This window comes from Phaeobacter sp. JH20_02, assembly GCF_048056915.1.
GTDB classification, from domain to species: Bacteria; Pseudomonadota; Alphaproteobacteria; order Rhodobacterales; family Rhodobacteraceae; genus Phaeobacter; species Phaeobacter bryozoorum.
On the sequence record NZ_JAYMVP010000032.1, the window covers coordinates 56533 to 114203 of the forward strand.

A 57671-nucleotide genomic window follows, 5' to 3' on the forward strand; every position below is an offset into this window, starting at 1 on the left:
AACCCACCTTCATGACCGCGATAGAATGTATCTCCGGCGGTCTGCACACGGGCAAGCAGTGGTTGTTCGCGTCCGGCTGCCAGTGCGGCCTCTGCCGCCTCTGCCGCCTTGGCCTGCGAAAACACGGTCCAGTAATCGGGCGTAAGTTGTCGCGCTGCCATCGCGGCTTCTGCGCGCGGTACCTGCACGAGATGGCCGAGGTGCCCGATTTTCAACCCGGCGTTATGGCAAGCGATGGCGCAGGCCATATCGACAGCAACCGCGCGATCAATGCCGCCAGCCATCACGGCGCGGCAAAACCCCGAGTTGCGGCTCACCTGCTTGGTCATCGCGAAGACCTTGAGGTCAAACTTATCGGCTTCCGCACGGATCAGGCGTGCGTTTTCTGCAACCGCGTCCAGATCAAGAACGTAAGAGTTCGCGGGGATTTCGCCCGTCCTGTGCAGCATCTGCGCGGCGAGGACGAAATCGGCATTTCGACGGCGAAGGACATCGAGGAACATGTCTGTTTTCCTTTCAGCGGTTCGGTTCGCGTAGTGAAACGGCGACGGCGGCCAGAACGATCAGGCCCTTGATGATCATCTGCCAAGAAACAGATAGCCCCATCAGGATCAGCCCGTTGGACAGCATGCCCATCATCAGGCTTCCAACGAGCGCGCCAGGAACGCTGCCTCGTCCGCCGTTCAGGGCGGTGCCGCCCACGATGACGGCGGCGATGACAGTCATCAGATCGCTTTCGCCCAAGGTGTAGCGGGCTGACTGGAGACGTCCGGCATAGAGCAGACCAGCCAAGCCGGCGCAGGCCCCGGATACCATAAGCACCGACAACCGCAGGCGAGCGACGCGGATGCCCGAGACCAGGGCCGCGCGTGGATTGTCGCCGGTTGCCAATACATGGGCCCCATAGCGCGTTTCACGAAAAACTAGATGTCCGATCAACAGCGCTAGAATGGTCCAGATCACAAGCGAGGGGATGCCGAACAGTTTTCCGCCGCCAAAAATGCCGATGAAAGCATCGGCGGTGACCGGGATGGATTGCAAATTGGACAATTCACGCGCGATGCCCGCTACGACACCCATCGTGGCCAATGTAACAAGGAAGGAGGGAAGCCGGGCATAGGCGACGATGGCCCCGTTGACAAAGCCCACCGCCATGCCTGTTGCCAGCCCTGCGGCGACGCCAATAGGCCAGGGCGCGACCCGCATGACCATCGCGGCGACGATCGCCGAAAGTGCGACCGCGGCACCGAACGAAAGGTCGATCTCGCCCGCTGCCAAGACAAAGACCAGTCCAATCGCGAGCACCGTTGCCGGAGCTGTCTGTAAGACGATGTTCGTCAGGTTCTGGGGGGAAAGGAAGCCACGGTCCCAAAGCATCGCGGCAAAGAAGAGGAAAATGAGCACGAAACCCGCATAGACGATCAGCCCTTGCAGAACGGCCCGGTTAGGAAATTTTGGCGACATGGTCTCCGTCCAATTGCGGGAATTCATCTGGGCCTGCGCCCGGATCGCTCCGGGCGCAGCGGGGGTAGATTATTGCTGCGCGTCGAGAACCGATTGCGGCGCATCCAGATTCAGCGATTGGTTCCAACCTTCGTTGACATTTTTGGCGGTAACCGAGACGGCCGGTGCAACGACAAAGGGCGGGTTGTCGAGGTCGAGAACCCCGCGCGCCCCGGCAGCGGCCATGGCGCGCCCGAGCTCATAGGCCTCATCGGCAACGATGCCGACGACATTGCCGCCCTTGACCATATCGAGAGCAATCGGCTCAGACAGGTCGAGCGTCACGATACGGGTTGAGCTGTTGCCGTTTGCGCGCAGCGCGGCGAGCACACCTTCGGCCGGACCTGCCCATGTCACGTAGATCCCACCGATGTTGGGGTTCTGCAACAGCATGGCATTCGCGATTTCCTCTGCCCTTGCGGGATCGCTGATACCGGCCTCGGCGACAATCTCCATCCCGGGATAGTGGGTTTCGATCGTCGTCTTGAAGGCATTGTCGCGCTGGTTCGTCACGTAGTAAGCGGCGTCGTGAAAGATCCAGCCCACGTCGCCTGTGCCGCCCATCGCGCCCGCCAGAATGTCGGCTGCCTGCTTGCCCATCTGGAACAAATCGTCGGTCACGATGGCGGCATAGTCGGCAGGATGCTCGTAGCCGGACGGGAGGTTGGAAAGGAAAACCAACTCGACACCGGCGTCGCGTGCTTTCTTGAAGGCCGACGCAGATGCCACGGGGTCGAGCGGCAGGGACAAGATGATATCGGGGTTGAGCGCGAGCGCGGTTTCGATGTCCGCAAGTTGACGCGCACTGTCAAAGCCGGCTGATGTCGTGGCAACCACCTCGATACCAAGCCGGGTGAATTCATCGGTTGCGCCTGCGGTAACCGCGTTCACAAAGTCGGATTGATCGTGCCAGAGCAGCGCCGCCCTAAGGCCCCGGGATTGCAGCTGGCTCGCCTGCGCATCATCAACAATCACAGCCGAGGAGGGGGTTGCCGCCTCGCCCGAGGGTCCGACGGTCTGGGCCGATGCAGGCATTGCCATGAAGGCAAGTACCGACAACGATGCAAGAAGATTTCTGGAAGTGCAATTCATGGTCTCTCTCCCTGTTGTGGCCCCTGTGTTCAGTCGGACCGAATTCCACATGTGAGTGCGATGAAGGCTGCGAAGGCGACAATCCCGTCGTGGTAATCCTGCAGGGGAACGCGTTCGTGGTTCGTATGGCAGATGCTGATATCGCCAGGTGCGCAATAGACAGTCGGCACGCCGAGCTTTGCTGTCAGAAAGGGCATTTCCGACCAGAAGGGCGCACCTTCAACTGCACCGCGATCGGGCCGTACGGCCGCGATGGAAGCAGAGAGCTGCCGGACCATCTCATGATCGGCTTCGATCCCGGCCGGGGAGCCGCCTAGCGGATGGTCGCGACCGGCGGTGAAATCTATTTTGACGCGGATGTCCTCAGCAATTGCGGCGCGGATCACGGCTTCCAGTTCCGAGGTGGCGGCATCAAGGTCGTCACCGGGCAGAAGCTTGCCAATCAGCGAAAAGCGGCATTCTCCGGGAACAGCAATCAGCCCCCCGGCTTCAAGCCCCGTTACAAGGATGTTGCTGCGCCCCAGAAGCGGATGGCTGCCAGCGGCCGAAATTCGATCCGAGTGATCCCAAATTGCCTGAAGGACCTTGTGCGCGGCCTTCAGGGCGTCGCGGCCGAGCTCCGGTCGGCCAAAATAGGCGGATTGGCCCGTCAGCACGATCTCCGCGATATAAAATCCGATCTGCACCGGCAGGATCTGCAGGCGGGTAGGTTCGACATAGACCGCCAGATCCGGACGCGGCAGTCCGCCCGCCAGCACGCTTTCTGTCCAATGGCGAACGCCTGCGCTTTTTCCGCTGCCGGGTTCGCCGCTTTCCTCATCTCCGACAAATGCGAAAGACACCGTTCCCAGAAGGCGGATACCCGCCCGGTCCAGAAGATCGAGAGCGGCGAGCGATGTGCAAATGCCAGCCTTGAGATCGGCAGCGCCGCGCCCCCACAGTTCGCCGTCGATGATTGTCGCGCCAAAGGGGTCCTGTTGTGGTTTGCCAGCCCAATGATCGCTCCAGTTGCTCGGATGAACAACGTCCGTATGTCCGATGAAAAGAAGGTCAGGACCATCGCCACCCTCGCGCCGTCCTGTGATGTTCGGCCTCCCTGGACTGAAGTCTTCGACCGAGGGCGACAGCGATAGACGCTCCATTTCGGGACGCAGCATGTCAACCATCGCAACCTCGTCCCCAGTCACGGAAGCGGCGCGAACAGCCCGGGCCAGCAGATCGTTGACCACCGCCCGGTCAAGATGTTGGCTCAGGAGCGTGATCAGGGGGCCATGCGCCGTCATTCTGCGGAACCCGCAAGTTTGCCCTGTTTCGGGGTCGGCAGGGTAATGACCGCGCCGGGCGCAGATTTGGCGAACAACTCGGTATGCAATTCGGTCAGTCCAACAGCGACGGCTCCGCTCAGCGCGGCGTGATGGCCGAGTTGGGCAGGTTCGATCCTGATCGGGAAGGGAAAGCAGCGCTTCAGCTCATCGCGGGTGGCGGTCAGGATTTCGGGACGGGACCCAATTGCTCCGCCGAGGATGACCACCTCGGGCGCCACCACGGCGCCAATTGCCGCAACTGCCCGCGCCATTTGAGTTGCGACTTTATCGAGGACTTCCCGAGCCGCGACCTCACCAGACGCGGCGGCATCAAATATCGCCGGTACGTCGACATCTTTACCAGTCGTGGCGAGATATGCCGCGCGAATGCCATGCGTGGCCGACACTCGTTCGAACGCCCCGACCCGCAGGGATTCTTCCTCGAAAGGATCAGCGCCGAACGGTAGATAGCCAAGTTCCCCGGCGGCTCCCGATGCGCCTCTTACAAGCGCTCCGTTTACGATCAGCCCTGCGCCAACCCCGGTCCCGAACGCGATCAGGGCAACGTTGTCGATGCCATGGCCTGCGCCAAGCCAGTGTTCGCCGAGTACTGCGAGGTTAACGTCGTTCTCAAGCAGCGTCTTTGTGCCCGTTGCCTCTGATACCGCGGCGCGAAAATCGATCTGATCGATTCCGGCAATATTGGGGGCGAAGTTCACCTTTCCGGATAGGACGTCCGGCACACCGGGGCAGCCGACCACTGTCTGTCTGACAGTGTTGGCGGCCACATTTCCCTCGCCGATGGCGCGGCTGACCAGGTCTCCTATTTGATCGGCCACATGACGCCCGCCATCTGGATGAGTGGGGGCTACGACCTCGGCGACAATAGTACCAGCGAGATCGACGATCGCGACGCGCACCTTGGTGCCGCCAAGATCGACCGCCGCCATAAAGGCGCTTTCCGGTATCAGTTCATAGGTGGTCGCCGTGCGGCCGACATGACCAGAGGTCCGGCCCGTCTCGCGAATCCAGCCTTCGCCTTCAAGGATACGAACTAACTCGGAAACTGTCTGCTTCGACAATCCGGTCTGCTTGGAGATTGAGGCGCGAGAGATCGGACCGCAATGGATGATGTCCTGCATGACCGAGTACAGCGCCACCTGCCTGGAAAATGAGGTTTGCTGGGTCGATTCCATACATCACCTATTAGTTCGTTCTGCATATGAACTAATAGGTGGCTGGTTTGAGTGTCAAGCGACAATTGCCGTTGTGCTGGTGCTCACGAGGTGGTCCGGGCGATGACTCGATTGCCGGTAAGCTGCGTCCCGCGATCGGGGGGTGGATCATCCGGTTGGGGGTCGCGCTGTTATGGTGAGGTTGCTAGGGTGCGGCATCTGAGTTTGGTGGCCGGTGGTGACCTGCGGGAATCGCGAGGGTCTGGCCGGTTCGATTTCCCCCAATCCGAAGGGTCTCTACCATGTCTAAGCCGTTGTTCGATCTGCCGCCGGTGCCTGCCATTCTGCTGGAGGGGCGCGAGGAGGTCTGGCCGGTTGGCCGCATTTTCTGTGTTGGGCGAAATTACGCGGCCCATGCTGCGGAGATGGGGGTGGAGGTCGACCGGGAGCAGCCGTTCTATTTCACCAAGTCGGCCTGCCACGCGGTATTGAGTGGCGCGGAGCTGCCCTATCCGCAGGGGACGGAGAATTTTCACCACGAAATGGAACTGGTCGTCGCGATTGCAGCGCCGCTCAGGGATGCGACGGCCGCAGAGGCGCGGGCGGCGATCTGGGGATATGGCTGCGCGCTGGACATGACGCGCCGGGATCTGCAATTGCGCGAACGCCAGAAGCAGCGCCCCTGGAGCCTGGGCAAGGATCTGGAGGGCGGCAGTGTCTTTGCGCCGCTGCGTGCGGCATCGGAATGGGGGGAGCCTCAGACGCAGCGAATCTGGTTGCGGGTGAACGGAGAGATCCGTCAGGACGCCTCTCTCGCGGAGCTGATCTGGTCGGTCGAGGAGATTCTATGCCATCTTTCTGGGTATTATCATCTGCGGCCGGGGGATCTGGTGATGACGGGCACGCCGGCGGGGGTTGGTCCTGTTGTCGCAGGGGATCATATCGAAGGCGGTATTGATGGGCTGACATCTGTGCGGTTGTCGCTGCGATAGGCGAAAATAGCGCGTCATGTGATCAGCGCGGCGAATTTAGCGATCAGATGCAACCATGCCGTGATTTATGTAACTTGAATACTTCTTGTTTGAAGGTTTCTGTAACGTATTTTTGTTTCATCGACCCAGCAGGCTGAAGCATTTTCGCGAAATCATGCAGTGCAGATACATAATCATCTGTTGATGGTTACAAATGCACCTAATAGCTGAGGGTGTCAGGGGGCGTTTACGGCCGGATGGCTGGATAGGCTGTGCGTTGGGTTTGTTGCATCAGGGGCATCTGATCGCGATAGTTACGAAAAGACATAAGGTCAGAGGGAGGAAACATATGACCACTCGGAGACAACTACTTGGCGCGGCAGGGGCCGTTGCACTCATGGTGATGGGCGCGACCTCGGCGATGGCGCAGGAGGTGACGCTGAAGCTGCACCAGTTCCTGCCGGCGCAGGCAAATGTGCCCAGGCTGATTCTGGATGTCTGGGCCGACAAGGTCGAGGCGTCTTCGCAGGGGCGTATCAAGATCGACCGCTATCCGTCCATGCAGCTGGGTGGCAAGCCACCAGAACTGATGGATCAGGCCATTGATGGCGTGGCAGATATCGTCTGGACCGTTGTGGGCTATACCCCCGGCCGCTACCCTTCGACCGAGGTGTTCGAACTGCCGTTCATGATGACCAATGCGCGTGCGGCATCGCACGCCTATTGGGAAATGTTCGAGGAGCATATGAAGGATGGTGAATTCAAGGATGTGAAGATCCTTGGCACCTGGGTTCACGGCCCCGGCATCATCCATACCACGGATCCGGTGGAGCAACCGGATGATCTGCGTGGGATGAAGATCCGCGGCGGTGGCCGTTCGGTGAACGCGCTGCTGACGGAACTGGGCGCAACCCCGGTGGGTATGCCGGTTCCGGCTATCCCGGAAGCCCTGTCCAAGGGCGTGATCGACGGCACCACCATTCCGTGGGAAGTCACCACCGCTCTGAAGGTGCCGGAGCTGGTCGAGAACCACACGGAATTCACCGGCCGCGCGCTCTATACGCTGACCTTTGTTCTGGCGATGAACAAAGAGAAATATGAGAGCCTGCCCGATGATCTGAAAAAGGCCGTGGATGAGAACTCCGGTCTGGAGTTCTCGGTCTTTGCCGGTGGCACCATGGCTGATGCCGATGATCCGGCGCGGGAGTTCGCACTGGATGAGGGCAATAATGTCATCACGCTGGATGAAGAGCAGACCGCGATCTGGCGCGAAGCCGCGAAGCCGATCTACCAGCAGTGGCTCGACGACATGAAGGCAAAAGGCATTGATGGCGACGCGCTGCTGGAGCAGGCGACCTATCTGATCGACAAATACACCGCTCAGCATAACTAACTGAGCGCAAGACTGGTGGACCTGCGCCTGCATCTGTCGCAGGTCCACCCCACCTGAAAGGGTAGGCTTTCCATGCACAAGCTGATGATGGGACTGGCCAGAACAATGGCCATGGCGGGCGGTATTGTCTTATCGCTTCTGATCCTGCTGACCTGTCTGTCGATTGCTGGGCGGTTGCTGAACGGGGGGCTGCATGGCGCCCTGATGCAGAGCATCGCGCCGGATCTGGCCGAGTGGCTGATCGCCATCGGTGTCGGGCCGATCAATGGTGATTTCGAAATTGTCGAGGCAGGCGTCGCCTTTGCGATCTTTGCCTTTTTGCCACTGTGCCAGATCACGGCGGGCCATGCGTCGGTGGATATTGTCACCAACAGTTTCCCGCGGGGGGCAAAACGGTTCCTGCGGATGGCGACTGAGATCGTCTTTGCGGCTGTGCTGGTGCTGATTGCGGTGCGGCTTGGCGCGGGGATGCTGAGCAAGTTCGAGAACGGCGAGACCTCCTTTCTGCTCGAGTTTCCGGTCTGGTGGGCCTATGCCGCCAGTCTGGTCGCGGCCAGCGTGGCCGCCTTGGTGGGCCTCTATATGGCCGCCGTCCGTACGATTGAATTCATGACTGGCCGCATCCTTGTCTGGGACGGCGTGGAGGGCGAACAGTGACTGCGCTTGAAATCGGGATTGCCTCATTTCCCGTCCTGATGATGCTGATTTTCCTACGGGTTCCGATTGGCCTTTCGATGTTTCTGGTTGGGCTGGTCGGGCTGATCATCGTGACAGATGGCACTCAGGTGGCCTTTGGCCGGATGAAGAGCGAGACCTATTCCACCTTCTCCTCATATTCGCTGACCATCGTGCCGATGTTCCTCTTGATGGGCCATTTTGCGACGCTGGGTGGCATGTCCACGGCTTTGTTCAAGGCGGCTGAAGGCTTCCTGGGGCATAGGAAGGGCGGTGTTGCCATGGCAGCGATCGGGGCCTGTGCGGGCTTTGGCGCGATCTGTGGCTCCTCGCTGGCCACGGCGGCAACCATGGGACGTGTCGCGCTGCCTGAGCTGCGCAACTATGGCTATGCTGGGGGCTTCTCCACAGCGACGCTGGCGGCAGGCGGTACGCTTGGCATTCTGATCCCGCCCTCTGTGGTGCTGGTGATCTATGCCATCCTGACAGAGCAGAACATCGCCAAGCTGTTTCTTGCCGCCTTTATCCCCGGTATTCTGGCCGCCATCGGTTATGTGATTGCGATTTCTGTCTATGTCCGGGTTTTCCCCGGCAGCGCGGGGACGCGCCCCCCGGTTCCCTGGGGCGAGCGGTTTGCGGCGCTGTTCCACGTCTGGCCGGTTCTTCTGGTTTTTGGACTGGTCGTGGGCGGGATTTATCTGGGCTGGTTCACCCCGACCGAAGGCGCTGCAGTTGGTGCCTTGGGGACCGGGCTGATTGCCTGGCTGAACGGTGGGCTCAACCGTGAGACCCTGACCGATAGTTTCATGGTGACGGCGCGCTCGACCGCGATGATCTTTTTCATCGTGCTGGGTGCGGGGTTCTACAACGGGTTTCTGGCCCTGACCAAAGTCCCGCAGGAGCTGGCTGATTTCGTGGTCTCCCAGGGTCTCAGCCCCTGGGTGGTGCTGATGCTGATCCTCGCCTTCTATCTGGTCTTTGGTTGCCTGATGGACAGCCTGTCGATGATCCTTCTGACTATCCCGATCTTTTACCCGGTTATTTCCGCGATGGATTTTGGTCTGGTGAATCTGCCCGCGATGCAGGCCGATGCGGCGATGGAGGTGCTCAAGGCTGGCGTGCCACAGGGGATGGGGGCTGAAATGCTCGCCTCGATCCAGGAGGCGATTGCCACTGGCACCGAACTGACCCGCGACCAGATGAAGGAGCTGGGCATTCGTGTGACCAAGGGCATGGCGAACCGGCTGGAGACAGAATATGTCGCCATCTGGTTTGGCATTCTGGTTCTGATCGTGGTCGAGGTTGGCCTGATCACCCCGCCGGTGGGCATGAACCTGTTCGTCATCAACGCGATGGATCGCACCACCCGGATGGTCGACACCTATAAGGCGGTGATGTTCTTTGTCGCCTCTGACCTGATCCGGGTTGTGATATTGGTGGCCTTTCCAATCATCACGCTGTTGCCGTTGATGTTGATGCGCTGAAAGTTGATGATCCTGCAAGGTGGCCATCCGTCCCGGCGGGTGGCCGTTACCATTGTGAACACCGTGACACCCCAGAGCCGAGGCCCAGAATGACCGACAGCCAGACCCCTGACTTTGTGCATGAAATCCGTGTCGGCTGGGGTGATTGTGACCCGGCGCGCATTGCCTATACCGGTCATCTGCCGGGGTTTGCGTTGCAGGCGATTGATGCCTGGTGGGAGCAGCAGCTGGATGGTGACGGCTGGTATCAGATGGAACTGGATCGCGGTACTGGCACGCCCTTTGTGCATATGAGCATTGATTTCCGCTCTCCCGTCACGCCGCGCCACAGGTTGGCCTGTGCTGTCTGGCCGGTTGCGCTGGGGCAGAAATCCGTGACCTTCCGGGTGGAAGCGCGGCAGGACGGTGTTTTGTGTTTTGAGGGCAAATTCGTCTGCGTCTTTATCGAGCCGAGCGACTTCAGCGCCAGGCCCGCGCCCGCAGATTACCGTGCGGTGATTGAGCCGTTGCTGCGCCCCGACCTCGCCTAGGGCGCGTTTTGCCCGGTGTTAGAGTCGAACTCATAGCGGATCGCGTTGCCAGCCATCCGCAAATGTCACCCGCTCCATCTCTGTGAACCGGCGAATTCGTTCCAGTTCGGCCTCCAACCGGGTCTGCCGTGCCGGAGACCATTTGATGCCCAGTTCGGGCCAGAGCGCGGTGATATGTAGACAGCCCGCCAGATCACCCGCCTGCCGGTGTGCCTTCATGTCGATGCGGCCGACCAGACGGTCCCCCTCCATCAGCGGAAAGACGTAGTAGCCGTAGCGTCGTTTCTCGGCAGGGGTGAACACCTCGATCCGGTAGTGAAACCCAAACAGCCCTTCCGCGCGTTTGCGGTCGCGCAGGGCAGGATCAAACGGGCTGAGGAGGCGCATTCGGCCCGGTGGTGGCGGCAGGGCGGCGGCCTGCCCGACGGCGCCGGGGCGGGCAAAGACACGGCGGCTGCGCCCGTCCGAAAGCGTGATATCCAGCGGTTCGATCTGCCCGTCCGCCAGCGCCTGTTTGCACCATGCGGCGCATTCCGCCGGTGAGGCCGTCGCCCAGAAGGCAGCCAGTTCACCCGAGGTGGCAAAGCCGAGCCGGTCCAGCGCCGCATTGCACAGCCAATCCAGCGTTTTCTCCGGGTCGGGCGACCCTTGGGCGGGGAGGTGACGGGTGTCGATAACCCGTTCGCTCAGGTCGTAGCGTTTCTGAAAGCCACTGCGTCCGACCACGGCCAGCGCGCCGGAGCGCCAGAGGTATTCCAGCGCGGTTTTTGATGGATGCCAGTCCCACCAGCCGCCGGATCCCTTGGCTTCATCCTTGCCCACGTCGGAGGAACTGACTGCGCCGTGGTCGCGAATGTGGTCCAGAACATGCTGGAACTTCGCCTCATAGCCGTCGCGGCGCCAGTTGCGGTATCTCTTGCGCAGAACCTCTGCGTCGCGCCGAAACCGCAAGTGCCAATGCGGGTAGAACTCCATAGGCAGAACGGCAGCGTCATGGGTCCAATGTTCGAACAGGCGGCGTTCCTGTTCATAGAGCCGTTTCAGCGCCGCAGGGCGATAGCTGGGCCTGCGGGAGAACAGGATCATGTCATGGGCGCGGGCCACCGTGTTGATGCTGTCCAGCTGAACAAAGCCAAGCCGGGTGATCAGTTCCAGCAGCGCATCACCCTTGGCAGGCCCGCTGGGTTGCTCCAGCAGGGCGTGCCGATCCATGAACAGGCGCCGCGCGGCCCGATTGTCCAGCCGCGCAACCGCCATCAGCGCCGCTTGAGCGTATCGCCGAAGGTGATGGTAGGGGTCAGGGTCACGTGTTTTTCGATCTCCTGATCCGGGTTATCCAGCTGCGCGGCGATGATCTCTGCCGCCTTGCGTCCGATTTCCAGACGGCAGGCGTCCATCGTGGCCAGCTGCCGTGGCAGCCCCTGCAACAGCTCTACTCCGTTGAACCCGGCAAGACCGATCTGACCGGGGATGTCGATCTTCTGATCCATCAGGTAGAGCATGCCACCCGCGCCAATCATGTCGTTGGAATAATAAAGGAAATCCAACTCAGGCGAGCGTTCCAGCATCTCCTGCGTCATCTCGCGGCCCTTTGCGAGGGCGGAACCGCCGGAGTAGAAGGCGCGGTCTTCGATCTCGACCCCTTCTTTGGCGAGCGCCTCGGTGAAGCCTTCAAACCGTTTGCGGGCGCGATGGTCCAGCGGCATCTTGGTGCCCATGAAACCGATGTGGCGATAGCCGGCTTTCAGTATGGCCTTGGCCATCTCACGTCCAGCGCGTCGATGGGAAATCCCCACCATCGCATCCACCGGCTTGCCATCGGTATCCATGATTTCCACCACCGGAATACCAGAGGCATTGAGCATGGCGCGCGCCGCCTCCGTGTGCTCCAACCCGGCAATGATGACGCCAGAAGGTCGCCAGGACAGCATCTCATAGAGGACTTTCTCCTCTTTCTCCGGCTGGTAATCGGTCACGCCGACCACAGGCTGTAGATCCGTGTTTTCCAGCACTGAGTTGATGCCGGTCAGCACCTCCGGGAAGACCATATTGGACAGCGACGGGATGATCACGGCCACCAGGTTGACCCGGTTCGAGGCAAGCGCACCGGCGATCTTGTTCGGGACGTAGCCAAGTTCCTTTGCGGCGCTCAGAACTTTTTGTCGGGTTTTTTCCGACACATCGCCCCGGTTTCGCAACACGCGACTGACGGTCATTTCTGAAACCCCGGTGGCTTCGGATACGTCACGAAGGGTGAGCGGGCGCTTGTTGTCCGTTGTCACGTCGATGGCCTCACATTGTTGTTGTTGTTACGTTAGCGCAGACAGAGCGCGCTGCACAATGGGGCGCAGCCGTTGCAAAATCCAATTCCACAGGATTGTCTTGCCATGGTGGGTTTGCTATCGCGTAAACAGGCTGGCCCTGATCAGGCCCCGTGGCTCAACTGGATAGAGCAGCCCCCTCCTAAGGGGCAGGTTGCAGGTTCGAATCCTGCCGGGGTCGCCAAATAGCACGGCTGCCTGTCTCAATCATGACATTCGGTACGTGCGGGGGCGCCCTGCCTTATTCTGACGCGATGTCGATCCCGTTGACAGGGCGCTGTCGGATTGACCTCTGCGCGATGCGAATTAGCTCAGGCAGATGAAGCACTGGTTGATAATCGGCCTGGTTTTTCTGGGGGCCTGCGGGCGCGGGGTTCCTGAGAATGCGCGCATTGTTGTGGCGGGCGACTCCGTCATGGCCTGGAACCGAAATGACAGTGGATCCGTTGCGGATCGGCTGGAAAGTCGGCTTGGCGAACCGGTTGGCGATGTCTCGCTGTCGCTTGCGCGGGTGACCGGCGGGCGCGGGGCGTTGCACATACCCACGCAGCTGAAACCAGTGTCAGCGGAGTGGGTCGTGCTGAATGGCGGTGCCAATGACCTTCGCAGCCGCGATTGTGGCTGCAAGGTTTGCGATGTCGAACTTGACCGGCTGATTTCCGCGAGCGGAACGCAGGGTGCCATCCCAGAACTGGTCTCAGATCTGCGCCGTCGCGGATCGCGGATCATCTGGCTCGATTATTACACCTCTCCGCGATACGCGGGTACGGTCTGTGTTGCGCCCTACCAAATTCTGGAGGAACGGCTGGCGCGTATGGCGGCAGCGGATGCGGGCGTGACGCTCCTCGATATGGATGCGGTGTTTCGCCCCGACGACCTGTCGCTTTTTGCGCCTGACCGGATTCACCCGTCGCTGCGGGGGTCGGATCTGATCGCAGGACAGGTTGCGCCGCTGCTGAGGCGGTGACAGGCGAAGATCCTGTGGACCCCAGGTGTTGCCACCCCGACGCCCCGGCCGGGAGCGGCCGGGATTTGATATCGGGGCGGCGGGGGACAGCTATCGACGCGCGATCAATCCTCGGTGCTGAGACCGGAGAGGAAGAAGTCCTGACCGAGCTTGGGATTGCTGGCCAGACCTTCGACCATGTCTTCGTAGTATTTTCGTTTGATGGCGCGGCTTTCCTGCTTTTCCAGGCCATGACCTGTGAAGGAGGCGATGCGTGCGGTTTGATTGTCTTTCTTGACCCGCAGCGCCCGTGCCACTTTGTCCGGGTAGCGCTTCACCAGGGCGCTGCGCAGCGCCCAGGAGTATTTCGGCGAGAACGGAGAAATCCAGTCGATGAACCAGAGCCGGTCACCGCTGTTCCAGCGATCCGGATCGAGGTGGTTTGGATCGAGGATATACGCCGCCTCCGTCTCTTCGTCGAGCAGCGCCCAGCTGCAATACGCAACCGGGAAACCGTCTCTTTCGACTATGTAATACTGCTGGCTGGCGATCGCAGGCAGGATAAACCCTGCCTGCTGGCTGACCCTCCAGTCCCGGTGCAGGACGGAATTGGACCACAGCCAGGCGATCTTGCCATAAGTCTGGAAGTTCTGTTGAGAATCCATGGTCGTTCTTTCCTGCTTCCGGTCAGCTGTGGTCACGGCGTTAGACAAAGACAAAGGAGTTTGCCCCCAGCTCGTCGATTTCCACGCCATGAAGGTCGATCAGGTCGCCATCCGAGGTCTGGATACGGGTGTGGGTCTCCTGACCATTTGCACTTGCGACGACCGAGATGTCAAAATCAGCCACGGAGCCGCCAAAGTCAAACATCAGCTTGTCCTCACCAACGGTGAAATCGGTGATCCGGTCAGTGCCGTGACCTGCGCGGAACACAAAGGTATCGAAGCCTTCGCCCCCAGCAAGCCGATCATTGCCAGCCCCCCCCTCCAGCAGGTTTCGCCCTGCGGTGCCGATCAGATCATCATCGAAGTCGGAACCGATGACGCCTTCGAACCCGGAAATCTGATCGCCGGCGATATAGTTGGTTGGCGACGGAATTAGCTCGGAGGTTTGTTGGGCCAGGTTGATACGAACGGCAGTCGAATGGCCCTCATGGCTCAGAACATCGAAGCCTTCGCCACCATTCATCGTATCGGTGCCTTCGCCGCCGATAATGGTGTCGTCGCCTTCCCTGCCGTCGATCAGGTCGGCCCCGGCGCCGCCATCAAAATAGTTGCCACCGGCATTACCTCTCAGAATATCCGACTGGCTGGTTCCGACAACACCTTCAAAATTGCTGACCGTGTCGCCTGCAAGCCATTGGCTGCCATTCCAGTATTGCGCAAACTGTTGATGCCCAGGTTGGGTCGAGGCGAGGTCGAACTGGATAGCAGATGCTTCCCCTTTGTAGCTCGCGACATCAAAGCCGGCGCCGCCGTCCAATACATCCAATCCGGCGCCGCCGACGATGACGTCATTGCCCGCCTTGCCGGAAATCGTGTCCGCCCCGGCGCCGCCTTCCAGGTAATTGGCATCGTTGTTGCCGATTAGCTTGTCATCCAGAGAGGTTGCAATCACACCTTCGAAATTGCTGTAGACGCCGGCAGTCGTCAGAAGCACCTCTTCTCCGGTGTGGGCGTCATTGTAACGTACGTGCTCTGCGTGCTGGCCGATACCCAGCTCAAATTTGATACCGATTCCATAGCCTTCGCGGCTGTAGAGATCAAAGCCGGCGCCGCCGTCGATTGTGTCATCCGACAAGCCGCCATCAATGATGTCATCGCCGCCCTTGCCGTCGATATTGTCCTTACCTGACGAGCCAATGATGATATCATCGCCCTCAGTCCCGTTGATGCCGGTCAGAGAGTTTCGATCGACATCGCGAATATTCAGGAGTTTGTTCAGGTCGAACAGGCCGTCGTAGCTGAGCAGTGCACCGCCGCTCTCTGCGTCCGTTAGTTTACCCAGCTCATCGCCGAAACTGCTGGTTTCATCTCCGTTTTGAGGCGTCTTCCAGACGTCGTCCGAGTTGCGGAAGGCGTGGTAATTGGCCCGCAGCGTGGTGAAATAGCTGCTCGGTGACGCAGCTGACGTGCTGTCAAAGCTCCCCAGCGCACCATGGCGGAACTCGACGTTTGCGCCGTTCGAGTAGACGACGTTGACCCCGAACGAGTCTGCACCGCCCGCTTGTTGAAGGATTGCGTTCAGATCAGCTTTTGCCAATCCATCCAGAGTGGTCCAGCTATCTGTGTTGGTGCTCAATGCCTGGCTGCTGGTCCTCAATCCCTGCGGTGCGAGGAAGTAGTCCTCGACCGTAAAGGAGAAGTCTTCACTAAGCGAGATGACCAAATCGTCGCCATAGGAATTGAACCAGATCTCACGGTCGTCGCGAACGTGGATGTTGAGGAGGTCGCCGGCGATATCTTCGGCCTCTGGCCCGGTGATCAGATGATGGCCCCGGCTGCCGCCCCCGAAGTTGGCCGGGAAATAATTGACGTTGTAGATGTCCCGCCCTTCTCCGCCGACGATAATATCGTTGCCGGTAATGAAGTCGTCATAGGTGAAGTGATCATCGCCCGCGTCACCATACAGGTAGTCGTCCTTCGATGATCCCTCAATCGTATCGTTGTGTTCCGTCCCGAGGAGCGCAACCGACCCGGAATCCCAGGCGACATCGACGCTGATATCCAGCTCGGATGTGGTGCCATCTGCGTTGACATTGGTGATGCCGTTATTGATCGCAGCCCGGTATTCGGACAGGGAATGGACGATGGTATCGCCCTCAGCGCCCTCGGTGTCCAAAACGATATGCGCGGCTTCTGTATTCCAGACATTGAGCCTTTTCAGTGCAGTATCATCCGTGCTTCTCAGGATATTCGTGAGCGACGCCGCGGTTTTTGTAACCTCCTCATCCCGGTTTTCGGTCACCAGAGGAATCAGGGCTTCTGCCATTTCGGTCGCGGTCTGTTCGCGGATCTGGTCGACCTCAAGCTCATCGACAAAGCGCTGCAATGTCTGGCTGCTGAGCCCGATGGTATCTCCATCGTCTTCGCCGCCATCAATATAGAGCTCGTCTTTCTGGCCGTTCCAGTAGCTTTCCAGAAGTGCGTGTTTGAGGTTGATCAGATCGTCGCCCTCGCCGCCACCAACAACCTGAATTGAGGCGCCGACATCAATGCGGTCATCGCCGCCGAAGCCAAAGACCTGTTCAAGCTGTGTGGAGGTGTCGAGAAACATGAAGTCGCCCAGCGAGGAGCCATGCAGGATTTCGATATTGCTGAGGGTGTCAGAGACTGAGTGGATGCCACTGCGCTCGGCAAGCTCAACTTTGCGGAATTGTACAACCTCGGTGCGTTTGCCGTGGTTGGCAGTCTGCGAGTCGATGGATTCCTGATAATATTTCGAACCTGCCGTGAGGTTCTTCGAGACATAGGTGCTGTCGCCGGATGCACCAATGGAAAGCCCTCTCGAAAGCTCGCCACCTGACAGCCGCGCGTAGGAGGCGGTATCCTGCCCGGTGCCACCGTCGAAGGTGACCTGGCTTTCATAGGCGAACAGCGTGTCATCACCACCACCCGCGTTGATTTCGATCCCGACCTCCATCTTGTTGCCCATACGGTCTTCGGCGCTCGACACCACCTTCGACATGTTAAAGGTGGTCTGATTGTCGCCGTAGTCGCGGATATCCCAGCCGGACAGGTCGGTAATCTTGAGCGTTGTCTGATACTCGTTCTTGCCGGTCTCTTCGCGGCTGGTTTCCTCGGTGCCGGCGGAGAACAGCGGTGTTGTGAAGGTCAGGTAGGATTTGGCGCCATTGGCATTCGGCAGGTTGATAACATTGATATCGCTGCCCTCGGTCGGGGTGAGGCTGCGGTTGCCGGTCTGCCAGCCATTGGTCGTGAAGGTTTCGACGTAGTTCTTGGCGGTCTTGTTCAGCTCGCCACTGGTTTTGCTGATGGCCGACAATTCGATATCGGTTACATCCAGACCCTGGCCGCCAAGCGCAATCACCTGGTCGACATCGTCGTCCGCGATCAACTCGCCGAAGAACTCGGTGTAGTGGGCCTTGGTCTTTTCCTGTTTCTGATCAAAGCTGCCGTCGAAGAACTCTTCGACAGTCTGCGGATTGCCGTTCTCGTCAGTTCGGATCTTGGCGGCATATTTGTCGGCAATTCCTTCAAGCGCAACCTGTTCAAAGGCACCAACAATTGCCGAAATCGCACCACCAATCAGACCCACCGCAGCGGCGATCGGGGCGCCCACGCCGGTTGCCGCAAGTACGCCCGATGTGACGCCGGTGATGACGTCGAGCCCGGTGGTCACGCCATAGAATGCGGCTTCTGCGTCTTTGGATTCCTGGAGAAGGTCGCTCAGCAGGCCGGAGCTGTAGGTGTCGGCCTTCTGAATCGCGTCGATCCGATCCTGTTTCTGGTCAAATTCCGCCCATTTTGCCGGGTTGATCGCACCTACTACAGACCCGATGGCGCCGATAACCGGTACCGCCTTGCCAAGCACGTTAGCGGCCTTGCTGCCTGCCTTGACCGCAAGCTCTGCGATGCCGAGCACGTTCTCGACGGCCGCAAAGGCGAGCGCGGTTCCCTGCAGGCCGACCTCTGCCTGTACGACTTTGCGGGTTTCATCCGGCAGGTTCGGGTCGGCAAGAAGCTTAGCTGTGGGCACAAAGCTGGCTGCTGCGCCGCCAACCAGTGACAGTGCCGCAAAGCCCTTTGCGCCCTTAGCAAATTTCAGATGGCCGGCAGCGTCCAGGATGTCGCCGCCAGCGCTGAACACGGCTTCACCCAGGAAGCCTGCGTTAGCAGCATGGCCTTCGGGCGTGTTGTCGGGTTTGACGGCGAAAGCGGAGATCGCCTGACTGCTGCTCAGTAGATTGACTCCGGCCTTCAGCGAGGCGGTGCGGACGGTGCTGCTGTATTCCTGGAAGCCTTCTGTCTTCTCTCGGAGGCTGATCAGCTCAAGGGATTCACTGGAAATGGCTTCCAGCTCGGCCTTTGCATCTGCGGCAAGCACATCGCTGCCGGTGTAGGTCTCCGCCGCGTATTTCTTGTATTCTTCCAGCTTATCTTGCCGGGCGATTTCGAGGGCATCAATGCGCGCTTGCAGATAGTTCGCGTGGCTTTCGCTGTGGTCGGCGATATCGCCGCCCTTTTCAAATGCAGCAAGGTCGGTTTGCAGTTTTTCGGCTGCATCAAGAACGGTGCTGGTCCGGTAGATCTCTTTGCTGACCTTGTCGGCCGCTTCGGCGTCGAAATCCGCATGGTTCGGATCACTTAGGCGGTCGTGCTGCGCCCGGAGCACGTCCAGGTCGACCTGAAGCTTTGATATGTCGTCGGTGACATTACCCTTGATCGAATTGATGAACTGTTCGTTGGTATTCGCCAGTTCGCCAGCAGCATATTGTTGTTCGATGGCGGCGACGATCTTGCCGACGATTTTCAGATCTTTTGCGATGAACTCAGCCCATTGGGCTTCAAGATTGTTGTCCTCATCGTCGTTCACCAAATCCTTACCGGCGATCTTCCCTTTCAGGCTTTTGACCAGATTGTAGTTCCAGTTCGAGTAGTTGGTCGCCTTGCTGATGGCTTTGACTTCGGGAATACCCAGCCCGGTTTCCAAGAAGGTCTGAACGGTGTCGCGGAACGACTCCCGTGCCTCCGGTCCCAGGTCCGAAAAGATCGCATCATAGGCGATGACAGAGGTTTCCAGAATTGCGGTTTGTTCTTCGTTCAGCATGTATCGCGACCTTTCTGACGGAAGCAGCCTGTAATCCAGTTTCGCTACGGTTGTGCCGTGCTTGGACACGCATAGGGATATTCACGCGCGCGGCTATATGGCCAAATCCTTGGACTGGATAAGGCCAGTTTGCGCTTGGTTCGAATAACGCGCTTATGTTCAGGGGGTTACCGGCATCTATTCGATCAGAATTATCTACAGCGTGGAGAGGGAAAAACGCGGAGGACCTATTCGTCGCTACAGGCCTCTGTCGCAGTTTTCAGCTGAAGTGACGCATTTTGGTTTTCTGTAACATGTTCAGTGATTTGGCGAATCAAATTCGCCCATGACGGGAATCATCTGCGCGTTGTTGTCACCATCGCACCGGTAGAGTTTGCTGCCGCTCTCCGTCTCTGATCAGCCTGCTGGGGCCGCCCAAAGACCGGCCGCCCACCAGGTGCCCAGCCATGGCTTCAATATAGTTTGACACCCCAATAAGGTGAGTTGAGATTTGTAAAACGCGAGGCGGCTAGCCGAGTCCGCCAAGGGTTTGGATCATCTCGCGGATCACTCCGACACCGTCGCGGGCCTTCAGATTGGCAAACAAAAATGGGCGATCCCCGCGCATTCGTTTTGCATCGCGCTCCATCACCGATAGATCCGCACCGACATGCGGGGCAAGGTCGGTCTTGTTGATGATCAACAGATCCGAGCGGGTGATCGCCGGCCCGCCTTTGCGGGGGATTTCCTCGCCTGCGGCGACGTCGATCACATAGATGGTCAGATCTGCCAGCTCGGGGCTGAAGGTGGCAGAGAGGTTGTCTCCGCCGCTCTCGATCAGGACAATCTCGAGATCCGGGTGGCGCTCCCGCATCTCCGCGACCGCGCCGAGGTTGATCGACGCATCCTCGCGGATGGCTGTATGAGGGCAGCCGCCGGTTTCAACACCCAGGATCCGGTCCTGCGGCAGGATCTGCAACCGCATCAGGGCCTCGGCGTCCTCCTGCGTGTAGATGTCATTGGTTATCACCGCAATGGAGTGGCTGTCGCGAAACACCTCGCTCAGGGCTGCGGTCAGGGTGGTTTTGCCCGCGCCAACCGGGCCGCCAATTCCAATGCGCAGGGGGCCGTTCAATGTGCTCATGTGCGAAAGATCCTTGAATGCTGTGTTTCGTGTTTCATCGCGGCAATGTCCGCAAGAAAGCAGGTGGAGGACAGGCGCTGGAGGTCACCATCCCCGGTTTGCTCTGCGATCTGCTGGCAGAGCGGCGCAAGGGCGTGGAGGATAGCCTGTGCGTCGCTTTGCCCGATGGGGGCAAGGCGCTGAGCCGCCGCGACGAGGTTTGCGGTGAATGCGTGCAGGTAAAGCGCCGTTGTGGCCTGCAAGGGCATCGAACAGCAATTTGCCGCAAAGCCGACAGCTACGGGATAGGTGAGCCTTGCGGCAACGTCTCGGTCGGTTCCGGGCCAGATGCTGCGGGTGATCTGGCAAAAGGCTGCGCCCTGAAGATCGGTTTCGCGGAGGCGTTCCAGGGATGGTGCATAGGCGCGGCATTGGGTGTCGATCCGCTGCACGGTATCGGCGTCCGGGGCGTGATAGGCCGCAGCGAGGAACAGCGCATCCGACCAGCCGCCGCCGTCGCGCAGAACCGTTGCGATCCAGTCCTGCACGTCGGCAGCCGAGCTGACCGCGGCGGAGGTCATCGCCCATTCCAACCCGTGGGAATAGCTGAACGCCCCCACCGGGTAGCCGGGAGAAAACCACTGCATCAGGGTCAGCAACTGTGCCTCAGTGGGCATGGGGCTGCCCCTGAGCGTCGCCATGGGAATGGCTGTGGGTGCGGCCATGACCATAGGCGCCGCCCTCGGGGGTGAAGGGTTCGACCACATCGCGCAATGTCGCGCCGAGTTTTTGCAGCATGTCGCGGATCACATGGTCGCGCTGGATCAGCAGACGGTCCGCGCCGATCTGGCAGGGCATATGGCGGTTGCCGATATGCCAGGCTAGGCGCAGCAGGTGATCGCCGGTGACCTCCAGCAGCGGTTCGTTTGCCGGGTGCACGCCGATTTTGCGGCCATCGTCCAAGACAAAAGCATCGCCCATGTCGAGCGACAGCGTGGAGGGGAAATCGACCAGAAACCGCAGGCCACTATCAGAGGTCAGCACCCTGCGTCGCAGGAAACGATCCTCGTAGCTGAGGGTGATCCGGTCGTCGGCATCATGCGCGTGGACCTTGTGTTGGCTGAGGGGGAGTGACATGGGAAGGCTCCGTCAGAAAAGGAAATAGCGCTGGGCCATGGGCAGATCATCGGCCGGGGCGCAGGTCAGAAGCTCGCCATCTGCACGGACCTCATAGGTTTCGGGATGGACCTCGATCTTGGGCAGGGCGGTGTTGAGTTTCAGGTCCGATTTGCCAATGTCGCGGGTGTTTCTGACCGCGCAGGTCTGTTTGGCGAGACCAAGGTGCTGGGCAATCCCGCCTGCCTGCGCCGCTTCGGAGACAAAGGTGACGGAGGAGTTTTCCACCGATCGGCCAAAGGCTGCGAACATCTGCCGGGAATAGACCGGCTGTGGTGTGGGGATAGACGCATTGGGGTCACCCATCTGCGCCATTGCAATGGACCCGCCGAGCAGAACCATTTCAGGCTTTACCCCAAAGAAGGCAGGATTCCACAACACCAGATCACCGCGTTTGCCGACCTCGATACTGCCGATTTCATGGGCGATACCATGGGCGATGGCCGGGTTGATCGTGTATTTGGAAATATAGCGGCGGACGCGGAAATTATCGTTTTCTCCTGTCTCCTCGGGCAGGCGTCCGCGTTGCTTTTTCATCTTGTCGGCAGTCTGCCAGGTGCGGATCAGAACCTCACCCACCCGCCCCATCGCCTGACTGTCCGAAGCGATGATCGAGAAGGCGCCCATGTCATGGAGGATATCCTCTGCCGCAATGGTTTCGCGACGGATGCGGCTTTCAGCAAAGGCGACGTCTTCGGGGATGGACTTGTCGAGGTGATGACAGACCATCAGCATATCGAGATGCTCTTCGATGGTGTTGACGGTAAAGGGGCGGGTCGGATTGGTAGAGGAGGGCAGGACATGCGCTTCGCCGCAGATCTTGATGATGTCCGGGGCATGGCCGCCACCCGCGCCTTCGGTGTGGAAGGCATGGATGGTGCGCCCCTTCAGCGCTGCGACCGTGTGTTCAACAAAGCCTGATTCATTCAGTGTGTCGGTGTGGATCATCACCTGCACGTCCATCGCGTCCGCTACTGACAGGCAGCAGTCAATGGCGGCGGGGGTGGTGCCCCAGTCCTCATGCAGCTTCATCGCGCAGGCCCCGGCGATGATCTGTTCCTCAAGCGCGCGGGGCTGTGAGGCGTTGCCTTTGCCCGCAAAGGCCATGTTCATCGGAAAGGCGTCGGCGGCCTGCAACATGCGCCCGATGTGCCAAGGCCCCGGCGTACAGGTGGTGGCGAGGGTTCCATGTGCGGGGCCGGTGCCGCCGCCGAGCATGGTCGTCAGCCCGGAGTGCAGCGCCTCCTCGATCTGCTGCGGGCAGATGAAATGGATGTGGCTGTCAAAACCGCCAGCGGTCAGGATGCGCCCCTCGCCCGCGATGATCTCGGTTCCCGGCCCGATGACAATCGTGACACCGGGTTGAGTGTCCGGGTTGCCTGCCTTGCCGATGGCGGCGATGCGCCCGTCTTTCAGACCCACATCCGCCTTGTAGATGCCGCTATGGTCTACGATCAGCGCATTGGTGATGGCCGTGTCGACTGCCCCCTCGGCGCGGCTCGCCTGAGACTGGCCCATGCCGTCGCGGATGACCTTGCCCCCGCCGAATTTCACCTCTTCGCCGTAGCTGAGCACGTTGCCGACACCGCTGGCTTCGGCGATCAAATCGCGCTCCACCTCGATAGTCAGATCGGTGTCCGCCAGACGCAGACGGTCTCCCACCGTGGGGCCGAACATGGCCGCGTAATCGGCGCGTGAAATCTGGGATGGCATCAGAGATCCCCCATGATGGCGGCGTTGAAGCCGAAGATCCGTCGCGCGCCGGATATCGGGATCAGCTGTACCTCGCGGCGCTGGCCCGGTTCAAAGCGCACGGCTGTGCCGGCAGCGATATCAAGACGCAGGCCCCGAGCGGCCTCCCGGTCAAAGTTGAGAGCTGGGTTCGCCTCGGCAAAATGGTAGTGCGAGCCGATCTGTACCGGGCGGTCACCGGTGTTAGAGACCATCAGGACGGTGACCGGACGATCCGGGTTGAGGTCCAGACTGCCCGCGGCGGGGATCAGTTCTCCCGGGATCATTTGCGCCGCCACAGAAGGCTGGCGCAGCCGATAACGACAGTCGCGACCAGAGCCGCGAGAAGCCAGGTGTCCGCACCGTGCGGGTGAACATGCGCGCCGCCATGGGCGAGCGCGGGGCCGCCAGCCAGCAGCAACAATGAGAGGAGCGTGGGTCGCAATGTCATGGGTCTGGGTCTCCTGAATGTGAATCAGCGAATGGGGTTGTGAACGGTGACGAGCTTTGTGCCATCGCGGAATGTTGCCTCGACCTGAATGTCGTGGATCATCTCGGGCACGCCTTCCATGCAGTCGTCCCGGGTGATGACCTGCGCGCCGGCTTCCATCATGTCGGCGACTGATCGGCCGTCTCGTGCACCTTCGACAACGGCGTCGGTGATCAGGGCAATTGCTTCGGGATGGTTCAGCTTGACGCCGCGAGAGAGGCGTCGTCGGGCAACCTCTGCGGCCATGGAAATCAGCAGTTTGTCTTTTTCACGCGGGGTCAGGTTCATGTCAGATCATCCAAGGTCGGGGAAGAGGGGTGCCGCGCAGATCACGGAGGATCGGCAGCAGGAGCTGGCGCAGGACATAGCTGTCCGCTGCGAGGGCACGCATGACCAGCAGGTCTGAGCCGATCAGGCTGGCCCCGGCGGTCGGGCCAAGCTGCGCGCGCAACGGGCCAAGCCGCCCGGCAGCGTCCGGTGCAACATAAATGAGCGTTGCGATGGCTCCGGCGCCGTTTGCGGTTGCGGGTCTTGCCAGATGGGCCGCGATGTCACCATCGAGGCTTACATTATCCAGAAACAGCGGTGCGCCCGCGCGGCGGATGTCGATGCAATCACGCAGGCTCGCCTTGGTAAGGGTCTCGCCCATTGCCGCCCGCCCGAAGATCAGCGTCTCGCATAGCAGCAGCCGGGCGTCTTCGTGCAGATCGACCGTCAGCGTCCGATCCAGGTTGCACCCTTGAAACAGGATGGTTTCCTGGGGCAGCCAGGCAAGGCTGGCGCGAGGCTCGACACTGAGCGAGTTGCGAATTGTGCCCGTCTCTCCGGGTTGCGCCCGATAGGCCCGCTCCGCCGCCTGGGTGGTGAGCGTAAGAGAGGTTCCGACGCGCGCGGTGGCGCTGAGTTCAAATTGATCTCCGCCAGTCACACCGCCCGCTGTATTGACCAGAACTCCCTGAAGATCCGCGTCATGGGTGCGCGGGAACAGCAGCTTCAGAGAGCCCGCCTGACGGAGTCCGGCGAGGACCGATGTGTTGCCGCGCCGCTTGGAGGATACCGAGACCGTGCCGATGGCGCGCGGCGGGGTCGGCTGGCTCGGCCATGGTTGCGTCTCGGCCGTAGGAAGGCGCGACGCCCTGGAATCACCGGAACAGGCGGTTTGCCAAGGCATCAATTGGCGCTGGGATGAAGGTCTAGGCGTCATGCTGTCGATTTCATCACAGTGCGGATCTGCCGCCAGTTCAAAGCGAACAGTTGGGTGTTCCGCGGCAAGCCCTGCGCAAAATAGAGGCCAATTGTGGGTTTGGTGATCAAAAAACAGGCTGTTGCGCGGTTGTCGGCGGGCGTTTTTCGCGCGTCGTTTGCGAAACTTGCTGCGATGCAGAATGCTCAGCCTATCCACGAGAGCGAGGCTCAAACATCGTGGATGTGTGACGACCGGAGGAATTTGCGATCTCGCCAGCCGCCACACGGATGCAACACGAAGCTGCCCGCCACAGGTAGGAAATCCGGCGCCCCGGCGCAAGGGATACACCTCTGTCCGGGCGAGGAGAGACTGAATGATCACCTATAAATCTGTTCTGGCGACGACAGCCACCTGCACTGCGCTGGGTTTGGCGACCATGGGAACTGCGGTTGCGGCGGCTGATTGCCCAATAAAGGTGGGTGTCCTGCATTCGCTGTCTGGAACGATGGCGATTTCCGAAACAACGCTCAAAGATACCATGCTGATGCTCCTTGAGGATCAGAACGCCAAAGGCGGCGTCCTCGGTTGTGAACTGGAACCGGTTGTGGTGGATCCTGCGTCCAACTGGCCCCTGTTCGCCGAGAAAGCCCGCGAATTGCTGAGTGTGCATGAGGTCGATGTGATCTTTGGCAATTGGACCTCGGTGAGCCGCAAATCGGTGCTGCCGGTGATCGAAGAGCTGAACGGCCTGTTGTTCTATCCGGTGCAATATGAGGGCGAAGAAAGCTCGCGCAACGTGTTCTACACCGGTGCTGCGCCGAACCAGCAGGCAATTCCGGCAACGGATTACTTTCTGGACGAGCTGGGTGTGGAGAAATTCGCGCTGCTGGGCACCGATTATGTATATCCGCGCACCACGAACAATATCCTCGCTAGCTATCTGAAGCAGAAGGGAATCGCCGAGAGTGATATCTTTGTGAACTACACTCCGTTTGGTCATTCGGACTGGTCCAAGATCGTTGCCGATGTCGTGGCGCTGGGCGCAGATGGCAAGAAGGTGGGGGTGATCTCCACCATCAACGGCGATGCGAATATCGGGTTTTACAAAGAGTTGGCGGCAGCCGGTATCAGCGCTGACGATATCCCGGTTGTGGCGTTTTCTGTCGGGGAGGAGGAACTCTCGGGTCTGGATACTTCCAATCTGGTCGGGCATCTGGCGGCCTGGAACTACTTTCAATCCGCCGAGGATGACGCCAACAGCGCCTTTGTCGCGAAGTGGAAGGAGCGGATGGGCGAGGACCGGGTAACCAACGATCCGATGGAAGCCCATTACATCGGTTTCAACATGTGGGTGAATGCGGTGACAGAGGCCGGCACCACAGATGTCGATGCTGTCCGCGCGGCGATGTACGGGCAGGAGTTTCCGAACCTGACCGGTGGCACGGCGGTCATGCTGCCTAACCACCATCTCGCAAAACCGGTACTGATCGGTGAGATACTGGACAACGGGCAGTTTGATATCATCAGCCAGACTGAGGAAGTGCCCGGCGATGCCTGGACAGATTTCCTTCCCGAGTCGGCTGTTCTGACTTCGGATTGGAAAGACCTCGGCTGCGGTATGTACAACACCGAGACCAAGAGCTGCGTGCAGACTCTGTCCAACTACTGACCTGGCAGGATCGTAACGGAAGGGGGGATTTCCTCCCTTCCAACCCTCTCTTCCCTCCTCGAACGGAAATGACGCCTATCATGACACGGTTTTTTGCCGCTGGTCTGTTTGTGCTTTGGGGCTGCTTGGCTGCCACGGCGCAGACAGCGCCTCAACTGGCCTCGCCTTCGCCTGTTGCATCTGCACCATCGAATACAGGGGTTCAGGACCTCCTTCAGTCGCAGTCCGCCTTGATTGTCGCCAGTTCGCGGCAGACGATCGAACCCGCGATTGATGCCTTCGCCGAAAGTGGCCTCGCGCAGGTTCAGGCTGTCTTGCAGCTCTGGCAGGACAAGAAACTGGTCCTGCGGACATCCGACCACGTGTTCTTCAGGGCCGAGAAAAACGCTGATGGGCGCTATGATCTGATTGACCTCGACAGTGGCGCAATGGTCGGGGTGGCGGATAAGGGCGATCTCAAGCTGATCAAGCCCAACTCCGGCGTGCGGGCGATGATCGGAACGGCGCTGGTCCGGTTCCAACTGGAAGACCCGGATCTGTCGATACGACAGGCGGCAGTTACCTCCATCGGGCGGGACCCGTCAGCCGCGGCGCTCATGCCGTTGCGGGCCTCAATTGCTAGTGAGACCGATGAGGATCTTCTGGCCTTGAAGCGGCGTGCGGAGCGCCTGTTGACCATTCGCTTTGATACCGATCCAAAGGCACGTGTTGGCGCGATTGAGGAGATGTCCGCCGATCTGGGGGTTGATGTCCGCGCGACATTGAACCCGCTGTTGCAGACGGAGTTGCAGATCCATTCCTCGGGTGCGCCGACGGGTGCAAATGTCGCGGCTGAGCGGCGTATCGGGCGCGGGATCGGCGCGGAGGATGCCTATGCCGCACTGGTTGCCCGCGATCTGGCACCTGCGGCGCTGGGGGCCGACGAGATCAGGTCAGCGTTGGAGGCCAATATCGCCGATGGTCGTGTGGCCGGTATTCCATTGGCGCAATTGTCTGACCCTGCAATGCGGCAACAGGCCTATGAAGGCCTGGTGGCAGCCGGTCTGGCCCGCCCGGCCCCAACCCGGGAAGAGATGGCTGAAGCAGTCGCAGGCTACCGGTACTTTGACATCTATGAGGAGACCTCCTTGGCGGTGACGGATGCCGCAGAGGCGGCACTGGCGCGCATCAACAGGCAGGTCGGTTTCAATCAGGCGGCGGATCTCACTCTGGATGCGATGTCTCTGGCGTCGATCTATTTTCTGGCGGCCATCGGTCTTGCGATCACCTTTGGCGTTATGGGGGTCATCAACATGGCCCACGGCGAATTCATCATGATGGGGGCTTATACCGGCTACGTGGTGCAGCTGTTCATCTCCGATCATACGCTGTCCATTCTGGTGGCGATTCCAGCGGCCTTTGCGGTGACCTTCGGAGCGGGGATTGCGATGGAGCGTCTGGTGATCCGCTGGCTCTACAATCGGCCGTTAGAGACGCTTCTTGCGACATTTGGTATTTCCATCGCATTGCAGCAGTTGGCCAAGAACATATTCGGGACGCAGGCGCGCCCGCTGACCGCACCGGGATGGCTGGACGGCGCGTGGATCATCAACGACGTCGTGTCCATCAGTTATATCCGTATCGCGATCTTCGTGCTGGCGTTGGGTTTTCTTGGGCTGTTGCTGTTCATTATCCGGCGCACACGCCTGGGGCTGGAAACCCGTGCCGTCACCCAAAACCGAGGCATGGCGGCATCCATGGGGATCAATCCGGACCGGGTGAATATGCTGACCTTTGGCCTGGGGTCCGGCATCGCGGGCATCGCGGGCGTTGCAATCGGGCTCTTTGCCAAGGTGACCTCCGAGCTGGGCAACGACTACATCGTCCAGAGCTTCATGACCGTTGTGGTCGGCGGCGTCGGCAGTATCTGGGGCACCCTGGCCGGGGCGGTGATGATCGGTTTCTCCCAGAAGGGCATCGAATGGCTGAACCCGTCCAACACGCTGGCGGCACAGACCTATATGATTGTGCTGATCATCATCTTCATCCAATTCAGACCGCGCGGAATTGTTGTCCTGCGTGGCCGCGCGGCGGGGGACTGATCCATGCAGCGTTCGTTTATTGCCCGCAATCCATCGGTGCTGGTTTTCATTGCCGTTCTGGCGCTGTTCACGCTGGGAATTACCCTGCTGTCCGAAGGGTTGGGGGCCGGGTTTGTTTCCACCTCCATGATCAAGACACTGGGCAAGACTCTCTGCCTATGTCTGGTAGCGATCGCGATGGATCTGATCTGGGGCTATGTCGGGATCCTCAGCCTGGGGCATTTCGCGTTTTTCGGGCTGGGCGGCTACATGATTGGCATGTGGCTGATGTATGAGCGTACGCGGGATGCGGTGCTCGGCTCCCTGTCGGATGCGGTGCTACGGCCAACCCAGGGCGAGATACATGATGCGATCGCACACCAGATCTTTGGTGTCGTCGGGGGGGACAGCTTTCCGCTGGTCTGGGCCTTTGCCGACAGTCTGGCAGTGCAGCTCTTACTTGTCGTGGCGGTTCCCGGGCTGCTGGCGCTGGTCTTTGGCTGGCTGGCCTTTCGCAGCCGGGTCACGGGTGTCTACCTGTCGATCCTGACGCAGGCGATGACATTGGCGCTGGCGCTATATCTGTTCCAGAACGACAGCGGATTGCGTGGCAACAACGGGCTGAGCGGGCTGCAAAACCTGCCCGGTCTGACTGATGTGCCGCAGTCGCTGGTTTCGATCTGGTTTTTCTGGGGCTCGGCCCTTGCATTAGGGCTGGGCTATGTGACGGCTGCCTGGGTGGTTGGCGGAAAGTTTGGATCCGTGCTGCGGGCGATCCGCGACAATGAGACCCGGGTCCGGTTTCTGGGCTATTCCGTTGAGGGCTACAAGCTGGTGGTGTTCACCGGAACCGCCTGTGTCGCGGGCATTGCAGGTGCGCTTTATTACCCGCAGGCCGGCATCATCAACCCTGCTGAGATGGCGCCAATCGCGTCTATCTACCTCGCGGTTTGGGTCGCCATCGGTGGACGTGGCCGACTTTACGGCGCGGTGATTGGTGCCGCACTCGTCTCGCTGCTGTCCAGCTGGTTTACTGGCGGTCAGGCACCGGATGTTGATCTTGGGATTTTCACTATTCGCTGGGTTGACTGGTGGCAGGTTGTCCTGGGGCTCGGGTTCGTTCTGGTGACGCTGTTTGCGCCCAAGGGGATCGGTGGATTGCTTGACCTGATCCAGCAACGCAGAACGATTACAACTGAACCCGGTGAGCAGGAGGTCCAGCGATGAATCCGCTTCTGGAAGTCTCAGGTATTTCGGTCAGCTTTGACGGGTTTCGCGCGATCAACAACCTGTCGTTCAGGATTGGTCCGGCGGAGCTGCGCGCGATTATCGGACCAAACGGTGCGGGCAAGACCACCTTCATGGATATTGTCACCGGGAAAACTGCGCCCGATAGCGGCAGCATCATCTGGGATGGTCGTCGAAGATCGGTGTTTGCCGGTTCCGAAGCGCGCATTGCGCGGGACGGCATTGGCCGCAAGTTCCAGAAACCGACGGTCTTCGAGGAACAGACAGTGCAGGAAAACCTGCTGCTGGCATTGAAGGCGGACCGCGGCCCGTTTGCCGTGTTACGTTATCGCCCCAGCTCGCCGCATCTTGGCCGCGTTCAGGAACTGGCTGCGGAGGTTGGTCTGGCCGATACCTTGCACCGTTCCGCCGGGGAGCTGAGCCATGGGCAGAAACAGTGGTTGGAGATCGGCATGTTGCTGGCGCAGGAACCACGGTTGCTGCTGGTGGATGAACCGGCGGCAGGTATGAGCCCGGAAGAACGTGAACAGACCACGGCTATCCTGGTCGCAGCGGCCAAGACGCGTGCGGTTGTCGTCGTGGAGCACGATATGGACTTTGTGCGGCGCCTCAACTGCAAGGTGACGGTTCTGCACGAAGGCGCGGTCCTCGCCGAAGGATCGCTGGATCATGTGACCGCCGATCAAGCTGTCATTGATGTTTATCTGGGGCGCTAAAATATGCTGAAGCTGGAGAATATATCGCTGCACTATGGGCATTCGCAGATCCTGCATGGGATTTCGATGGAGGTGAAACGTGGCGAGGTGGCCTGCGTGATGGGGACGAATGGCGTGGGAAAGACCAGCCTGATGAAGGCGATTTCCGGTCGCCATCCTCGATCCGGTGGAGAAATTCTGCTGGACGGCGACCCATTGCGGGCTGCCTCATCCTATCAACTGGCGCAAAAAGGCATCGCTTATGTGCCGCAGGGGCGGGAGATCTTTCCGTTGCTGACGGTGCTTGAGAATCTCGAAACCGGGTTTGGCTGCCTGCCGCGAATCGATCACCAGGTGCCGGATCGGATCTACCAGCTGTTCCCCGTTCTACACGATATGCGTCATCGCCGTGGAGGCGATCTCTCAGGGGGGCAACAACAACAGCTTGCCATTGCACGCGCATTGATCACGCGTCCGAAGCTGCTGCTGCTTGATGAACCGACCGAGGGGATCCAGCCGAATATCATTCAGCAGATCGGAGATGTAATCAGGCATCTGCGCGACGAGGGCGAGATGGCGATTGTTCTGGTCGAGCAATATTTCGATTTTGCCTATGAGCTTGCAGATAGATTTGTCGTTCTGCGACGGGGGCGCATCACACTGGCCGGGGAACGTGCCGACATCAGCCGGTCCGACCTGCTGGCAGGTGTTTCCGTCTAAACCTTACCGGGTCTCTGCTGTCGCGGATTGGTCCGGGGCCGGTCTGTCTGGTTCACTTGCGCAAAAATTTGACACGGTCATCAGGGATTTTGAGCGTGCGGATCTCTGTATCCGAGATGTTTTTCCGGTCGACATAAGCCGTTGGAACAGGCGTTGACAGGCTGCAAGCATTTGAAATGTTTGAACCCTAATTCGTCTTTCCGATGGATTTAGATTTTCTGAAATTCGCTACATTTTATTCGAAGTGCCTGATGCGCTGTAATTGAGTAGTCTTGACCAAATGCGCGACGCCGACATGGGGACGAGGGGGCTTGGATGCACCTTCGAGACGGCGTCGGCGTGGGACAGGAGATAGGGGAGCAGAACTGAAACCGAACGGCTGCGCGTGCAGCAGAGCCTAGGTTGCGCCGAAGGGCCAGCATGGGATCTGCCGATCTGCCCGCGTGACCGCATATCGAGCCTTGCGCAGCACCTCTGCGTGCGCTGCGCACAACCCGCCACCCGAGCGCCAGGTGATACGGGGAACGACAACAACGGCGCGCGACACGGAACAGGGAACGATTATGTCAATCAAGCCACCATTTACCGAGTTGGAGATCGAAACAGCTCCATCCGGCTTCTACGAGGGCCACAGCCTTCCTATCGCGTTGATCAGTAAGATCATCATGACGACGCTGGTCCTCTGGGCCTTGGTCTGGCCAAGCAAAGCCAGCGGAACCCTGTCCTGGGTGAACAGCGAGTTGCTGAACGGATTCAACGCCTTCTACATCATCTCCGTGGGACTGTTTGCCTTCTTCCTGTTTGTTCTGGCCATTCTGCCTGCAACCGGCAACAAGAAGCTGGGGGCGGCTGATGCGACGCCGGAATTCTCCAATTTCTCGTGGTTCTCGATGATGTTTGGTGCCGGGCTGGGCGTCGGGCTAATGGTCTTTGCAACGGCGGAGCCGCTGGGCCTCTGGGGTTCCAACCCATTGGTTCTGTCCGGCGAGGTCGCAGCAAATACCGAGGAGGCGGTCCAGTCCGCCTATCGCTACACCTTCCTGCACTATGGGTTTCACGCCTGGGCGATCTACGTTCTGACCGGCCTGTCGCTGGCCTATTATGCCTATACGCGCGATATGCCGCTGACGATCCGGTCGGCCCTGACGCCGTTGCTCGGCAAGGCTGCAAATGGCTTTATCGGCCATCTGGTTGATGTTCTGGGTGTTGTGGCCACCATTCTTGGCGTGTCCGTCACCATCGGTTTTGGTGTCAGCCAGTTCGTTGATGGCGTCTATGCGGTTTCAGGGATGGAATGGCTGATGAACGGAGATGCCGAAGCGCCGAAACCGAGCACCGTTGGCCTGCTGTCGGCGCTTTTCGTGATCATGGGGCTGTCGATTCTTTCTGCAGTTTCCGGGGTTGGTCGCGGCATCAAATATCTCTCCAACCTCAATCTCGTACTGTCGGTTATCCTGCTGCTGACCTTTGTGTTCTTTGGGTCGTTCTTCTTTGCGATGACTAAATTCGGCAGCGGTCTGGTCGATTACATCCTGCATTTCACTCAGATGTCCTTTGGTGCCTATGGGCCGCAATCGGCGGATGCCTTTGCGACGGCTCTGCCGGAGGCTGCACAGGCGCTTCCTGCGGAAGATCTGAGCTCGGTCTACGGTTCGGCAACATCCCCCTGGGGGTCGCTGGGCGGCTTCACCGAAGGGCTGCCTGCGTCGGCGGCAGCGCTGGATGCCGATGCGATCTATGCAGCCGGGGAACCCGGTCGCCAGTTCGGCTGGCAGGCAGGCTGGACCACATTCTACTGGGCCTGGTGGATTGCCTTCTCGCCCTTCGTCGGTTTGTTCCTGGCACGTATTTCCAAAGGGCGCACCGTGCGTGAGTTCATTCTGGGCTGCGTGATCGCACCTGCCATCGTCTGCTTCCTGTGGATGACCATTCTAGGCGGCACCGCGATTGATCTGGAACTGAACGGTACCGCCGCAGGGTCGATCATCGGGGCGACCAATACCGCCAAGCTGTTTGTGACGCTCGAGCAGATGATTTCGGGCGGCTTCCTGTCTGCCATCACCGTGATGTGTGTTGTGCTGATCATGACCTTCCTCGTGACCTCAGCGGATTCGGGTATTCTGGTGATGAACACCATCATGTCCGGTGGCGAAGAGGAAACCGGGATCAAGCACCGTATCATCTGGGGCTTGATTCTGACCTCGGTCATCGGGGCGCTGATCATCGCTGGCAACAGTGGCGCGGCTTCCAATCCATTCGGAGCCTTGCAAAACGCTATGATCATTGGCGCACTGCCCTTCACGATTGTCATGGTTTTCATGATGATTTCACTGGCCAAGGCGCTGTATCGCGACAGTTTGCGGGCAAAGGCAGACTGATCCCGACCCTCATTGATTGCTTGTTAGAAAAGGTCGCGCCTCGGCGCGGCCTTTGTCATTCCGCGGAGCGGTCTTTGACCTGAGCAGTATGAGTTTTGCTCATGAGTGCCTGCTGTAATCTCATTGGTAAGACTGGCGCATATCGGCGATAAAGCCCCTGAGCAATAAGGGGTAGGCCATGGATCGCGCCGAGATCGTACATCAAAATTTCCTTGATCGAGTGGTCGCAGGCCGCCTGCCCTCGGGGCCGTCGCCGGTGGGGGACCTTTGCAGCAGTGATGCGGTCGCGATCTTTCGCGCGCAGGTCCTGAGCCGTGCCCTGGACCGCACCAGCCGGGCTATGCAAAAGGCTGGGCAGGGTTTCTACACGATCGGCTCGTCCGGTCATGAAGGAATGGCGGCGGTTGCGCGGGCCTTGCGCGCTGATGACATGGCCTTCCTGCACTACCGCGACGCCGCATTTCAGATCGCCCGGGCAGATCAGGTACCGGGTCAGAGCATTGCCTGGGATATGCTGCTGTCCTTTGCCTGTTCTGCCGAAGATCCGACATCGGGAGGGCGGCACAAGGTGCTGGGATCCAAGGCGCTGATGATCCCGCCACAGACCTCGACCATTGCCAGCCATCTGCCCAAGGCGGTCGGCGCGGCCTATTCTATCGGTGCCGCGCGACGGCATGATCCAGAGCACCGGGTTCTGCCTGACGATGGGCTTGTGATGTGTTCCTTCGGCGATGCCTCGGCCAATCATTCGACGGCACAAGGAGCGATCAATACCGCCTGTTGGGCGTCTGTGCAGTCGACACCTTTGCCGCTGCTGTTTGTCTGTGAGGACAACGGGATTGGCATTTCGGTCAAGACTCCGAAGGGGTGGATCGAAGCGTCGATGTCGCATCGGCCGGGCATGCGCTATTTTCAGGCCGACGGGCTGAATATCCACGACACCTATGCGGTGGCCGGGGCAGCCGCCGACTACGTTCGTCGCTGCCGCAAGCCTGCTTTCCTGCATCTGCGCACCGTACGGCTCTACGGACATGCAGGCGCAGACGTGCCGACCACTTACCTCAGTAAGGCAGAGGTTGAGGCGGATGAGGCCAATGATCCGCTGCTGCACTCCGTGCGGTTGCTGTCACAATCCGGAGCTTTGTCACGGGAAGCGGCACTGGAGATTTACACTGAGACCTGCGCGCGGGTTGAACGGATCCGCACAGAGGTCGTCACCCGTCCGCATCTGAGAACGGCAGGGGATGTCAGTGCCAGCCTGATCCCACCAAAGCGGGTCTGTCGCAAGACGAACGGGCCAAGCGGTGAGGTGCGGGCAGAAATTCTGGGCAGCGATCTGCGTGCTCAGACAGACCCCCAGCCGATGAGCCGGTTGATCAACTGGGCCTTGACCGACCTGATGCTGGAGCATCCTGAGCTGGTCACTATGGGCGAAGATGTCGGCCGGAAGGGTGGCGTCTATGGCGTCACCCAGAAGCTGCAACAGCGGTTTGGCCCGGACCGGGTGATTGATACCTTGCTGGACGAGCAGTCGATTCTTGGGCTGGCCATCGGCATGGGACACAACGGATTTGTCCCGATCCCGGAGATCCAGTTCCTGGCCTATCTACACAACGCCGAGGATCAGATCCGTGGCGAAGCCGCGACCCTGCCGTTTTTCTCTAACGGCCAGTTCAGCAATCCGATGGTGCTGCGGATCGCCGGTCTGGGCTATCAGAAAGGCTTCGGTGGCCATTTCCACAATGACAATTCGCTGGCGGTCCTGCGCGATATTCCGGGCATCGTGATTGCCTGTCCCTCGGACGGGTCCGAGGCCGCGATGATGCTGCGCGAGGCCGTGCGTCTGGCGCGGGAGGAGCAGCGCGTCGTGGTCTTTGTCGAGCCGATAGCGCTTTATCCGATGCGTGATTTGCATGAGCCGAAGGACGGCGGCTGGATGCGTCTCTATCCCGCACCCGACCAGCGGATTGCGTTGGGAGAGGTCGGGGTGCATGGCGATGGCCAAGACCTTGCCATCGTGACCTATGGCAATGGCCGTTACTTGGCGACACAGGCCCAGTCCGAGCTGAAGGCCAAGGGCGTTTCCACCCGGGTCGTCGATCTGCGCTGGCTCGCGCCGTTGCCAAAGGAAGCGCTGCTTGCGGCCACGGCAGGATGCGACAACATCTTGATCGTCGACGAATGCCGCAGCACAGGAAGTCAGTCGGAGGCGCTGATGGCGCTGTTCTATGAGACGGATGGCGCGCCGATGGCACGTGTCGTGGCGGAGGATTGCTTTATCCCGACCGGTCCCGCCTATGCTGCAACATTGCCGTCAAAGGAGAGTATCGTCGCAGCGGCGCTGCGGCTGACAGGAGCTGACACATGACCCGCACCGCTGTTCTGATCTGTCCCGGACGTGGCACATACAACAAAACGGAACTTGGGTATCTGGCGCGTCACCACGCCGACAAGCAGGCTCTAATTGGATCATTTGACGCAATGCGCGAGGCCGCGGGCCAAGAGAGTGTCACTGCGCTGGATGGTGCTGAGAGATACGCGATGTCCAAATACACCCGCGGCGATGTAGCCTCTCCGCTGATCTATGCCAGCGCGATTGCGGATGCGCAGTCACTCGCCGAAGACATTGATGTCGTGGCGGTCACGGGCAATTCGATGGGCTGGTACATCGCGCTGGCCGCTGCCGGTGCGCTCAGCCCTCAAACAGGGTTTGAGGTGGTCAACACCATGGGTCAGCTGATGCAGCAGCATCTCATTGGCGGGCAGCTGGTTTACCCCTGTCAGAGCGACGACTGGCAGTTGGATCGGCAGCGCAAGACAGAGCTGCTTCAGCTGGTGCGTGACATAGACAGCAGGCCTGATCATCACCTGTCGCTGTCAATCAATCTGGGCGGCATGCTGGTGCTGGCGGGCAATGCCGGCGGTCTGGATGCGTTTGAACAGGCTGTGCCGCAGGTGCAGGATCGCTTCCCCATGCGATTGACCAACCATGCCGCGTTCCATACCGACCTACAGGCCCCGGTCGCTGCTGAAGGCCGGTCGCGACTGCCGGTGGACCTGTTCTCTGCGGCAAAGAAGCCATTGGTCGACGGGCGCGGGCAGGTTTGGTGGCCTGGCGGATATTCACTGACGAGCCTCAGGGACTACACGCTGAATGCGCAGGTCGTTGAGCCTTATGATTTCACTCACGCGGTGCAGGTCGCGGCGCAGGAGTTCGCGCCGGATCTGTTTATCATCACCGGACCGGGGGCAACGCTGGGCGGCGCTGTTGCGCAGTCGCTGGTGCAGATCAACTGGCAGGGGCTCGGTAGCAAGGCTGCGTTCAAGGCGCGGCAGGCGCAGGAGCCGCTGGTTGTAACAATGGGGGACGAGGCGCAGCGCCTGCTGGTCAGCCGTTAGGACGCGGCGAGCTGGTCGGCATCCATCGCCACGGAAACGGCGAAGGCCTCAACCGGGCGGGAGACATTGTGCAGCGATACTGAGCCAAGCGGCGTCGCCTGTTCCGGGGTTTCCAACAGGTCGCGGCTGACCACGATCGTATGGCCGCAGGATTTGCCATAGTCGCCAAGCCGTGCGGCGATATTGGCGGCCTGACCGATGACGGTGAAATCCAACCGCTCACGGGATCCGACGTTGCCGTAGGTGACACGACCGTAGGCGAGACCGATGGCCGATTCACAGCGCCGCTTGCCCTCTTCGTCGCCCATTGCGTCCAGTCCGGCAACAATTGCCCGCGCCGATTGCAGGGCCTGCGCGCGTGCCTCATCGGGTGTGTCGCCAGCGGGGAACACCGCTAGGACCGCATCGCCGATGAATTTCAGCACCTCGCCGCCGTGTTCATGCACGATCGTCGATACCGTTTCAAAGAAGCTGTTGAGTAGCTCGATATAGGCGCTGCGGCCCAGGTCCTCCTCAAGCCGAGTGGATCCACGCAGGTCGCAGAACATAATGGCGGCATCAATGTCATCGCCATCACCACGCCGGATTTCCCCACCCAGAACCCGCGCGCCGGTTCGCTTGCCTACATAGGTTTCCAGCAGGGACTGTGCGTTCTCCCGCTGCATGAACACTTCATAGTACCGGGCAATAACCGCAGAACATTCGAATATCAGCCCCAGGTTTTCGGTCGAGAACCCTTTCGGATGATGGCTGGCAACCGTCAGCACGTTTATCCTCCCATCGGAGAAGGGCAGCGGCATCGCCACGTAATCGGTTGCGCCCTCTTCCCTCAGATCGCTGAGGATCGGAAAGGCATCGCTGGGCTGATCCAGATCCAACCGCTGCCGGATGCCGCCAAGCCCGTTGGAAACATGGCGCAGAGGACTGTTCTGAAATGCCGGGTGATCGTGGATCTCATAGCTTGGGGCGTAGGTCGTGACCTTGCCGGAGGCGCGGCTCCAGATGAAGTTCTTGCCCGCGATCATCGGGTGCAGGGACCAGGCCATCACCGAGAGGCGCGACAGGTGAACGCCATGTTCGACCAGTTTCTCCGACAGGCTTTGGGTGAATTCCTCAGGTGTCGGCAGATATGCAGCTTCGCGCAGCAGCCAGTCGATCAGCGGTCCTGAAATATTACCGTATTCCGGGACCTCCAGCTGATTGCTGCCAAGGTCGATCTCAACGCGCGCTTCCGGCATAAAACTGACATGGCCTGCGATGCCGGAAGCCTCAGGCAGAGCATCGTCATAGGACCAGGCGGCATTGCAGATGCTCTGTTCGCCAAGTTCCAGATCCTGATAGCCTGCAGTTCCCTTAAACGGGCAGAAGGTCTGGTGCCCGTTTGCAGGCGTCAGGCAGGTATGGATATCGTCACGGGGAAAATAGATGGCAGCAGGTCGGCGGGTCTCATACATCACCTTGGCACGGGTGCTCTGGGCGATGATCCTGCCACCGAGCCGCGCCGTAACCGGGCCGCGCAGCTCCTCTACCATAATTCCATATGCAGGTCTTGCGGTGCTGGCGCGCATGTTCATGAGGGCTGTTCCCGGGTGGACTGACAACAAGGGATCCATGTTGCCTGGTTTTCTACTATGTGGTGGTTTCCCGGCAAAATGCCAGAGCTGCACAGGGAATTGATCCATTGGATAAGGGCAGAGGGCCCGGCAGTATGCGGTGGCGGGATCGGTGACCTCCCTGCGCACGGGGGGTCACACCATGCGGATCACATCCTTGCTGATCGACAGGACATAGCCGCGCTTGGCGATATTCTTGACCAGAAGCTCGCTGACCATCTGATTGCCCAATGTATCGCGCAGCCGCTTGATCCGGGTCGCTCCTGCGGCCTCTTCGCAGTCAACTGAGGGGCGGCCAGATATCATCGCCTCGATCTCCGCACCGGAGAGGACATCGTCATCAAGCCGGGCCTCGGCCAGAACTGCGAGCGTTTCCATCGCTGCGGCGGTCAGTTTGAAGCCCATGGTATTGAGGTAGACGGTGTTTTCTTCGCGGCTGATCAGCAGTTCAGTCACTTGGATGCCTGCGCGTTCGATCTGGACTATGCGCCGGTTCAGCATGACCAGCATGGCCAGAACCACCAGCGCAGCCACCATCATCATGGTGGCAAAGACCATCAGCACAAAAATTACCATGCGATAGCTGGTCAGCGTATCGGCAAAGGCGGTGCCGGACTGGGCGAGGATCTCCAGCAGCTTGATCTCGGCCTGCGTGGTAAGGTCGTTTTCCACAAAGACCCGCTCGACCCTTGCGTTGAAAGCGTTGGCATCGGGAAGCGTCAGCAGCAGCACGGTACCGGCAATCGCCAGCAAGGCAACGATGGCAGTGATCCCCAATGCGATGACGCGGCTTCCCGCCGCGCGCACCTCAGAAACGGAGAAAATAGGGTCCGGCATCTGTTTTCCTTTGTTCCAGCCCGTCGGGACCAAAAATGGACAGAACATTGAGCAAGGTCCAGCCCGCTGCCAACAACCGGTCGGAGATTTCGGCCTTGGCGGCCGGCTTGCTGCAGCCGCCGCCGAGCTGGATCACGCCGTAATGCAGCCGCAGGGGGGCATCCTGTTTCGCCTTGTAATCGGCGTAACACTCGGCCGCTGCGGCCGGGCCCGTATCGCTGAGCATACCAATGGCAAGACCGGCAATCAGAGCCGTGGAGATAAGGAGGTTTTTCATACCCTCACACTGCGCATTTGTCGCGGGATATTCAATAACAACAGGCGATTGCGGGTGGTGATATTCGATAACAAGGCGCCGTTATTGCCTGTCCGCACGGTTCCGAACCAGGCTGATTGCATCGGTCATTTGGCCTCATGTTTTCAGAACTTCAGGAAGGACATCCCATGTTTCGCAGCAGTCGCATTGATGTAAATGCCAAACCGCATCGCAAATTCATCACGCTGATCGTTGCCGCAGCGGTCGCGGTGACCGGGTTTTCCGCGGCGCCTGCACGGGCGGACGAGGATGTTGCCAAGGTGCTGGCGGGTCTAGCCGTGCTTGGCATCATCGGTGCAATCGTGAAGAACAATCGCGATGATGATCAGCCACAGGTCACCCGTCCGCATCGTCCGTCACATGGCAAGCCGTATCGGCCTCATCATCCCAGACCGCTTCCGCCGCATGTTGCGCGCTATGATCTGCCGGCACAATGCGTGCGCTATTTCCCGCGCTACAGCCAAAGCCGGACTTTGATGGGGCAGGGCTGTCTGCGCAAACAGTACGGATTTGAGCACACCCTGCCGCGCGCCTGCCAGGTGACCTTCTGGAATGGCAAACGCAATCGTGTCGGCTATCGCCCGGATTGCCTCAAGGACCGCGGCTATCGCATTACCCGTCGCTGAGGTCGGCGGGACCTGGGTTCGAGCAGACTTAGGGGGCTTCGGCCCCCTCTTTTTTGCGCGGTATATGCGGTCGGACTTGAAACCCGGCTTAAAACCCGGTCAGACCAAGGGATGGATTATCCCGATTACACATTGGAAGCGGCCGCCCGTGCGCGTGGCCATATACGTATTGCAGGCGTGGATGAGGTTGGGCGTGGCCCGCTCGCCGGACCGGTGACCGCCGCTGCGGTCATCCTGGACGCCGACAATATTCCCGAGGGGCTGAACGATTCAAAGAAGCTAAGCGCCAAGCGGCGCGAGGCGGTCGAAGCGTCGATCTTTGCGCAGGCCGAGGTTGCGATTGCTCATGCCAGCGTCGAAGAGATTGATTCCCTGAACATTCTGCGCGCCTCGCATCTGGCAATGGAGCGGGCCGTTGCAGCCCTGGATCCGGCGCCGGATTATTTGCTGATCGATGGCAATCTGATCCCCAAGGGTCTGCTCCAGACATCGGAGTTTGTGATCAAGGGAGACAGCAAATCAGTCTCCATCGCGGCGGCATCCATCGTGGCAAAACTGGCCCGTGACCGGATCATGGTGGATTTGGCGCAACAGTTTCCCGGCTATGGCTGGGAGAAAAACGCAGGCTACCCGTCCAAACAGCACCGCGACGCCCTGGTGAACCTGGGCGTGACCCCACATCATCGGCGTTCCTTTAAACCTGTCCACAACATATTGTATCAAGAGTGAACCTCATCACCTTGTTCTAAAAAACAAATTGACCTCGAATCCACGATGACTCATCCTGTGGACAACCAAAATGAGCGCAAAAATGCGCCGTGGTTATCGAGGCAGAGCAAATGAACAAAACACTTACACGGGGCGCCGCGGCGCTCCCGCTAAACGCGATCCTTGACGGTGACTGTATCGACGTGATGTCCGGTCTGCCGTCAAATTCGATTGATCTGATTTTTGCGGATCCCCCCTATAACCTTCAGCTGAAGGGGCAATTGCATCGTCCTGACAACAGCAAGGTCGATGCGGTCGATGACCACTGGGATCAGTTTTCCAGCTTTGGCGTCTATGACGAGTTTACCCGTGCCTGGCTTAAACAGGCGCGCCGTATCCTGAAGCCAAACGGCTCCATCTGGGTGATCGGATCGTACCACAACATCTTCCGAGTCGGCACAGCGGTGCAGGACGAAGGCTTCTGGATCCTCAACGATGTGATCTGGCGCAAGTCGAACCCAATGCCGAATTTCCGGGGCAAGCGTTACACCAACGCGCATGAGACGATGATCTGGGCCTCAAAATCCGAAGGCGCGAAATATACCTTCAACTATGAGGCGCTGAAAGCGCTGAACGAAGGTTTGCAGATGCGTTCGGACTGGGTCATGCCGATCTGTACCGGCCATGAGCGGCTGAAGGATGAGGCCGGCAATAAGGCGCATCCGACGCAGAAACCCGAGGCGCTGCTGCACCGCATTCTCGTTGGCTCGACGAATCCGGGCGATGTGGTGTTGGACCCGTTCTTTGGCACCGGAACCACGGGCGCCGTGGCAAAGATGCTGGGCCGTGAATTTATCGGAATCGAGCGCGAAGCCGCCTACCGTGAAGTTGCCGAAAAGCGCATCAAATCCGTACGCAAGTTCGACCGCGAAGCGCTGCAGGTCTCTGCCAGCAAACGTGCCGAACCGCGCGTCCCCTTTGGTCAGCTGGTCGAGCGCGGCATGTTGCGCCCGGGCGACGAGCTTTATTCGATGAACCGTCGGCACAAGGCAAAAGTGCGCGCAGACGGCACGCTGATTGGCGACAATATCAAGGGATCAATCCATCAGGTCGGAGCGCATCTGGAAAACGCGCCCTCCTGCAATGGCTGGACCTACTGGTGTTTCAAGCGGGACGGAAAGACCGTGCCCATCGACGTGCTGCGACAGCAGATTCGGGCAGAATTGCAAAACTGACCCCACCCTTTCACAACCTGTGTGAAACCGCAGGCGCTGTCGCATTGTCGACGGCGCCAACCTTGCCCCGCCGTCATGGCGGGGTCTTTTCGTTTCAGCGCTGTCGGTTCAAGGGGTGCATCCGTTGGCAGCTGCCGTTAGTTTGACGCAAGACCGGCGCCAATGGATGGATACATATCATGGCAGTAACCGCCTCCGCCCCCGCTCCTGCCTTGGATAGCGACGAAGCCATTTTCAGACAGGAGAGCCCCTATGCGCTAACAGAGCACAAACGCAATGGGCTGGAGCTTGCGGTGCGGGCGCGCTGGATCGCCATGGCCGTAACGGCGGTTTTTCTGATCTATGTGAACCCCAAATGGGATGTGCTGTATTATCACTTTATCCTTGCGTTGCTGTGTCTGAACGGCTGGCTGATCCGCCGGGTTGGACGGGTAGGGCAATCACGGCTTGAGATGCTGCTGATTTTTGCCGATCTGTCGATCATGACCATCGGAATGGTTCTGCCAAATCCGCTGAGTGTCGACGATACGCCGCTGCCAATTCAGTATCGGTTTGGAAATTTCATCTATTTTTTCATCATACTTGCCGCGGGGACTCTGGCCTATTCCTGGCGCACGGTGGTTGCCATCGGCATCTGGACCGCAGTCATCTGGCTATTTGCGGCGATCATGGTCTGGTGGCTGACGGATCCGGTGCCCGGCCTGACCGAACGGGTGCTTGAGGTTGTGGGCTATGATCCGACCATGGCTGAATTTCTCGATCCGAACAGCTTTCTCCTGCATCAGCGCCTGCAGGAGGTTATCGTGTTCTTTCTGGTGGCAGTGACGCTGGGTATATCCTCAAAACGGCTTTACGCGCTGATCCAGAATAATGCTGGTCTTGAGCGTGAACGGGCCAATCTGTCACGGTATTTCTCGCCCAATGTGGTGCAGCAGCTGTCGCAAAATGATGAACCGCTGAAGCAGACCCGCCGTCAGGACGTGGCCATTCTGTTCATTGACATTGTCGGGTTCACCCGCCTGGCGGCCGAGCGCGACGCCTATCAGGTGATTGACCTCTTGCGCGATTTTCATGGCCGCATGGAAAAGGAGGTGTTCCGTCATCACGGCACGCTGGACAAGTATCTGGGCGATGGTTTGATGGCGACCTTTGGCACACCGCTGGCTGGTCCGAGGGACGCAAGTAACGCCCTGGCTTGCGGGCGGGCCATGCTGGCGTCGGTAGCGGAATGGAATGCCGAGCGACGCGGCTACGGCGAGGCAGAAATCCGCGTTGGCATCGGTGTTCACTATGGTGAGACGGTGATTGGCAATATCGGCGCAAACCGGTTGGAATATGCGGTGATCGGTAACGCGGTGAATATTGCAGCCCGACTGGAGGAGCGCACCCGCGAGATGAACGCTCAGATGGTGATCAGCGAGACCCTGCGGCAGCGTGTGCAGGACGAAGGCGGCGCCAGAGATCTGCAAGCAGGTTTCGTGCAGCACGGCGCATCTGAACTGCGTGGGCTGACCCGACCGATGACACTATGGGCGCTGCCCCGCTAGGTGTCCGCTAGGCGCGCGGGCCTGCCGGTGTCGGGTCGGGGCGGTCTTCGGGGCAACGGGCCGCATTGTAGGCGCTCCAATCGGTGATGTCAGGATAATACATCTGCCGCCAGCGCCGCACTCGCGGGTTCATGATCCGCCGCCACAGCGGTGGTATCATCGCCGCAACTGTCATGACCGGATAGCCGTAGGGTAGCTGGGGAGCATCGGTTGATGTGTGATTCTGAAGCAGGGGAAAGCGACGATCGGGTTTGTAGTGGTGGTCGGAATGGCGTTGCAGGTTGATCAACAGCCAGTTTGACGCCTTATGGGCTGCATTCCACGAATGGCGCGGCATCACAGGCTCAAATTTGCCCCCGCCCAAGTATTTGCGCGTAAGACCGTAGTGTTCAACGTAGTTCACCAGTTCCAGCTGCCAGATCGCGACACCCGCCTGGACCAGGAACAACCCAACGCCGAGCATCCCGCCCAGCACAAAGGCCATCAGCAGAAACGCGGCTTGCAGCGCCCAATAGCGAAAGAACGGGTTGCGCCGGTCAGTCCAAGGTAGGTTGCGGCGCGCCAGTTGTGCTCTCTCAGCCCGAAACGCAGACCGCCAGCATTGCCACAGAACACGCGGATAGAAACGATGGAAGCCCTCGTTGTAGCGCGCTGTGACCGGATCGCGGGGTGTGCCGACATGGCGATGATGCACGAGCAGATGCTCGGATCTGAAGTGTGAATAGAGCACCATTGCCAGCAGGATATCCGCCAGCCAACGCTCCAGTCTGCTCTTCTGGTGCATCAATTCGTGGCTGTAGTTGATCCCTATTGTGCCGCTGAGGACGCCAACACCGAAGAATACCCCGAATTTCTCCGCACCCGAGAGATGATCGGCGCCAGGCACGTAGATTAGCATGGCAATCAGGAGCAGGACCTGCACCGGAACCCAGGCAATGGTCAGTGAGGAATACCAATGAAGATCTTCTTCGGGCGTGAGCGGATCCGCGTTTTCAAGATTAAGCCCGAAGACCCCGTCCAATGCCGCAAAGAGATACCAGGTGACGAAGGGCGGCAGCAGGATGAGCCAGCCACCATAAAGAGCGGCGAGCCCGACCAGCGGCACCAGCAGAAAGGACAACCAAAAGGGCAGGGCGGCCTGCCAGCTGCGCAGAGTCTCGGCGGATATCATTCCAGTACAGCCTCATTCAGGTCGGGCGCGTTCGTGGTCGACTATGCGCCCTGCCCGGATAAAAGAGAAGGCATCAGCGCCCCTTCCAGAGATCGAAGGCCTTGCGCATCACCGTCGGCAGGTCGGTGGGTTTGAAGTCATGTCGTTTTATCGCGCGCTGACTGTCCTGCGGTGTGAAACCCGGTGGCAGCTCCGCCAGCATGACCTGCAGGACCAGGTGAAAATGGGTGAAGGTGTGACGCACCTCCGCCCCCAGATCCTGCCAATCGGCCTCAAACGGTGGGGCTGGGGCCGGATCGTCGTTCCAATCACTGCCCGGCCAGCCCAGCATACCGCCCAGCAACCCCTTGTCCGGGCGCTGCTCCAGCAACCAGTCGCCATCGCAGCTGCGTGCCAGATAGACGATGCCAAGGCGGGTTGGCTTGGGTTTCTTGGGGGTTTTCTTTGGCAGTTCCAGAGCTGTGCCAGCCGCACGGGAAGCGCAGGGGCTGCGCCATGGGCAGATGCCACAGGCCGGATTGCGCGGTGTGCAGATCGTCGCGCCGAGATCCATCACCGCCTGTGCGTGGTCGCCCGGGCGCATCGCTGGGGTCAAGGCTGCAGCTTTCTCTTTCAGCTGGGGTTTGGCCGCTGGCAGGGGGGTATGGATATCGTAAAGCCGCGCCATCACCCGCTCGACATTGCCGTCCAGCACGGTTTCCGGGCGGTCAAATGCGATCGCCGAAATGGCGGCGGCGGTATAGGGGCCGATGCCGGGTAGGGCGATCAGCCCGTCATAGGTATTCGGAAAGGTGCCACCGTGTTCCTCCGCCACCACGCGCGCGCATTTCAGCAGATTGCGTGCCCGTGCGTAATACCCAAGACCTGCCCATTCCCCCATGACATCTGCATCCGCCGCCGCCGCGAGATCTGCCACCGTCGGCCAGCGGCTGGTGAACCGGTGGAAGTAGTCCTTGACGGCAGCCACAGTGGTTTGTTGCAACATGACCTCGCTCAGCCAGATGCGGTAGGGATCGGGCCAGATACCGGCGGCGCGATCCGACGGGCTGACACGCCAGGGCAGGCTGCGCGCGTGCTGGTCGTACCATTCCAGCAAATCACGGCTCTGCGGATGGCTCTCGCTGTTGAGGTCACGCATTCTTTATCCTTTATGGCCCGGTTTCGCTGGTTCTCGCTTGGCAGCCCTTTACAATAGGGCGAGCAGTCTAGCAAAACCACGGTCATGGCAGTGCAACGGACAAAATCTCGCGGGTTCAAGCGAACATCGCAGCTTCTGAACGATCAGATTCGCAAAGCCGGCGAAAGCCGGGGCTTTGCGGTGTCGCGCCTGCTCACCCATTGGGAAGAAATTGCCGGTCCCGACATCTCCTCTATCGCGCGCCCGGTCAATGTGCACTACGGGCGCGGTGGATTTGGAGCGACGTTGACGTTGTTGACCACCGGTGCCCATGCGCCGATGCTGGAAATGCAGAAAGAGCCTCTGCGCTGCAAGGTGAACGCGGTTTACGGCTATAACGCAATTTCCAAGGTCCGGATTACCCAGACCGCGCCCACTGGCTTTGCCGAGGGGCAGGTTTCCTTTAAATACGCTCCGAAGGTCCGCAAACCCCAGGCGCCTGATCCGAAGGACGTGGCGGCGGCAGCCGAGGCTGCGACCGGGGTCGAAAGTGATGAATTGCGCGCAGCGCTTGAACGGCTTGGGCGCAACGTGCTGACGAAACAGAAAACTCTTAGAAAGGGGTATGAATGACCCGTTTGATGTCCGGCATCTTTGCCTCCGCTGTCGTTGCGGCGGGTATCTATGGTTATGCCGCATTGCAAGGCGGCACCTCTCTGCCCGGCAACCCGCTGGTTGGGGCGGCCTACGCGCAAGATGCAGAGGTTGATACCTCCACCATCGTCGAGATGGTGCAAGGTGCCGAAGATGCTCCGGTAACGCTGATTGAATATGCGTCCTATACCTGTCCGCATTGCGCGAATTTCCACCAGGGTGCGTACAAGCAGCTGAAGCAGGATTACATCGACACCGGAAAGGTGAAGTTCATCTACCGCGAGGTCTATTTTGATCGCTATGGCCTTTGGGCGTCGATGATTGCGCGCTGTGGAGGACCTGAGAAGTTCTTCGGGATCAGCGACCTGTTCTACAAGGGGCAATCTGATTGGGCCCGAGCGGGTGGCGCGACTGAAATCGTTGATGCGCTGCGCAAGATCGGGCGGCTCGCAGGTCTGGAAGAGGAACAGCTGGAGGCCTGTCTTCAGGATGGGACCAAGGCCCAGACCCTCGTCAACTGGTATCAGGAAAATGCGACAGAGCATGGCATCGAGTCCACGCCGTCGTTCATCCTGAACGGCAAGAAAGTGGAAAATCAGTCTTATGAGGCGTTCAAAGCGCTGATCGACGCCGAACTCGACGGCTGATACCCCTTCCTTTGGGAAAATGCAGATAGGAAAACCCGCCCGGTGACCGCGGCGGGTTTTTTGCAATCTGCTGCCAGACTGGATGAGAGTGCACCGCGTCTTCTTGCCCGAGTGTTATGGAGGCGGTGGAGCGACCTTGCGGATTTGGGCCAGAAGCGCGTCATCCTTGTCGATCTGCAGGCGCACCGGTAGCGTGATCACCTTGTTGCGAAAACTCTCCGGCAGCCGGACCGCGTCTTTTTCGGTGGTGACCATCTGGGCACCGATCAGCTTGGCTTCGGTTTCCAGCCGGGACATCAGGGCAGTGGACAGGGGTTGATGATCGTCCAACGCTTCACTACGGCGCAGATCCGCGCCAAGGTCACGCAGCGTCTCGAAGAATTTCCGTGGATGACCAATTCCTGCGAATGCCAGCACCGGCGTCCCCTGCCAGGGCATTCCGGTTTTCAAAGGCTCCAGTGCGCCGGAGTAATGTGGGCATGTCGTCAGGGCATCGCTCCAGGCTGACTGGAACCGTGCCTGCGCCTCGGGTCGGCCCAGCGACAATACCAGATCGGCGCGCGCAAGGCCCGTCGCCACCGGCTCACGCAGTGGACCGGCGGGCAGGCAATGGCCATTGCCAAACCCACGCTCCGCGTCGACGACGACCACGGAAAGATCCTTGTGAACACTCGGGTTCTGGAAGCCGTCATCGAGCAGTATGACTGTGGCACCAGCCGCGGCAGCCGCCTGCGCACCAGCGGCGCGATCCTCAGCTTTCCAGACCTCTCCAAAGGCCGCCAGGAGCAGGGGTTCGTCGCCAACCTGACTGGCGCGATGACGGCCCGGATCGACCTGCACAGGACCGGGCAGAGAGCCACCATAGCCACGGGTCACCACATGTGGCTCATGCCCCATATCCCTGAGCCGTTCGAGAAACCAAATGACCGTTGGCGTCTTGCCGGTGCCACCGGCGTTGATGTTGCCGACACAGATCACCGGAACAGCCACCCGTAGCGCGGCGCCCTGCGCCAGGCGTCTGGCGGTGGCATATGCGTAGATCCGGCCAAGCGGCGCCAGCAAGGTCTTGCGAATATCGAAGTCTCCGGCGGGCTTGTGCCAGAAGTCAGGAGCTTTCATATCGGTCCTCTCGCTTGTCCAGCAACTCCTGGACGCGATCCATAAGGTGGTCGGTCATATCGGCGCCTTCTGTGACGATCTGCCAGCCGGCAAGCGCCATCTCCGCCGCCCGATCAGGGGCCGACAGGCTGAGCACGCCCTGCGCGAGATCTTCGGCATCGTTGATTTTCAGCGCGGCACCAACCTCTGTCAGCCGCTCATATAAGGCGGCATATGTGCCAAGACCCGGCCCATGCAGGATCGCCGACCCGAGTGCTGCGGCATCCAGCGGGTTCTGTCCGCTTGCGTGGCGGGGCAGACTGCCGGCCAGCAGACACAGCGGCGAAAGCCGGTACCAGAGACCGGTGTCTTCGGAAGAGCTGAGCAGGACTTGGGTGTATTCATCAGGCTCTTCGCCGCTGTCCCAATCGGCCAGCTGCAGGCCGCTGGCGATGATCGCATCGCGGGCCTCTGCGAGGTCCTGTTCATCGCGGATCGCGATTACCAGAAGCAACCGATGCAAAAGCCGCAGTACGCTGCGATGTGCCGTCAGGATGGTTGGTAGATCACCCAGCTCGGTCTGCGCAGAGAACCAGACCGGACGGCTCCCCAGCTGGGCCTGCATATGGGTAAGCTCATCGCTGTTGCAGCCAGGGGGCGTGGCGGACAACCGCAGGGGATTGGTCTGTTGGATCCGATCTGCAGCGACACCGAGCCGGAGCATCTGCGCTCGGGCCTCATCCGACGGGGTCATGATTTCGCTGAAGCGGTCGAAAAGCCGACGGCGCTGGTCCGGCAACCAACGACTGGTGCGATCGGGTAATTCTCTCGCTTCGATATCAACCAGTAGGCTGTCGATCTGACGTTCGCTCATCTGGCGCATCAGTCCACGACGGAGGTCTCCCCCCGTCCAGATAAGCAGATCGGGGCGCCAGTGATCGAGAAACATCCGCACGTCGGCCGGGGTGTCATCTGGCGGTGGTCCCGCAGCGAGGTCGCAGCCCTCGACCAGTGGCCTGTTCGTGATGTCGCGGCTCCACGTCACCAAAACAGACAGATCGGGTCGAAGCGATTTCATACGGTTCCCGACATCGCCGAGAGCCATGTAGCGCTCTGTCGTGGAAGCGTGGATCCACAGCACTTCGCCTGCGGGACGGGCAGGCCAGCGGAGGCTGCGGTCGGATGCGGCGGAAGGTCTCGACATGGCTACGGTTTTCCTGCTGCGCGCGGCTGTCAGAGCGGGCGAAGGCCGGGACCCTTCGGATCGAGCGCGGCAATCAGTTGTTCGTGCAGTCGCGGCGGCGCAGCGACAACGCCGTTGAGCGTAGGGTGAGGGTTGTTGAACCGCAAGCCGACGCCGAACCTGTCGCTGCACAGCCCTCCGGCCTCGCGCAGGATCAGGTCACCCGCTGCGATGTCCCATTCCCAACTGGGGCGCAGGGTCAGCATGGCATCAAAGCCCGCATCCGCGACCCGCGCCATTCGGTAGGCAAGCGAAGGGCGATGACTGCGATTGAACGCGGGTACAATGCCATTGTGCCAGTGTTCGGGGTCCTGCAGCGGTCTTGCCGCCAGAACATTTGCGGCGTTGAGGTCATCCTGTCGGGAAACCTCGACTGCTGTGCCATTGCAGGTCGCGCCTTGTCCAAGTGCTGCGCAATACATCAGCTCGCGCTGGGGCAGGTAGATGACTGCCGCCGTGATCGTCCTGTTATGCGCAACCGCCAGCGAATGGGCCCAGGTCCGAGATCCTTCGGCGAAACTGCGGGTGCCGTCGATAGGATCGACGATAAAGATCTTTTCACGGTTCAGACGTGTGCTGGTGTCTTCGCTTTCTTCAGACAGCCAGCCATAATCCGGGCGGGCGCCGGGCAGCACGTCGGCAAGCAGCTCGTTGACGGCGATATCAGCTTCCGTCACTGGCCCGCCACCGTCTGGTTTCTCCCATTTCTGCGCTTCGGGCCCAGAGTAGCGACAGGCGATATCGCCTGCCTGCTCTGCTGCGCGGATCAGCAGGGAAAGATCAGTTTCCGGCAAGGGTCATCCCCTCGACCAGCAACGAGGGCACAATGCGGGACAGATCGGTTCGCGCGTCATTGGCTGGAACAATACCGCGCAGCATGTCGCGCAGATTGCCTGCAATCGTGCATTCATTGACGGGATAGGCAATCTCACCGTTTTCCACCCAGAAACCGGCGGCCCCGCGAGAATAATCGCCGGTATTCGGGTTGATGGTGGATCCAATCATCGACGTGACCAGAAGGCCGGTGCCCATATTGGCAATCAGATCGGCGCGGCTATCGGGACCTTGGGTCAGCGCGATATTCCACTGCGATGGGGATGGCACCGAGCCGACACCGCGTGCCGCGTTGCCAGTGCTTTGCATTTCCAGCTTGCGGGCCGATGCGAGATCGAGCGTCCAGCCGGTCAGCATCCCGTTGTCGATAATGGCGCGGCGCTGCGTCGGCAGGCCTTCGCCATCGAAAGGACGCGATCCGGCAATCCGGGGGCGAAAGGGATCTTCCGTGACGCTCAGATGCGTCGGCAGAATCTGATCTCCCAGAGCGTCCTTCAGCCAGGAGGACCCGCGGGCGATGCTCGCACCGTTCACCGCAGCCAAAAGATGGCCGATCAGAGAGGACGAGACGCGTTCGTCGAACAAAACCGGGTAGCTGCCGGTTTCCGGTTTGCGAGCGCCCAGCCGTTCGACTGCGCGCTCACCAGCCTGTCGTCCGATGTCATCAGCCGGCCGCAGATCTGCCTGGAAGGTTCGGGAGTCGCCGTCATAGTCACGTTCCATGCCGGTTCCGCTTCCTGCGATGGCGGTACAGGAGATCGAGCGGCTGCTGCGTTGGTAGCCACCGGAAAACCCGTTGGTCGCGGCCATATGGACCTTATGGCTGCCGTATCCGGCCGCCGCAGATTGTACCTGGGTTACCCCCGAAACGCCGAGGCCAGCCGCCTCAGCCGCCAGTGCATCCTCTTGCAAGGTGGCAGGGGCCGGTTCGTCGCTGGGATCAAAGAGCTCCAGCGCGGCGAGATCCCAATTCTGCGCAAGCTGGTGCGGTTCGGCCAGACCGGCATAGGGGTCCTCGGGGGCCTCGCGTGCCATGGCGACAGCGCGTTCCGCCATGGCCGTCAGGGTTTCGTCCCGCATGTCCGAGGCCGAAACGCAGGCCTGACGTTGCCCGACAAAGACCCGCAGGCCCAGATCCACCCCTTCGGACCGCTCGGCATGTTCCAGCGTGCCCTGACGCACTTCGATGGAGAGAGAGCTGCCTTCTGCCACCATCGCGTCGGCGGCATCGGCCCCCGCCTTGCGGGCGGCATCAAGAAGAGCGTGGCTTAGGCTTTCGGGGGTCTGGGTCATGGGCACCTACATGGGTTGAACATCACCTAGAGCTAGCCAGCGCAGCGAGAGGCTGCAAGGGCGCAGACAAAAAAAGGGGCCGCAATTTGCGGCCCCGATCATCCAGTCAGTCAGGTGCTGTGGTTACTTGATGCGCTGGCCGTTGGCCTTGATCTGACCATCCTCTGACACTTCGATCTTGGAGGTCAGCGTGTCCTCGCCATCGCCGGGAACCGCCAGCATGCCCATCATCATGCGCGCGCCCATGGCGTCGCTGTCCGAAACCAGACCCATTCCGATCAGCTTGTCCAGCAGCGTGTTGGCGCCCGTCAGCGTCAGGTTTGCCTCACCAGAAGGTGCCGGCATGCCGTCGAAGCTTTCCAGATCGTCATTGTTGAAGGCAAAATCCCCGGTGCCGGTCAGTTTTGCGCCTGCTACGGAGACTTCGAGCGCGTTGACGGTCAGCGCGTGCAGCTCACCCGGCGCCTGTTCGCCGTTTTCCACCTCAGCCATGGCTTTCGGGTCAAAGAAATCGAAGGCCAGTTTTGCCTTGCCTGCCAGATCCAGTGCAACGGTTGCGGGATCGTGAGGCAGGGCACCGGTGGGATCCACCATACCCCAGAGCATTTCCGGCACGTCAAAGTCGCGCAGCAACACACCGAGGGCGAAATCCTGCTCTTCGTCGGATTGAGCAATCGGCATGGTCAGTTTGAAGGCGGCTTCGGCCATGGACAGCGCCAGCGGGAACGGCAGGTCCGAGCTGGTGATATTGGTTTCGGTCCGGTTCTGTTTGACGTCATAGGTCAATCCGTCGAGACCCATGCTGAAGCCAATTGCTCCGCCTTCGGAGTTGCTATCCAGCGCAAAGGTATCGGTACCATCCTGGCCGCTGATTGCGCTGTTGCCACTTACAAAGTCAAATGTACCTTCGGCGTTGAAGCCACCGCGCAGCAGCGCCGCCATATCGTTGGTTTCCAGCCCTTCGGGAACAATTGTCGTGCCCGCGAAGCGCACACCCTGCATCGCCCCTTTGAAAGAGCCGCCATCGTTGGTTTCAGGCACCTTGATCGTCGCGTCAAAGTTCAGCGATTCACTGGTCATTGTCTGGTTGTAGGCGCGGACGTCAGAGTTGGTCATGACCGTTTTTGTCACAACATCCGCCAGCGTCATGGTCAGCTGTACGGTTTCGGCAGGGATGTCTTCGTCCGGGATCTTCAGATCCGTCAGCGAGATTTTCATCAAGCTGCTGGCATAATCATAGGTCATCTCATCCGCGTCGCCGGAAACCAGCATCGGGCTGCCGTCGTGGGTGTAAACAATGGTCCCGCTGGCGACACCCTCTGGGCCGTCCATTTTGAACATCATCGGCATGTCTGCGGGCAGCATGATATTGACTGTGCCATCACCGTTTTCGACGAACTTGATGTCGGGGAGGGTCAGCGTGCCGCTGGTGTTTTCCTCCATGATTGGCATGGCCATAGAGATGTCAGAGACGGTCAGCGTATCGCCGGACATAGTCTCGGTGCCATTCACCGTATAACCGGTGGCCGTCATGTAGGACTTCCAGTCCGACCAGACATCTTTTGCCGTTACATCTGCCAGGGCCGCCTGCGCAGAAAACGCCATAACAATCGCAACACCGCTGCTGCGGGCGAGGAAAACGGACATAAGTATACCTTTCGTGGTCTATTTTGCGCCATGGTTGGCCGGAGGAGGTGCCGGGTCAAGGGGGCATCCCACTGGACCGTTCCCCCTAACCAGTCTACCACATTTCAAAACAGGGATTTGGAGATTAATAGTATGGAGATCAAGGGCAAGACAGTTGTGATAACCGGCGCGAGCCGGGGTATCGGTGCCGATACGGCCCGTGTGTTTGCCGCTGCCGGGGCCAATGTGGCCTTGCTGGCAAGGAGTGAAGACAGCCTCGCCGAGCTGGCAAAAGAGATCGGCGGAAAGGTGCTGACCTTCGCCTGTGACGTGGCCGACTACCAGGCTGTAGCGGCCGCTGTCGCGCAAACCGAGGCGCAGTTTGGGCGGATTGATATACTGATCAACAATGCCGGTGTGGTCGATCCGATTGCCCGTCTTGAAGCGGCCGATCCTGGCGACTGGGCCCGGCTGATCGACATCAATGTGAATGGTGTATTCAACGGAATGCGTGCGGTCCTGCCGGGGATGAAAGCAGCGGGTGGTGGAACAGTCCTGACCGTCAGCTCGGGTGCTGCGCATAACCCGGTGGAAGGCTGGAGTGCCTATTGCGCCTCCAAGGCGGCTGCCGCAATGCTGACCCGGTCCCTGCATCATGAAGAAGCGGCAAATGGGATTCGCGCCATGGGGCTGTCTCCGGGCACCGTAGCAACGGAAATGCAGCGGGTGATCAAGGCCAGCGGCGTCAATCCGGTCAGCCGGTTGGATTGGTCAGATCATATTCCGGCCGAGTGGCCGGCACGGGCTCTGCTGTGGATGTGCAGCGCGGCGGCGGACGACCTGGTCGGAACCGAAATCTCGTTGCGTGATGAGGGCATCCGCAAGCAGGTCGGCCTGACATGATCGACCTCGACATCGGAGAGGACGGTCTTTGGACGGTCACCTTGAACCGGCCGGACAAGGCCAACGCATTGACCGTTCAAATGCTGGAGCAGCTCTGCGATATCGCGGCCCGCGCGCAGGGCGCGCGTGGGCTGATCATCACGGGGGCTGGCCGTGTTTTCAGCGCCGGTGCGGATCTGGATGCGGCGCGGGCCGGTCTTGCCACATCGCCATTGTGGGAGCAGCTGTCGGGAGCCATTGCCGACCTTCCCTGTCTTACCATTACGGCGTTGAACGGCACTTTGGCGGGCGGGGCAAATGGGATGGCACTGGCCTGCGATCTGCGAATCGCCGTGCCAACTGCGAAGGTGTTTTACCCGGTCATGAAGCTTGGCTACCGCCCGCAACCCTCTGACGCGCGGCGCATGTCGGCGTTGATCGGTCCGGCGCGCACGAAGCTGATCCTGGCCGCTGGACAGAAGATCTCCGCCGAGGAGGCGCAGCAGTTTGGGTTGATAGACCGGATTGTGCAGCCTGAGGACTTGATGGAGACAGCCCGTGACCTGATGGCGGATAGCCTCGCCGCCGAGATGGATATGGCGCAGGCGATCCTGTCCGATTGCACACGAGTCTAAACGCCGGCTAGTCAGCGTTTCCGCCGTCCTCCCGGTACCCGCGACTGAAAGGACGGCGGGCGTTTTTGCACCCAGGCGATGAATTTTGCCAGCCGGGGATGTTGGCGCAAGGCTTCGACCGTATGGAAGGACCGCGCCAGTTCCGCTTCGCTGAGTGCTGAATGGATTTCCTTGTGGCAGATGTGATGCAGCAAAACCGTTGGTCCGCCCTTACCGCCCTTCGGCTTGGGGATCAGGTGATGCAGGCTTTGTGCGACCTCTCTTGGGATCGGACGGTGGCACAGCGGGCATATGGGATCGGCGTCGGCAGACGGTGACATTGGCGCAGTCTCTGAGTATGGCTGGTTCAACCGTAGGACATGCGCCTGTGTCGGTCATCGGCAAGGGCAAGCGCGCAAGGAACCGTCTATTTGGGACAGGAACTGGAAAACTGGGACGCCGTGATCATCGGTGCTGGACCTGCGGGTTTGCGGGCTGCCGAAGAGCTCGGGGCAGCTGGTCACCGGACGCTTATAGTTGATGCCAAACCGTCGGTTGCCCGAAAATTCCTGATGGCCGGTAAATCGGGCCTCAACCTGACGAAAGACGAACCACGTTCGATGCTGCTCAGCCACTACGGCGCGGCGGCGGACTGGCTGGCGCCGATGATCGCGGAATGTGATGCGGCAGAGGTGATGGATTGGGCGACGGGGTTGGGCAGCACCTTGTTCACGGGCACCACAGGACGGGTTTTCCCCAGCGAAATGAAAGCCTCTCCGCTGCTGCGGGCGTGGCTGGCCCGGTTGGACGGATACGGGGTGGAGCGCCGCACCCGCTGGCGCTGGCTGGGGTGGCAAGGTGACGCTCTGCAGTTCGACACACCGGACGGCCTGCGGCAGGTCACGGCCGGGGCGACAGTTCTGGCCATGGGGGGCGCCAGCTGGGCACGACTGGGATCCGACGGCCGCTGGGCAGAGACACTGGCCGCCGACGCTGTGCCGCTTGCACCCTTCCAGCCCGCCAATGCCGGGCTCTTGATCCCTTGGTCAGATCACATGGCCCAGCATTTTGGCGCACCACTAAAGGGTATCGCATTATGCGCCGGTGCGGTTCGCACCCGTGGTGAGGCGGTGATCTCCCGGCAAGGGCTCGAAGGGGGAGGGGTCTATATGGTCTGCGCCGCTGTGCGCGAGGGCGCAGCGCTGCATATGGATCTGCTGCCCGATCTGTCGCTGGATCAGGTCATCGCACGTCTGACCCGCCCGCGCGGCAAATCCAGTTTGTCGACCCATCTGCGCAAGGTACTGAAACTGACACCGCCGCGTCTGGCGGTGATGCAGGAATTCGCGCGGCCATTACCAGCGGAGCCCGAGACGCTGGCCCGGCTGGTGAAGGCTGTGCCGATCCGCCATGCCGGGCTGAGGCCGATGGATGAGGCGATTTCCACCGCTGGCGGTGTTCAGGCCCGGGCTGTTGATTCAGGATTGATGTTGCATGCGCGTTCCGGCGTGTTCTGCGCCGGGGAAATGCTCGACTGGGAAGCCCCAACGGGAGGGTATCTGCTGACCGCCTGCCTGGCGACAGGGCGTTGGGCGGGGCGGTCAGCCGTTGACTATCTGGCCGGTAGTTACGCCACCGATGCTGCTACCGCCTGAAAGGCGGGACGTGCGCGCATGCGCTTGCTATAGGCCAGAAGGAGTTCGCTCTCGATTGGGAACTTGGCGCTATAGGCCCAGTTCAGGCAATGGGTGCAGATGATGTCAGGTATGGTGAACTCCTCGCCCATCAGAAATGGACCAGCCATCATGTTTTCAAGCCGCGCGAGATTGCGGGAAAATTCCCACTTCAGACTGTCTTTGACCTCGGGCACTCGTTTGTCTTCGGGCAGAATGAAACTGTGGCGCGCCCCGGTCCACAGCAAAGCGTCCAGCTCGTCCAGAAGAAGATGTGTCATTGCATCCTGCTTTGCTCGCGCAATCGTGCCGGCAGGGGCGGTCAATTGCCCGTGCTTGTCCGCCAGATAGGTAATGATCGCTGTCGAATCGGTGATCACATCGTCCCCGTCCTTGAACACAGGGACCTTGCCGGAGGCGTTGAGGGCCAGAACCTCCTCGCTTTGCGGAGAGGCCGGGTTCAGCTCATAGGGCTGGCCCATTTCCTCAAGCGCCCAAAGCACGCGGTAACTGCGGGTCAGCTGTTTGCCGATAACGGTGTACATTTCGATATCTCCCTGCGGTTTCTGTCCGAAACGGAACCGGGTTCCGGCTGTGGGGTCAAGCCATTCTCAAGCAGCCGTGATCTGGACGCAGCGTCTGGACCCGCCCGACAGCCAAGGGCTCATCCGACGCGGCTGAGACGCGCCAGTTGGATCAAGGCGCGTTCCATCAACGCAAGAGCCGGTGCGGTCTGTCCGGCTGAGCGCAGCTGTAGATCGGTATCGGTCAGAAGGGTCAGCGCAGTTTCAAGTTTGAAAGCGCCCCAGCTCTGGGCCTGTCGCAGAAGCCGGTCGCGACGTTTTCCGTAGGCCGGCGGCCGCAAGCGCCCGATGCCCTGTGCTGGACCTCCGGGATCG

General features: G+C 60.1%; 53 protein-coding genes and 1 tRNA gene (2 of these 54 only partly in view). 24 read left to right on the plus strand and 30 right to left on the minus strand.

The annotated features are described in order from the left end of the window. The 5 genes from VWY34_RS20015 to VWY34_RS20035 all read right to left on the minus strand — a co-directional run. Positions 1-503 carry the beginning of an alanine racemase gene (locus tag VWY34_RS20015; protein WP_416546514.1) on the minus strand. It extends 715 nt beyond the left edge of the window, so the window shows 503 of its 1218 coding nt (coding positions 1-503); it begins with the start codon at positions 501-503; its stop codon lies beyond the left edge, outside the window. 13 nt (positions 504-516) lie between these two features. Next, positions 517-1491 (minus strand): ABC transporter permease, encoded by a 975-nt coding sequence (locus VWY34_RS20020; RefSeq protein WP_416546516.1) that lies wholly within the window; start codon positions 1489-1491, stop codon positions 517-519. A 42-nt stretch (positions 1492-1533) separates the two neighbouring features. Beyond that, complete coding sequence (locus VWY34_RS20025; protein ID WP_416558600.1) at positions 1534-2544, minus strand: substrate-binding domain-containing protein; 1011 nt, start codon at positions 2542-2544, stop codon at positions 1534-1536. Positions 2545-2624: 80 nt separating this feature from the next. Then, positions 2625-3878, minus strand: a complete 1254-nt coding sequence (locus tag VWY34_RS20030; RefSeq protein ID WP_416548993.1) for a M20 family metallopeptidase — start codon at positions 3876-3878, stop codon at positions 2625-2627. Continuing rightward, the gene (locus tag VWY34_RS20035) at positions 3875-5095 is read right to left on the minus strand and encodes an ROK family transcriptional regulator (RefSeq protein ID WP_416534429.1); all 1221 of its coding nucleotides are present in this window, start codon (positions 5093-5095) and stop codon (positions 3875-3877) included. Before VWY34_RS20035 ends, VWY34_RS20030 begins: the two co-directional genes overlap by 4 nt. Positions 5096-5376: 281 nt before the next feature. Here VWY34_RS20035 and VWY34_RS20040 point away from each other — a divergent pair, with 281 nt between their 5' ends. The 5 genes from VWY34_RS20040 to VWY34_RS20060 all read left to right on the plus strand — a co-directional run bounded on the left by VWY34_RS20040 (position 5377) and on the right by VWY34_RS20060 (position 10127). After that, on the plus strand, positions 5377-6066 hold the full coding sequence (locus VWY34_RS20040) for a fumarylacetoacetate hydrolase family protein (RefSeq protein ID WP_416542647.1): 690 nt from the start codon (positions 5377-5379) through the stop codon (positions 6064-6066). Positions 6067-6394: 328 nt separating this feature from the next. Beyond that, positions 6395-7438, plus strand: a complete 1044-nt coding sequence (locus VWY34_RS20045; protein WP_416546520.1) for a TRAP transporter substrate-binding protein — start codon at positions 6395-6397, stop codon at positions 7436-7438. A 72-nt stretch (positions 7439-7510) separates the two neighbouring features. Then, positions 7511-8095 carry a TRAP transporter small permease gene (locus VWY34_RS20050; RefSeq protein ID WP_340546984.1) on the plus strand — a complete coding sequence of 195 codons (585 nt, stop codon included), beginning with the start codon at positions 7511-7513 and terminating at the stop codon, positions 8093-8095. Further along, complete coding sequence (locus VWY34_RS20055; protein ID WP_416546522.1) at positions 8092-9597, plus strand: TRAP transporter large permease; 1506 nt, start codon at positions 8092-8094, stop codon at positions 9595-9597. Before VWY34_RS20050 ends, VWY34_RS20055 begins: the two co-directional genes overlap by 4 nt. Before the next feature lie 89 nt (positions 9598-9686). After that, positions 9687-10127: an acyl-CoA thioesterase gene (locus VWY34_RS20060; RefSeq protein WP_340546982.1), complete on the plus strand. Its 441-nt coding sequence runs from the start codon at positions 9687-9689 to the stop codon at positions 10125-10127. A 30-nt stretch (positions 10128-10157) separates the two neighbouring features. On the opposite strand, the gene VWY34_RS20065 is transcribed toward VWY34_RS20060, so the two are convergent. Beyond that, positions 10158-11384, minus strand: coding sequence for a winged helix-turn-helix domain-containing protein (locus VWY34_RS20065; RefSeq protein WP_416546524.1), 1227 nt, complete (start codon positions 11382-11384; stop codon positions 10158-10160). Continuing rightward, positions 11384-12409: a LacI family DNA-binding transcriptional regulator gene (locus VWY34_RS20070; RefSeq protein ID WP_340546980.1), complete on the minus strand. Its 1026-nt coding sequence runs from the start codon at positions 12407-12409 to the stop codon at positions 11384-11386. The genes VWY34_RS20065 and VWY34_RS20070 overlap by 1 nt, the downstream gene beginning before the upstream one ends. Before the next feature lie 146 nt (positions 12410-12555). Between VWY34_RS20070 and VWY34_RS20075 the strand changes: the two genes are divergently transcribed. Both VWY34_RS20075 and VWY34_RS20080 read left to right on the plus strand, forming a co-directional pair. After that, a tRNA-Arg gene (locus VWY34_RS20075) sits at positions 12556-12632 on the plus strand. Positions 12633-12767: 135 nt separating this feature from the next. Beyond that, positions 12768-13415 carry an SGNH/GDSL hydrolase family protein gene (locus VWY34_RS20080; RefSeq protein ID WP_416546526.1) on the plus strand — a complete coding sequence of 216 codons (648 nt, stop codon included), beginning with the start codon at positions 12768-12770 and terminating at the stop codon, positions 13413-13415. Positions 13416-13519: 104 nt separating this feature from the next. Here the strand turns inward: VWY34_RS20080 and VWY34_RS20085 are convergent, their stop codons facing one another. The 10 genes from VWY34_RS20085 to VWY34_RS20130 form a co-directional block, all read right to left on the minus strand. Continuing rightward, complete coding sequence (locus tag VWY34_RS20085; protein WP_416541471.1) at positions 13520-14059, minus strand: toxin-activating lysine-acyltransferase; 540 nt, start codon at positions 14057-14059, stop codon at positions 13520-13522. Between the two features lie 40 nt (positions 14060-14099). Beyond that, complete coding sequence (locus tag VWY34_RS20090) at positions 14100-19184, minus strand: hypothetical protein (protein ID WP_416546528.1); 5085 nt, start codon at positions 19182-19184, stop codon at positions 14100-14102. Between the two features lie 508 nt (positions 19185-19692). Then, a complete protein-coding gene (gene ureG / locus VWY34_RS20095) occupies positions 19693-20307 on the minus strand; it encodes an urease accessory protein UreG (protein WP_340546976.1) in 615 nt (204 codons plus the stop codon). After that, positions 20304-20963, minus strand: a complete 660-nt coding sequence (locus tag VWY34_RS20100; RefSeq protein ID WP_416534438.1) for an urease accessory protein UreF — start codon at positions 20961-20963, stop codon at positions 20304-20306. Before VWY34_RS20100 ends, ureG begins: the two co-directional genes overlap by 4 nt. After that, positions 20953-21423 (minus strand): urease accessory protein UreE, encoded by a 471-nt coding sequence (locus VWY34_RS20105; RefSeq protein ID WP_416546530.1) that lies wholly within the window; start codon positions 21421-21423, stop codon positions 20953-20955. Before VWY34_RS20105 ends, VWY34_RS20100 begins: the two co-directional genes overlap by 11 nt. A 12-nt stretch (positions 21424-21435) precedes the next feature. Further along, on the minus strand, positions 21436-23175 hold the full coding sequence (gene ureC / locus VWY34_RS20110) for an urease subunit alpha (protein WP_416546532.1): 1740 nt from the start codon (positions 23173-23175) through the stop codon (positions 21436-21438). Then, entirely contained in the window at positions 23175-23480 is a 306-nt protein-coding gene (locus VWY34_RS20115; protein WP_416546534.1) for an urease subunit beta, read from the minus strand. The genes ureC and VWY34_RS20115 overlap by 1 nt, the downstream gene beginning before the upstream one ends. Then, the gene (locus VWY34_RS20120; RefSeq protein WP_260089775.1) at positions 23477-23644 is read right to left on the minus strand and encodes a peptidase M23; all 168 of its coding nucleotides are present in this window, start codon (positions 23642-23644) and stop codon (positions 23477-23479) included. The genes VWY34_RS20115 and VWY34_RS20120 overlap by 4 nt, the downstream gene beginning before the upstream one ends. Positions 23645-23668: 24 nt before the next feature. Then, the gene (locus VWY34_RS20125; RefSeq protein WP_260089774.1) at positions 23669-23971 is read right to left on the minus strand and encodes an urease subunit gamma; all 303 of its coding nucleotides are present in this window, start codon (positions 23969-23971) and stop codon (positions 23669-23671) included. A gap of 1 nt (position 23972) precedes the next feature. After that, entirely contained in the window at positions 23973-24854 is an 882-nt protein-coding gene (locus VWY34_RS20130; RefSeq protein WP_416546536.1) for an urease accessory protein UreD, read from the minus strand. A gap of 388 nt (positions 24855-25242) precedes the next feature. Between VWY34_RS20130 and urtA the strand changes: the two genes are divergently transcribed. The 8 genes from urtA (at position 25243) to VWY34_RS20170 (ending at position 37038) form a co-directional block, all read left to right on the plus strand. Further along, positions 25243-26538 (plus strand): urea ABC transporter substrate-binding protein, encoded by a 1296-nt coding sequence (gene urtA, locus VWY34_RS20135; protein ID WP_340546970.1) that lies wholly within the window; start codon positions 25243-25245, stop codon positions 26536-26538. An 80-nt stretch (positions 26539-26618) separates the two neighbouring features. Continuing rightward, the gene (gene urtB, locus VWY34_RS20140) at positions 26619-28619 is read left to right on the plus strand and encodes an urea ABC transporter permease subunit UrtB (RefSeq protein ID WP_416548991.1); all 2001 of its coding nucleotides are present in this window, start codon (positions 26619-26621) and stop codon (positions 28617-28619) included. A gap of 3 nt (positions 28620-28622) precedes the next feature. Further along, positions 28623-29825 (plus strand): urea ABC transporter permease subunit UrtC, encoded by a 1203-nt coding sequence (urtC, locus tag VWY34_RS20145; protein ID WP_416546540.1) that lies wholly within the window; start codon positions 28623-28625, stop codon positions 29823-29825. Next, on the plus strand, positions 29822-30562 hold the full coding sequence (urtD, locus tag VWY34_RS20150; RefSeq protein WP_416546542.1) for an urea ABC transporter ATP-binding protein UrtD: 741 nt from the start codon (positions 29822-29824) through the stop codon (positions 30560-30562). Before urtC ends, urtD begins: the two co-directional genes overlap by 4 nt. A 3-nt stretch (positions 30563-30565) precedes the next feature. After that, on the plus strand, positions 30566-31261 hold the full coding sequence (gene urtE, locus VWY34_RS20155) for an urea ABC transporter ATP-binding subunit UrtE (protein WP_416546544.1): 696 nt from the start codon (positions 30566-30568) through the stop codon (positions 31259-31261). 563 nt (positions 31262-31824) lie between these two features. Next, positions 31825-33639: a BCCT family transporter gene (locus VWY34_RS20160; RefSeq protein WP_416546546.1), complete on the plus strand. Its 1815-nt coding sequence runs from the start codon at positions 31825-31827 to the stop codon at positions 33637-33639. Positions 33640-33817: 178 nt separating this feature from the next. Beyond that, positions 33818-36007 carry a dehydrogenase E1 component subunit alpha/beta gene (locus VWY34_RS20165; protein WP_416546548.1) on the plus strand — a complete coding sequence of 730 codons (2190 nt, stop codon included), beginning with the start codon at positions 33818-33820 and terminating at the stop codon, positions 36005-36007. Then, positions 36004-37038 (plus strand): ACP S-malonyltransferase, encoded by a 1035-nt coding sequence (locus VWY34_RS20170; protein ID WP_416546550.1) that lies wholly within the window; start codon positions 36004-36006, stop codon positions 37036-37038. The genes VWY34_RS20165 and VWY34_RS20170 overlap by 4 nt, the downstream gene beginning before the upstream one ends. Here VWY34_RS20170 and VWY34_RS20175 read toward each other — a convergent pair. The 3 genes from VWY34_RS20175 to VWY34_RS20185 form a co-directional block, all read right to left on the minus strand. Next, entirely contained in the window at positions 37035-38612 is a 1578-nt protein-coding gene (locus tag VWY34_RS20175; RefSeq protein ID WP_416546552.1) for a DUF427 domain-containing protein, read from the minus strand. The two genes, VWY34_RS20170 and VWY34_RS20175, sit on opposite strands and share 4 nt — an antisense overlap. Positions 38613-38786: 174 nt before the next feature. Continuing rightward, positions 38787-39488, minus strand: a complete 702-nt coding sequence (locus VWY34_RS20180; protein WP_416546554.1) for a winged helix-turn-helix domain-containing protein — start codon at positions 39486-39488, stop codon at positions 38787-38789. Next, positions 39460-39765, minus strand: a complete 306-nt coding sequence (locus VWY34_RS20185) for a hypothetical protein (protein WP_416534449.1) — start codon at positions 39763-39765, stop codon at positions 39460-39462. Before VWY34_RS20185 ends, VWY34_RS20180 begins: the two co-directional genes overlap by 29 nt. 167 nt (positions 39766-39932) lie before the next feature. On the opposite strand from VWY34_RS20185, the gene VWY34_RS20190 reads away from it, so the two are divergent. The 4 genes from VWY34_RS20190 to VWY34_RS20205 all read left to right on the plus strand — a co-directional run bounded on the left by VWY34_RS20190 (position 39933) and on the right by VWY34_RS20205 (position 43920). Then, on the plus strand, positions 39933-40430 hold the full coding sequence (locus VWY34_RS20190; RefSeq protein ID WP_340546959.1) for a hypothetical protein: 498 nt from the start codon (positions 39933-39935) through the stop codon (positions 40428-40430). Between the two features lie 111 nt (positions 40431-40541). Then, positions 40542-41159, plus strand: a complete 618-nt coding sequence (locus VWY34_RS20195) for a ribonuclease HII (RefSeq protein ID WP_340546958.1) — start codon at positions 40542-40544, stop codon at positions 41157-41159. A 110-nt stretch (positions 41160-41269) separates the two neighbouring features. Then, positions 41270-42373 carry a site-specific DNA-methyltransferase gene (locus tag VWY34_RS20200; protein ID WP_340546957.1) on the plus strand — a complete coding sequence of 368 codons (1104 nt, stop codon included), beginning with the start codon at positions 41270-41272 and terminating at the stop codon, positions 42371-42373. Positions 42374-42552: 179 nt separating this feature from the next. After that, on the plus strand, positions 42553-43920 hold the full coding sequence (locus tag VWY34_RS20205; RefSeq protein ID WP_416548990.1) for an adenylate/guanylate cyclase domain-containing protein: 1368 nt from the start codon (positions 42553-42555) through the stop codon (positions 43918-43920). A gap of 7 nt (positions 43921-43927) precedes the next feature. On the opposite strand, the gene VWY34_RS20210 is transcribed toward VWY34_RS20205, so the two are convergent. Next, a complete protein-coding gene (locus VWY34_RS20210) occupies positions 43928-45091 on the minus strand; it encodes an alkane 1-monooxygenase (protein ID WP_416546557.1) in 1164 nt (387 codons plus the stop codon). 73 nt (positions 45092-45164) lie between these two features. Next, on the minus strand, positions 45165-46229 hold the full coding sequence (gene mutY, locus VWY34_RS20215) for an A/G-specific adenine glycosylase (protein WP_416546559.1): 1065 nt from the start codon (positions 46227-46229) through the stop codon (positions 45165-45167). An 84-nt stretch (positions 46230-46313) separates the two neighbouring features. Between mutY and VWY34_RS20220 the strand changes: the two genes are divergently transcribed. Further along, positions 46314-46841, plus strand: a complete 528-nt coding sequence (locus VWY34_RS20220; RefSeq protein WP_416542628.1) for a DUF721 domain-containing protein — start codon at positions 46314-46316, stop codon at positions 46839-46841. Next, a complete protein-coding gene (locus VWY34_RS20225; RefSeq protein ID WP_416546561.1) occupies positions 46838-47509 on the plus strand; it encodes a DsbA family protein in 672 nt (223 codons plus the stop codon). The genes VWY34_RS20220 and VWY34_RS20225 overlap by 4 nt, the downstream gene beginning before the upstream one ends. Positions 47510-47623: 114 nt before the next feature. Here VWY34_RS20225 and lpxK read toward each other — a convergent pair whose 3' ends face one another. The 5 genes from lpxK to VWY34_RS20250 form a co-directional block, all read right to left on the minus strand. Further along, complete coding sequence (lpxK, locus tag VWY34_RS20230) at positions 47624-48628, minus strand: tetraacyldisaccharide 4'-kinase (protein WP_416546563.1); 1005 nt, start codon at positions 48626-48628, stop codon at positions 47624-47626. After that, positions 48615-49811 (minus strand): 3-deoxy-D-manno-octulosonic acid transferase, encoded by a 1197-nt coding sequence (locus VWY34_RS20235; RefSeq protein WP_416546565.1) that lies wholly within the window; start codon positions 49809-49811, stop codon positions 48615-48617. The genes lpxK and VWY34_RS20235 overlap by 14 nt, the downstream gene beginning before the upstream one ends. 29 nt (positions 49812-49840) lie before the next feature. Continuing rightward, positions 49841-50644 (minus strand): inositol monophosphatase family protein, encoded by an 804-nt coding sequence (locus VWY34_RS20240; protein ID WP_340546949.1) that lies wholly within the window; start codon positions 50642-50644, stop codon positions 49841-49843. Continuing rightward, a complete protein-coding gene (locus tag VWY34_RS20245) occupies positions 50631-51977 on the minus strand; it encodes a TldD/PmbA family protein (RefSeq protein WP_416546567.1) in 1347 nt (448 codons plus the stop codon). Before VWY34_RS20245 ends, VWY34_RS20240 begins: the two co-directional genes overlap by 14 nt. 123 nt (positions 51978-52100) lie before the next feature. Continuing rightward, the gene (locus VWY34_RS20250) at positions 52101-53624 is read right to left on the minus strand and encodes a DUF2125 domain-containing protein (protein WP_416537672.1); all 1524 of its coding nucleotides are present in this window, start codon (positions 53622-53624) and stop codon (positions 52101-52103) included. A 132-nt stretch (positions 53625-53756) separates the two neighbouring features. Here VWY34_RS20250 and VWY34_RS20255 point away from each other — a divergent pair, with 132 nt between their 5' ends. Continuing rightward, a complete protein-coding gene (locus VWY34_RS20255; protein WP_416537712.1) occupies positions 53757-54506 on the plus strand; it encodes an SDR family oxidoreductase in 750 nt (249 codons plus the stop codon). Continuing rightward, positions 54503-55120, plus strand: a complete 618-nt coding sequence (locus VWY34_RS20260) for an enoyl-CoA hydratase/isomerase family protein (protein WP_416534460.1) — start codon at positions 54503-54505, stop codon at positions 55118-55120. The genes VWY34_RS20255 and VWY34_RS20260 overlap by 4 nt, the downstream gene beginning before the upstream one ends. Positions 55121-55131: 11 nt before the next feature. On the opposite strand, the gene VWY34_RS20265 is transcribed toward VWY34_RS20260, so the two are convergent. Beyond that, entirely contained in the window at positions 55132-55440 is a 309-nt protein-coding gene (locus tag VWY34_RS20265) for an HNH endonuclease (protein WP_416546569.1), read from the minus strand. A gap of 90 nt (positions 55441-55530) precedes the next feature. Between VWY34_RS20265 and VWY34_RS20270 the strand changes: the two genes are divergently transcribed. After that, the gene (locus VWY34_RS20270) at positions 55531-56754 is read left to right on the plus strand and encodes a TIGR03862 family flavoprotein (protein WP_416546571.1); all 1224 of its coding nucleotides are present in this window, start codon (positions 55531-55533) and stop codon (positions 56752-56754) included. Here the strand turns inward: VWY34_RS20270 and VWY34_RS20275 are convergent. Both VWY34_RS20275 and holA read right to left on the minus strand, forming a co-directional pair. Beyond that, on the minus strand, positions 56727-57317 hold the full coding sequence (locus VWY34_RS20275) for a glutathione S-transferase family protein (protein WP_416537670.1): 591 nt from the start codon (positions 57315-57317) through the stop codon (positions 56727-56729). The genes VWY34_RS20270 and VWY34_RS20275 overlap by 28 nt on opposite strands. A gap of 119 nt (positions 57318-57436) precedes the next feature. Next, positions 57437-57671 carry the 3' portion of a DNA polymerase III subunit delta gene (gene holA, locus VWY34_RS20280; protein WP_416546573.1) on the minus strand. The gene runs 794 nt beyond the window's last position, so only the last 235 of its 1029 coding nucleotides appear in the window; its start codon lies off the right edge, out of view — the gene reads right to left on this strand; the stop codon is at positions 57437-57439.

Coding starts and splice junctions, on each gene's coding strand:
- VWY34_RS20185 (WP_416534449.1), bottom strand. CDS start 39,765: ATGAAAAACCTCCTTATCTCCACGGCTCTGATTGCCGGTCTTGCCATT.
- VWY34_RS20275 (WP_416537670.1), bottom strand. CDS start 57,317: ATGTACACCGTTATCGGCAAACAGCTGACCCGCAGTTACCGCGTGCTT.
- urtB (WP_416548991.1), top strand. CDS start 26,619: ATGACACGGTTTTTTGCCGCTGGTCTGTTTGTGCTTTGGGGCTGCTTG.
- VWY34_RS20205 (WP_416548990.1), top strand. CDS start 42,553: ATGGCAGTAACCGCCTCCGCCCCCGCTCCTGCCTTGGATAGCGACGAA.
- VWY34_RS20210 (WP_416546557.1), bottom strand. CDS start 45,091: ATGATATCCGCCGAGACTCTGCGCAGCTGGCAGGCCGCCCTGCCCTTT.
- VWY34_RS20065 (WP_416546524.1), bottom strand. CDS start 11,384: ATGGCGGTTGCGCGGCTGGACAATCGGGCCGCGCGGCGCCTGTTCATG.
- VWY34_RS20100 (WP_416534438.1), bottom strand. CDS start 20,963: ATGCCCACTGAGGCACAGTTGCTGACCCTGATGCAGTGGTTTTCTCCC.
- VWY34_RS20200 (WP_340546957.1), top strand. CDS start 41,270: ATGAACAAAACACTTACACGGGGCGCCGCGGCGCTCCCGCTAAACGCG.
- VWY34_RS20260 (WP_416534460.1), top strand. CDS start 54,503: ATGATCGACCTCGACATCGGAGAGGACGGTCTTTGGACGGTCACCTTG.
- mutY (WP_416546559.1), bottom strand. CDS start 46,229: ATGCGTGACCTCAACAGCGAGAGCCATCCGCAGAGCCGTGATTTGCTG.
- VWY34_RS20115 (WP_416546534.1), bottom strand. CDS start 23,480: ATGATCCCGGGAGAACTGATCCCCGCCGCGGGCAGTCTGGACCTCAAC.
- VWY34_RS20105 (WP_416546530.1), bottom strand. CDS start 21,423: ATGTCACTCCCCCTCAGCCAACACAAGGTCCACGCGCATGATGCCGAC.
- lpxK (WP_416546563.1), bottom strand. CDS start 48,628: ATGAAAGCTCCTGACTTCTGGCACAAGCCCGCCGGAGACTTCGATATT.
- urtC (WP_416546540.1), top strand. CDS start 28,623: ATGCAGCGTTCGTTTATTGCCCGCAATCCATCGGTGCTGGTTTTCATT.
- VWY34_RS20235 (WP_416546565.1), bottom strand. CDS start 49,811: ATGTCGAGACCTTCCGCCGCATCCGACCGCAGCCTCCGCTGGCCTGCC.
- VWY34_RS20195 (WP_340546958.1), top strand. CDS start 40,542: ATGGATTATCCCGATTACACATTGGAAGCGGCCGCCCGTGCGCGTGGC.
- VWY34_RS20090 (WP_416546528.1), bottom strand. CDS start 19,184: ATGCTGAACGAAGAACAAACCGCAATTCTGGAAACCTCTGTCATCGCC.
- VWY34_RS20245 (WP_416546567.1), bottom strand. CDS start 51,977: ATGACCCAGACCCCCGAAAGCCTAAGCCACGCTCTTCTTGATGCCGCC.
- urtD (WP_416546542.1), top strand. CDS start 29,822: ATGAATCCGCTTCTGGAAGTCTCAGGTATTTCGGTCAGCTTTGACGGG.
- VWY34_RS20025 (WP_416558600.1), bottom strand. CDS start 2,544: ATGGCAATGCCTGCATCGGCCCAGACCGTCGGACCCTCGGGCGAGGCG.
- VWY34_RS20045 (WP_416546520.1), top strand. CDS start 6,395: ATGACCACTCGGAGACAACTACTTGGCGCGGCAGGGGCCGTTGCACTC.
- VWY34_RS20265 (WP_416546569.1), bottom strand. CDS start 55,440: ATGTCACCGTCTGCCGACGCCGATCCCATATGCCCGCTGTGCCACCGT.
- VWY34_RS20035 (WP_416534429.1), bottom strand. CDS start 5,095: ATGGAATCGACCCAGCAAACCTCATTTTCCAGGCAGGTGGCGCTGTAC.
- VWY34_RS20020 (WP_416546516.1), bottom strand. CDS start 1,491: ATGAATTCCCGCAATTGGACGGAGACCATGTCGCCAAAATTTCCTAAC.
- VWY34_RS20050 (WP_340546984.1), top strand. CDS start 7,511: ATGCACAAGCTGATGATGGGACTGGCCAGAACAATGGCCATGGCGGGC.
- VWY34_RS20125 (WP_260089774.1), bottom strand. CDS start 23,971: ATGAACCTGACCCCGCGTGAAAAAGACAAACTGCTGATTTCCATGGCC.
- VWY34_RS20080 (WP_416546526.1), top strand. CDS start 12,768: ATGAAGCACTGGTTGATAATCGGCCTGGTTTTTCTGGGGGCCTGCGGG.
- VWY34_RS20175 (WP_416546552.1), bottom strand. CDS start 38,612: ATGAACATGCGCGCCAGCACCGCAAGACCTGCATATGGAATTATGGTA.
- ureC (WP_416546532.1), bottom strand. CDS start 23,175: ATGCCATCCCAGATTTCACGCGCCGATTACGCGGCCATGTTCGGCCCC.
- VWY34_RS20085 (WP_416541471.1), bottom strand. CDS start 14,059: ATGGATTCTCAACAGAACTTCCAGACTTATGGCAAGATCGCCTGGCTG.
- VWY34_RS20250 (WP_416537672.1), bottom strand. CDS start 53,624: ATGTCCGTTTTCCTCGCCCGCAGCAGCGGTGTTGCGATTGTTATGGCG.
- ureG (WP_340546976.1), bottom strand. CDS start 20,307: ATGAGCACATTGAACGGCCCCCTGCGCATTGGAATTGGCGGCCCGGTT.
- VWY34_RS20030 (WP_416548993.1), bottom strand. CDS start 3,878: ATGACGGCGCATGGCCCCCTGATCACGCTCCTGAGCCAACATCTTGAC.
- VWY34_RS20220 (WP_416542628.1), top strand. CDS start 46,314: ATGGCAGTGCAACGGACAAAATCTCGCGGGTTCAAGCGAACATCGCAG.
- urtA (WP_340546970.1), top strand. CDS start 25,243: ATGATCACCTATAAATCTGTTCTGGCGACGACAGCCACCTGCACTGCG.
- VWY34_RS20060 (WP_340546982.1), top strand. CDS start 9,687: ATGACCGACAGCCAGACCCCTGACTTTGTGCATGAAATCCGTGTCGGC.
- VWY34_RS20160 (WP_416546546.1), top strand. CDS start 31,825: ATGTCAATCAAGCCACCATTTACCGAGTTGGAGATCGAAACAGCTCCA.
- VWY34_RS20120 (WP_260089775.1), bottom strand. CDS start 23,644: ATGACATTGCGACCCACGCTCCTCTCATTGTTGCTGCTGGCTGGCGGC.
- VWY34_RS20170 (WP_416546550.1), top strand. CDS start 36,004: ATGACCCGCACCGCTGTTCTGATCTGTCCCGGACGTGGCACATACAAC.
- VWY34_RS20255 (WP_416537712.1), top strand. CDS start 53,757: ATGGAGATCAAGGGCAAGACAGTTGTGATAACCGGCGCGAGCCGGGGT.
- VWY34_RS20180 (WP_416546554.1), bottom strand. CDS start 39,488: ATGCCGGACCCTATTTTCTCCGTTTCTGAGGTGCGCGCGGCGGGAAGC.
- VWY34_RS20040 (WP_416542647.1), top strand. CDS start 5,377: ATGTCTAAGCCGTTGTTCGATCTGCCGCCGGTGCCTGCCATTCTGCTG.
- VWY34_RS20165 (WP_416546548.1), top strand. CDS start 33,818: ATGGATCGCGCCGAGATCGTACATCAAAATTTCCTTGATCGAGTGGTC.
- VWY34_RS20190 (WP_340546959.1), top strand. CDS start 39,933: ATGTTTCGCAGCAGTCGCATTGATGTAAATGCCAAACCGCATCGCAAA.
- VWY34_RS20130 (WP_416546536.1), bottom strand. CDS start 24,854: ATGCCTTGGCAAACCGCCTGTTCCGGTGATTCCAGGGCGTCGCGCCTT.
- urtE (WP_416546544.1), top strand. CDS start 30,566: ATGCTGAAGCTGGAGAATATATCGCTGCACTATGGGCATTCGCAGATC.
- VWY34_RS20225 (WP_416546561.1), top strand. CDS start 46,838: ATGACCCGTTTGATGTCCGGCATCTTTGCCTCCGCTGTCGTTGCGGCG.